Origin of the sequence: Collinsella sp. SGI.178 (assembly GCF_050313495.1) — a bacterium.
Lineage (GTDB): Bacteria > Actinomycetota > Coriobacteriia > Coriobacteriales > Coriobacteriaceae > Collinsella.
This window is the reverse complement of record NZ_JBNPLM010000003.1, coordinates 56,817-114,487: the sequence shown is the minus strand read 5'-3', so window position 1 is coordinate 114,487 and position 57,671 is coordinate 56,817. Positions and strand designations below refer to the sequence as shown.

The window sequence follows — 57,671 nt, the reverse complement described above, 5'->3', positions numbered from 1 at the left end:
ATAAAGTTCTCGGAGCCAAAGGCCGAGCCCAAAAGGACCGTGGCGACGATAACGCAGGTGCGGTAGGGCAGGACGACCTTGAGCGGCGGCAGCGCATAGACGACGATGATAAGCAGCGCGATGCCGGGGATGTTACGGAAGACCTGAACATACAGGTCGCCAAAAATGCGCAGCGGCTTGAGCGGCGACACGCGCATCACGGTGACAGCGACGGCCAGCACCATGGCGATGGCAAACGACTCAAGCGTCATGCCCCAGGTTGCTAGCAGCGCGTCGATATAGTTCTGGCCATAGAGCGACCAGAGCTCGGAGAGACTCATGCGGACCTCCCGCCGATAAGGAAAGGGGCTCCCGTGTGTACGGAAGCCCCGACAACTCAGTGTGGAAACAGTTTAGCGCAATAAAGCGCATCGTGCGTTTCCGTATGGTTTCGTAGCGGCCGTTACTGGGCTCGCTGTCTAGGCGCCGATCTCGGGCAGCTCGGGAACGTTGGTGTCGCCCGTGCGATCGCCGATGCAGATCTGCCACAGCTCGGTCCAGGTGCCATCGTCCTCGATCTTCTTAAGGAAGTCGTTGACAAAGGCGACGCCGTCGGAATCGAGCGGCAGGCCGATGCCGTAGGGCTCTTTGCTGCCGAAGGGCTTGCCGGCGATCTTGTACTTACCGGGCTCGCGGACCAGGGCGCTCTGCTGCATATTGTTGTCGATGACGTAGGCGTCAACGCGGCCCTGCTGAAGTGCCTGACGGGCCTCCTCGTCGGTCTTGAACTCCTGCTGGCTGGCCTTGGGGGCGAACTCCTCCAGGATGGCGGGGCCGTTGGAGCCGGACTGGACGGCGACGTTCTTGTCGGCCAGGTCGTCGACGCTCTTGATGTCGTCGTTGTCGGCGAGCACCAGGATGGCCTGCTGGGTGTAGTAGTAGGGGCCGGCAAAGGAGACAAGCTTCTTGCGCTCATCGGTAATGGTGTAGGTGGCAAAGACGGCATCGACCTGGCCGTTCTGCAGGACGGACTCACGCGTGTCCGAGGTCACCTGGGTGATCTCGACCTTGTTCTCGCCCAGAATGTAGTTGGACAGGAGCTGCGCGATGCCGGCGTCGAAGCCACGGGTCTTGCCGTCCTTCTCGTTGAGGAGGGAGAAGAGCGTGGAGGTCTGAACGCCACCAATCTTAAAGACGCCGGCGTCCTTGACGGCCGTGGCCCAGGTGCTGGCGGCGATGGCGTCATCATCGGCCTTGGGGCCGTTGTCGACGAGCTTGTCGAATGCCTTGGCATCGAGCGTGGTGGAAGCCTCGGTGTCCTCGGGGCTCTTGGAGGAGCCGGCGGCAGAACCCTTGTCGGCCTCGGCGCTGGTGTCGGAGCAGCCGGCAAGACCAAGGCCGGCGACGGTTGCAAAGGTGGCGGCGATGAAGCCGCGACGGTCGAGAACGACCTGCTGGGAGAGGTTCTTGCTCATGGTAGAACACCTTTCTCAATAAAATCCCTAGCGGTTGAATAGAGTTATACCCTATCGCGCTCAAATGGGTCAACACGAAATAACTCAGAAACATACTTACCTTATGGGTAATTCTACCTACCAAAAAGGGACAGGTTTATTTTGGCAGGTTTTATCTGGGCAAACGTCAGTTATTGCAGCTGAGATAGCGTTTTGCAGACGGCATGGTCGCTCGCGGCGGTCGCTATAATGGCGGCAACGCGACATATATAAGTAAGGAGATCGCGTATGAACGGCTATTCGTTTTTCGCGCCGACCATGACTTAAAACTACCACAAAGGGGACGGGTACCTTTGTGGTGATTCTTGCAGATGTGGCGGCCTGCCTCGCTGTTTTGTCTCAATCTGTAACATCTGCAGCCATTTTTGCCGAGTAACTGTTACAGATTGAGATTTTCTCTTTAGGGGGACTTGAGTGTCTCGATCTGTAACATCTGGACGGACAAAAGGTCTCTATCTGTTACAGATTGAGACAAACAACAGGGGCAAAGACGGTTTGTCTAGATCTGTAACAATTGGGCGAGGATTTGTCCTCTAGGTGTTACAGATCGAGACAATTGAGTTGGGAAAATAAAAACCTCCGCAGGGGTGCTTCCCTTGCGGAGGTTTTTCTACTCGTTCAGCAGGCGTACCGCTTCGGCGGCCATATTCTCAACCGTCATGCCGTTCTGAGCAAGCAACTCGTTGGGGTCGTAGCGGTCGGGAAAGCCCTTGGCGATGCCAAAGGTGCGCGTGCGCACGGGCGTGCAGGACAAGTAGCACGCGACGCGCTCGCCCCAGCCACCGTCCAAGATGCCGTCCTCGAGGGTGACGACAACGCGATGCTCGGCGGCAAGGCCATCGAGAGACTCGCGGTCAAGCTCGGTTGCAAAGCGCGGGTTGACGAGCGTGGCCTCTATGCCGTATTCGGCAGCCAAGCGGTTTGTCACGCGCTCGCCCAGCTCAAAGAAATCGCCAAGCGCGAGCACGGCAACGTCGCGGCCCTGACGCACCACGTCGTAGCGAACGGCGCTGTAGTCGGTGTCTTCGGCGGGCGCCAAATCGGGGCGGCTAACCAGGCCAATGCCCGGAACGCGGATCGCCACGGGATGCTCGCGGTGGTCGAGCGACCAGCTCAGCATGGACAGGTATTCCTCCATGCAGGCCGGTGCCAGATAGCGCATGTTGGGAAGTCCGCCCAGCATGGATATATCAAAGAACGAGAGGTGCGTCTCGGAAGTGGTGCCAAAGATCGACGCGCCAAACACCAGGATGGTTGCGGGGGTGTCGTTGAGGCACAGGTCGTGCCACAGCTCGTCGTAGGCGCGCTGCAAAAACGTGCCGTACACACCAAAGACTGGCTTGGCGCCCGAGCGCGCAAGCGCGGTGGCAAAGGTCACGGCGTGCTCCTCGGCAATGCCCACATCGACGAACTGTTTGCCGGCCGCGGCGCGAAGCTCGGGTGTAAAGCCCATGATGTAGGGCGTGGCGGCCGTGATGCCCACGACCCGCGGATCGCGCTCGATGGCGGCGCTGAGTGCCTCGCCCGTAATGTCGGCATAGGTGCGCGGCGCAGGCTCGCTCGGATGGCCCGGGCAGAGCTTGCGCCCGGTTGCCATGTCAAACGGACCCACATGGTGCCAGCGCTCGGGGTCGCTCTGGGCCGGCTCAAAGCCCTTGCCCTTGGCGGTGGAGACGTGCAGCACGATGGGATGATCGATATTGCGTAGTTCCTGCAGCGCGTCGACGAGGGCTAACACATCGTTACCGGTGTCCAGATAGCGGTAGTCGAGCCCCATCGCGCGGAAAACGTTGCGCTCACAGGCGCCGTTGCTGGCGCGCAGATCGGCCAGATTGCGATACAGGCCGCCATGGTTTTCGGCGATGGACTGGTCGTTATCGTTGACGATGATGATCAAGTTGCTGTCGAGCTCGGTGGCGTTGTTAAAGCCCTCAAACGCCAGGCCGCCCGAAAGCGAGCCGTCGCCAATAACGGTAATGACGTTATACGTGTCGCCCGCCAGGTCACGAGCGTGCGCAAGGCCGCAGCCCAGGCTCACCGACGTGGAGGTATGGCCCATGGCAAACAGGTCGTGCTCGGACTCGTCGGGATTGGCAAAGCCAGAAGCCTCACCATAACGCTCCGGATCGATATAGGTGTACGCGCGCCCCGTCAGCGCCTTGTGGGCGTAGGTCTGGTGCGAAACGTCAAAGACAATCTTGTCGATGGGGGAGTTAAACACGCGATGAAGCGCAACCGTAAGCTCAACGACGCCCAGGTTGGGGGCAACGTGCCCACCGACGGCGGCGGAGCTTTCGAGGATTGCCTGGCGGATCTCGCCGCAGAGCAGCGGAAGCTCGGCGCGGTCGAGAGCCTTGACGTCCTCGGGCGTTGTCGTTTGCGTAAGCAGCATCGTTGTGGGTTACTCCATGCGAATCGAGCGCCGGCGCTCCCTCGGCCGGCACAATTGCACAAAACAGTCTCGCACATTTTGGCGTTTGATATGTGACGGCGGCGCGGTAATTCGCCAACTGGTGGGACAAAACGTTTTGTCCGATGCCATACTGGTAGATTCGATGATGATTAATTCAATGCGTGCAGGCTGTGGCTTGTCGCCGTGTGTCGCTGGAAGGAGGCAGCATGTCCGATGTCGTTCGTGCCGAGAAAATCGCGTGCGAAGTAGACCATGCTGCCCGTCAGCTCGCCCAGGCGGGCCGCTTGGACCTGACGCGCGAGTTTATCCAGCATGGCGATGTGACGGTCTATGCACATGTGACTTCGGTAGCGCGGGCGAGCCTGTCCTTTGCCGAGCGCTTGGGCCGTGTCGGTATCTCGGTCGACCGCGCCTCGTTGCTGCGCGGAGCCCTGCTGCACGATTACTTTCTTTATGACTGGCACGATCCCGACCCAAGCCATCGCCTGCACGGATTTCGGCATCCGTTTTTTGCCCTGGCGCGTGCGGAAGAAGATTTTGAGCTGACGTCGCGCGAGCGGAATATTATCGTGCGGCATATGTTTCCGCTGGTGCCGGTGCCGCCGACGTGTCGTGAGGCATGGATTGTGTGCCTGGCGGATAAATGGTGTGCTCTGCGCGAGACGATTGTCGGCCGTCTGCCGCGCAAGGACGAGGCAGACGATGGCGTGAGTGAAGATTCGAGCGAAAAGAGGAGAGGGTAGACGGTGGGGACCGCGATCGACATGGCATTTGACGGCGCGACGCTTGCCGCCTGCCCGCTCTCGGCGCTGGTGCTCTCGTTTGCCTTTTACGGGTTTTTCGGTTGGGCATGGGAGTCGACAGTCTGCGCCATGCTCAACCAAGGACGCTTCGCCAACAGCGGATTCTTGCTGGGGCCGTGTTGCCCTATCTATGGTGTGGGCGGCATAGCCTGCTGGCTTTTGCTGCGCGGGATTCCGGATGCCTCGAGCCAATTTGTCGCCGCGGCGCTTGTGTGCAGCGTAATCGAGTACAGTGTGGGCCTTCTATTGGAAAAGACAACAGGCGCACGCTTTTGGGACTACTCGCACCTGCCGTTTAACTTGCACGGACGTATCTGCCTGTACTGGGCCTGCGCGTTTGGCCTGGGCGCGTTGTGCATTTGTCGTTTAGTGGAGCCGGCATTGCTGGGACTGCTTGGCCATCTGCCGGTGCTGATTGTGCGGTTGTCCGCCTTTATCGTCGCGGTTGCGATGATGGTCGACGCGGTGTTCTCTTTGGCCAGTTGGCGTCGCCTGTCCGATCAGCTGGAGCGTGTGCGCGCCGACCTTGCCGACCGCATCAATGAGTCGCTTGCCGATGCGTCCGACTCCATGCTCGAACGTATTCCCGATTCGACGATCGACTCGGTAGCGCAGACGCATATCCGTAGCCGCGCCGTTAACGCGTGGCTGGCCGAGCTGGGCGACGCGGCGCTTGATGCCCTTCGTGAGAAGGCTTCGATGCCGACGTTTATCTCGGATGGTGCTCGCGGCCTGGCGCTTGCCGCCCGCCGCGTCGCCGATGCCGCGCCGAGTATGCCGCGTCCATCGCTCAGTCGTCGCCTTGCCGGCAAGCGCATGAGCCGTCCGGTGCCGAGTGTGTCGCTCGGCCGTCGCGACCTGCGCTTCTTCAATGCTTTCCCGCGCTTGCGCATCAATCGCTACGAGGGCGTCATTCGAGCAACTAATCTCCGCGACCGCGCCCACGAGCTGTTTCGGCGCTAGCCGGGACGGGCACGCTCACGGCTCCCTTGCTCGCGTATTTCCCGTTCGTTTCGCGCCCGTTGCCGTGCCGTTTCCAAGATTGCGGCACCGTTTCCATTCGACAACGCAGCGTTTAACAACGCCGTATCTGGTCTACACCAGTTGCCCCTCGGCCGCATTATGGGCGCCGACAACGTTCATGTGACCAAGGGGGAGCGAATGTACGATACGGGATCGACAACGTTTATGCTCATCTGCACCATGCTCGTGTTTTTAATGACACCGGGTCTGGCGTTTTTCTATGGCGGCCTGTCCAGGCGCAAAAATGTCATCAACACCATGCTTATGTGCTTTGGCGCCATTGGTCTGGTTGGTGTGCTGTGGATTGTTGCCGGCTGGTCGCTGGCCTACGGCGGCGACGGCTCGAGCCCGTTTATTGGAGGCCTTGACCAGCTGCTGTGCTTGCCGGTGCTCAACCAGGTGCTGCAGGCGGCCGAGGGCAATGCTGCGGACGGTGCCGTCTACCCTCAGATCATCAACATCGCCTTCCAGATGGCGTTTGCCATGATCACGGCTGCTATCGTCACGGGCAGCCTGGCCGGCCGCGTTAAGTTTGGTGCCATGACGGCCTTCCTGGGCATTTGGCTGCTCGTGGTCTATGCGCCGCTCGCCCACATGGTCTGGGGCGGCGAGGGTTCCTTTATCGGCGACATCATCGGCGCGCTCGACTTTGCGGGCGGCGACGTGGTGCACATCTCGTCCGGTCTCACGGGCCTGATTCTCTGCTTAATGCTCGGCCGTCGTCGCGGCTTTGGCATGGTGAGCTACCGCCCGCATAACGTGCCGTTTGTGGCGCTGGGCGCCGGCCTGCTTTGGTTTGGCTGGTTTGGCTTTAACGGCGGCAGCGAGTTTAAGGCCGACGCCGTGGCCGCGCTCGCCATCCTCAACACCGTGACGGCCAGCGCGGCGGGCATGGTCTCGTGGCTTGTCGTCGAGCGCGTGCATACCGGTCGCCCCACGCTGGTGGGTGCCAGCACCGGTCTGGTTGCGGGCCTTGTGGTGGTCACGCCGGGTGCGGGCTTTGTCGAGCCGTGGGCAGCGCTGGTCATGGGCCTGATCGTATCACCTGTCTGCTACCTGGCTATCAGCCATCTTAAGACCAAGTTTGGCTACGACGATGCGCTCGACGCGTTTGGCTGCCACGGCATCGGCGGCATCTTGGGCGGCGTGCTCACGGGCCTGTTCTGCGTGCCTGAGCTCTCGTGGACCGGTAAGGGCGGCCTGTTCTACACGGGCGACGTGTCGCTGCTCATCTCGCAGATCTTGGGCATTGTGGTGACGGTCGCTCTTGTACTGGTGCTCGATTTGCTGATCGCCGCGGTGGTCAAGGCGCTGTTCCGCGGCAGCCTGCGCGTGGACGAGGCAGACGAGGCGCTGGGCCTGGATGCGAGTCAGCACGGCGAGAGCGCGTATCCCTCGTTCTCCGGGCTCGATTAGCAGCTTCCCCAAGCACCGCACCTTGCCGTTCAATCGTCGCGCGGCTTTCCCAGGCACCCGACCTTGCCCCTCAAACCGTCGCTTGCGTACCGAAGTACGCGGCGCTCCTCTTTCGGGGCAATCTCGGGCACCTGGAAAAACCGCGTCGTTGAATGGCAATTCATTTCTTTTATTGAGAGGAATTCACTATGAAGAAAATTACGGCGATCGTTCGTGCCGAGAAGCTTGAGGTTCTTAAAGATGCGCTGTTTGCTGCCGATGTTCGTGGCATGACCATCAACCAGGTGCAGGGCTGCGGTGCGCAGCATGGCTGGAAGGAATATGTGCGCGGCAACGAGTTGCTTGTCAACACGATCCCTAAGGTGCAGTTCACCCTCATCTGCGCCGATGAACATGTCGACGGAATTGTCGAGATTATCTGCAACGCCGCTCGCACCGGTGCCGTTGGAGACGGCAAGATTTGGGTTGAGCCGGTCGAGGAAGTTATCCGCATCCGCACCGGCGAACACGGCCCCGCCGCGGTGTAGGACAATCTTTCGCCTGACGGGCGCGCCTCTCTTGGGGCGCGCCCGTTCTCGTCTACAATATCGTGCAGACGAAGGAGAGGCATGCCCATGATCAAGATGTTTGCGAGTGACTTAGACGGAACGCTGCTGAACGCCCTGCACGAGGCGGATGGGACCATCCGCCGTGCCATTCGCGAGCTGACCGAGGCTGGCCTGCATGTGGTTCCCGCGACCGGGCGCTCGACGTTGCTAATCGGCGAGCATGGCTTTACGGGGCTGGCGCTCGATGCCTGCTGCTCTAACGGCTCCATCGTGCGCGACAGTCATGGCGAGGTGCTCAAAACCTGGACCATCGATCCGCAGGTTACCGAGGAGCTGCTCAAGGCATTCCCGGACATTTGCTTCGACTGCTCCACACCCGATGGCATGTTCTCGAGCGGTTCGTTCGAGATGCATCAGGCGGGCTTTAAAAAGGACAGCCCCATCAAGCGTATTGTGATGCGCGGCATGCGTGCACGTGGCGGGTATCACGAGGAGCAGTATTTCGATCAGTCGATCGGCGATATATTGCGTCACGATGTATGCAAGATCAATTGTCGCGTGACCTCACCCGAGCTGGAGCGCGACCTTAAGGCGTATTTGGCCGAGCGCTCGGACCGCGTGGTCAACGCGCCGTTCGATCCGGTGATGTTCGAGATCACGGACGTGGCGTGCAACAAGGGCGAGAGTGTGGCCTGGCTGGCGGGTTACTACGGTATTGCCGAGGACGAGGTCGCGGTTTACGGCGACGGCGGCAACGACATTGCCATGCTCAAGCGTTTCCGCCACAGCTACGCGACCAAAAACGCTAGCGATGCAGCCAAGGCCGCCGCGAGCGCGACCATCGGCAGCTGCATGGTCCACGCCGTTCCCAAACACATGCTCGCCACTATGCATAAGCAGAACTCCCGCACCATCATCGAATAATGTGGCAAAGGGACAGTCCCCCTTTGTCACGGGGCCTGTGTTCTCGGAATACGAACATATATTCGTATATATAACTAGGCTCTGGTAGAATCGGTATCGTTGACGGCAGTTCCATGTGCCGGGCAACGCCCTCCATCTGATGGGAGGTGATGCCCATGACCGATTTGATTGATTTCGTGAGACTTTTGACCGCTTTGGTCTCGTTCTTCACGGCGCTTGTCGGCCTTTCCGAGGCACTCAAGCAGCGCTCGAAGCGCAACAGAAGGGGTCGCCGCCACTAAGGCGTTGACCCCCTAATGCAAACAACGGCGTTGCCCAGCCAACTACAACTTGGGCTGCCGTCAACACTATTCTACCCACGAATGACATTTTGGACAATCGGTAATGCCGCTCCAAAAGCCAGGCGGAATGTGACAAAGGGACTGTCCCTTTGTCACATTCCGGGGTTCTCGACTAGCCAATGCTCGTAAGCGCGTTGCATGAGCTCGGCCTTGTCGGCTTTTTTGCGGCAGCCCTTCTGCTCCTCAACGGCCAGTTCATAAGCGCCGCTCTGCTCAAAAGCGCTGGTATCCCAAGCACCGTGTTCAATGCGAGACCATACGGCATCGATGAGGTGTTCGAGCTCGGCAATGTCATCGGTGCTGGCGGTCGTCGAGAACGGCGGACGCAACTCATTCGTTGCCTTGTCGGGCTCGACATAGTAGTCGCCCATGGAAGTGACGGTGTAGCCATAAAACTCGGGCGACGCTTCGACCAGCAGTTTGTAGAACTTGAGCTGACGATGGTAGCCTGCAGGGACTTCTTTGCCAAAGCCAGTCTTGTAGTCAACGATCTGCACCGTTTTAGCTGCATCGTCAACGAGGAGCAGGTCGAGAAAACCAAAGAGCGGAGTTCCTTCGGTGGTCAGGCACTGCATATTCGCCTCTGTGATGCAGCGATAGCCATGCACATGCTCGACAAGCCAGGGGACGAATGCACGACAAATGCGTTCGAAGCGCTCCGAATAGCGATGGACGTCCTCGGGGGCAAAATCGAGCCACGAAATCTGCTGGCGATACTCGGCCTCAATTGTCTCAATCGCCGCCTCGCCATCGGTTGCCATTCTATTAACGATCTCCTCGAACATCGCGTGAACGATGGTGCCGAATTCGGTTTGGATCGTGGGCGCCGTGGGTAGGCGCACAATCTGCTTCTCAGGGAAGTGCAGACTATTTGCGCATCCAGGCTCGTACGTCACAAAGTTGTTGAGCGCTGTGGCAGAAAGAAACTTCACGTCGGTATGAGGTTCCAGAAGCGCGCGGAGCTCGGGCGTATCGAGCACGTAGTTGTCGCGCCACTCGGTTTCGATTGCAACGCTGAGCTGGTCTGCTTCAGCAGAAACCTCGCAAGAGTCGATAAGCCCCGTGAGCTCCTGCAGTGCCGACCCGCCGGCACGGTACAGCTCGAGGTGTCGTTTAGCGCGCGTGATGGCGACAAACAACAGGCGGCGCGCGTCGTCATCATCCTTTTCATCGCGAATAAGCAGGTTGGACGGGTACAAGCTCATGCCGCCGGCGCCTTTGTGCCAAGTGGAGTCGTCGGCATCGAGCAGGTAGACGCAGTCGAATTCCAGGCCCTTAGAGCTATGGGCGCTGGTGAGGCGAACAGCTCCCGGCGTGCCGAGGTCGATCGATGCGTCGATACTCACGCCAAACTTTTGAGCGGCATCGAGCTTGTCGACAATATCGGGCAGGCGAAGCGCACGTCCCATACGGCGTGCGTCTCCCATTTCACCTTCGGCAAAGGTGAGCAGGGCGCGGATGCCGGCATTGAATTCGGCTGCGCCCAGCGGATCTTGTTCCTTGCAATCCTGATAATAGCCAAGGCTGCGTTCGACAATTCTAAAGAGCAGTGGCCTGACAGGGGAGGCGCTGGCTTCGGCCGCCCACTGCATAAGGCCGTCGTACAGTTCTTTGACGCGGACGTTATCGCTCTCGTGCATGGCGGCCATCCAGTCGCCGCGATGCTCACGCTTGGCGTTGAGCGCAAACGCCACGGATGACGGATGATCTCCGCCCAGCTCGGTGGCGCAAATGATCTGGGGGAGATAGCTGCTTGCCAGTCCTTTTTGCCCGCGGGCAAGCGCAGTAACGCAACGCAACAGTGCCAACGTCGTCTGCATACGCTCGGAGGCAAAGAGATTCTGCCGCTCGCGATACGAAAACGGCACGTTCTCCTTAACGAGGAAGGGAATCAGCGAGCGCAATGCGGCGTGTTTGGCAGAGATGACTGCAATTCCTTCATTGGGATCTTCGCAGTCATCGAGGTAGCCAGCATCAATCCTCTGCCTAATGCTCGCGGTAACGGCGGCGTATTCCTCGGCTTTGCCGGTGTAGACGCTCTCGCTAAAGCTGACTTGATCGCCTTGAGGCTTAAAGGCTTCGATTGACTTATTCGAGCTGGCATCGAGTCGGTATTCGATTTGCTGGGCGATAGCTTGACCAAGCTCAACGATGGCGGGCGTGGAGCGGTAATTGGTCTTGAGCACGATGTTCCGGGGCGAAAACTCGGCCGCAAATTGGTTGGCACATTCGATCGTGGCGCCCTGAAAACGCATGATGGCCTGATCGTCATCGCCGACGGCCATGATATTGGGCGCATCAACGCCGTCGCAGAGCAGCTCGATGATGCGCATCTGGGCACCATTGGTATCCTGGAACTCATCAACTTGGATATAGGTATAGGTGTCTTGGAGTACTTGGCGTAGCGCGTCGTTGTGCTCGACGGCGTCGACAAAATCGCCAATCATGTCGTCGTAATCGTAGAGATGATGTTGGTCGAGCTCATTTTGGTAGCGACGTGCAACGTCGCAAGCAGCCTTAAGTCGCTCGCTTTGCTCTGCAATCTTAAACGTGCGCCCCTGAGAGTTGCTGCCTCCAAAGAAGGCATCGCGCACCTTGGTGTATCCCGAGGATTTGCCCTTCTCATCGATGAGCTCGGTGCGGCGAACGGTGTCGCGCAACTCAAGGATGTACGGCACGTATGTGCCGGCGGGACAGTCAATCGGGCGGGTGAGCGATGTGGGTGCCATGGCGCAGGCACGCTCGACCTCTTCCTCAAAGCGTTCGGCTAACACGGCGCTTGCCCTTCCACAGACGAGCGTAAGCAGCTCGGAATGTTCGGTGAGCCAGGCAGCGGCGTCGATATTCTGCTGCGCGATGGCGCTCAGCGTGTCGTAGTCCAGGCCACTGCGTTTGATTTTGGAGACAAAGCCGATCATCTTACCGATGTTTTGTGCAGGCATATCAGGTGACCCTCCGCCTAACGGAGAACCAAAGGGCAGCGATTTGAGCAGCCGATCAAAAATCTCTTGCTGGTGCAGGCTGGTAACAAGCGTGTCGGTCGAAGGGCGCATGAAGTACTCGGGATAGCGCGACCTGATGCTGCTTGCAAATCCGTGAAACGTGCTGACTTCGATGCCGTAGGCGTCGCGGCCGATGAGCTCAATCAGGCGCTTGCGCATGGCCTCCGCGCCCGCCTCGGTATAGGTGAGGCAGAGGATGTTGCTAGGGGCGGCGTCGCGTTTGGCCAAGATGTTCGCCGCGCGCAGGCTCAGCAGCTGCGTCTTGCCGGTGCCGGGGCCGGCAATGACGAGCAACGGACCATCTAGGCATTCGACGGCCTCGCGCTGTTCGGGATTCAGGCGCTCGAACGATACGTTAAAGTTGGGGGTCATGTTCATGGCAGTATTACCTGTCTTCCTGGTAGAGCGCACGCGTGCTATCGAGATAGTTGAGATACATATCGATGGCACTTTGAGGTTGAACGATCTTAATGAAGGTGCTGAGTTGCAGCAGCCAGCCAAAGAACTGCGGAGACAGCGGGGCTTTGACGGTAGCCAGCAGGCGCCCATCCTGGTTCTCAAAAACAACGGCGTCGAGCCCGAACTTGTCGATGAGCGGGTTCATCGCGCGGTCGTCGAGCTCTAGCACGACGGTGGTCTTGTCGGCCGCGTAAACGCCAAACGACGGCGAAACGTGATCTTCGAGCACATAGCCTGCGATACGCGGATCTTTGGTCGCGGACTCTTCGGATACCGCCACATCGAGCATGCGATCGACGCGATAAGGCGTGAACGGCTGATGACCCGAGCCGGCATTGGCCCATTTATCTCTAAAGCCAATCATGTAATAGAGCTCGTCGGAGTAGATAAGGCGCACAGGTGTGAGCTCGTAGGTCTTTCCGTCATGATTAAGGGCCTTTTGCTTGGCGGCGTCGTAGTGGAAGTAATGGAAGCGGATCTTGCGTTTTTCGCGCATAGCCTGCTGAATCAAGTCGATGTTGAGCAGGGCATCAGAGTTTTGCATCTTCACGCGCGAAGGCACGTCGACACGCTTGTGCATAAGCTCGCGTTCGCCCAGGCTGGCGAGGCTCTGCAGCTTGCCGATGAGGTGGTCGGTCAACTCATCGGTCAAAAACGGCGAACTCTGAACGGCGTCAACAAGCATGATGAGCTCTTGCAGGTCGAGCGGGCGTGAGACCAGCGCCCATTCCTTGCCACCGCGCTGGTTGATGTTGAGCCCAAAGTCGCGAAGCGTTTGCAGGTCGCGATAGATGGCCTTTCGCTCTGCCTCAAGGTCGTGATAGGCGAGCTCCTCGATAATCTGCTGCGTTGTGAGCCCGTGCGTGCTGTCGGTCTTTTCCATCAAGGTTTTAAGCAGGAACAGAAGCCTGAGCTTTTGATTTGGTCTGTTCGCCACGTTGTCTCCTTTCGCCGGCAGGGTACCAACCGGAGATACAAAACAAGACCCGTTATTGGGACTCATTGTAGTCCGCGCGACCGTAGTATTCGCAGCAATAAGAGCTCGAATAGGGCGAAAGGTGGTTAAACGGAAATCGGCGGTTTGGCTGGATGGTGTGACATGCGCTCTATTGGCTTGGGGCCGGTTCCGGTTTACAAGGATCAGAACAGGAGAAATGCGATGGCAGACATCAAAGTCTTTGCCGAGAATCTTGAGGATTCAACCAAGGAGCAGATCGAGGAGATTTCCAGCTGCCCGGCGTTTGAAGGTGCCAAGATCCGCATCATGCCCGATGCCCATAAGGGCAAGGGCTGCGTGATTGGCTTTACGGCAAACTTGGGCGACAAGGTGATTCCCAACCTGGTGGGGGTCGACATCGGATGCGGGATGTACTGCGTGCCGCTTGCGGAAACCATCGCGCGCGACGACCTCATTCAATTCAATCGCGATGTGAAGCGCGCGGTGCCCACGGGCTTTAGCCTTCATCGCGATCCTGCCTGCGTACTCGCGGACTTTGACATGGAGTCGCGCGATTGGCTTCAGGACAAGCGCAAGGTTGAGCGCTCCATGGGCACGCTGGGCGGCGGCAATCACTTCATTGAACTCGACGAGGACGAGGATGGGTGCCAATATCTGGTCGTGCACACCGGCTCGCGCAACATGGGCAAGCAGACGGCGGAGCATCATCAGGCGCTGGCGCAGAAGACGTGCACGGCAGATATCCCCGACGAGCTTAAGTATCTCGTGGGAGATCTTTCTGCCGAGTATCTCGTCGATATGCATAACTGCCAACGCTTCTCGAATCAGAACCGCAAGGCGATTGTCACACAGATTGTTGAGCGTACGGGAATTCGGCTCGACGGAGACGGCTTTACCACCATGCACAACTACATCTCGGAAGGCGGCATGATTCGCAAGGGTGCCATTAGCGCTCATGCGGGCGAGATGGTGCTGATTCCGTTCAACATGCGCGACGGTGCCGTTATCGCACGCGGCAAGGGAAACGAGGACTGGAACTGTTCGGCGCCGCACGGGACGGGTCGCGCGATGAGCCGCACCAAAGCGTTCCAAACGCTCGACACCAGGTCGTTCGTTAACGAGATGCACGATGCCGGCATCTACTGTCCGAGTGCATGCGAGACGACGCTCGATGAGTCGCCCGAAGCGTATAAGCCTGCGGATGATGTACTGAGACTCATGGCCCCGACGGTTGATGTTATTCACCGACTCATGCCGATTTGGAATTTTAGGGCTACTGGTAAGCGTGGTAGGCGTTAGGAGGGTTGCGATGACGTTAAAGATGGACTCCAGGGACGACCGAATTGGCTGTTCTGTGAGTTTGGGCGAGATGCTGGGCCTATCAGGCGTGATACCGCCGACGCCCGCGAATCAGCGTAGTGGGAATCGCAAAGAGCGTGATGACGAGGTTTTTGACCTCAGCGGGTTTCGCAATCGACTGGTTTCTGGGCTCGATCGCCGTATGGAGACGTCGCTTTTTGAAACTCCTTGTGTGTTGAAAACCGGTATGTCGGTCGATGATGCCCTAGGTGGCGGCGTTGGGTTGGGCAAGCTCAGCGTGATTGGCGGCGCGCATGAAGATGTCTCGAACGTGCTGGTGTATGCGGCTTTGCGTCTGAGTGAGCAATGCGCCGTGCTCTACATGCCGATGCGGGAGTGTGAAGAGGACGCGATCGCCCGGCTTATTCGCGCCGAGATGGATGACAAGGTGTCAGAGGATCCTGAGGAACGACAGGTCGAGGCGATTCGCGCAACGATGCGCCTCAAGCAGCGCAACCTAGGCATTTTTGTTGAGGACAACATGACCATGGACCTTTTAACGAGCTGGTTGCTCGGCGACCAGACGTGGAATAGAGCAGTGCTAAAGGACGTCGTGGTCGTAATTGACGGACTCGAGATGCTCGACGACAACCGCCCGGTAAATGCAATCCTGCGCGACCTACGCAACATGCTCAGCCCGACGGCGGCGATCTTAGCAGGCTGCTTTGCGGTGGAGGGCAGAGAGGACGACGCAACGTTCGCCGAGACTCATTGCAACGCAGATGTTCTGGTCCGCATAAGTACCGATTGCACGGAACCTTCCTGCACAAAAGTCATCGGTTGAGGCCATAGCCAATAACAACTGCTCGGCCAGCAGCGCGTCTACCAGCAGAAAATGACCGCTCAACAGCCAAAGAGAAACTACTGGGCGGGTCAAGAATTATCATCAATATTAGGCGTTATGTTCTGTCGGCGGTATGTCTGAACAGCTCTGGGAAGGAGTTCACATGAGTCGTCAAGAAATGTTTTTTAATCCGGTGATGGAAGAGGTCAATGGCGTAAATAAAATGGTAATGCCTTACGTGAAAGATGCGGAGCGAACGGCTAACCCATATCAGTTTGACCTGGACCAGAACGGCGTGCCTCTTTTTACGGATAAAAACATCGCCTTTGTCAACGGCATGGTTGAGAACGATTCGAATTACAACCAGACGGACAAAGATGAACTTTGCAAAATATTCGAAGGCATGTTTGTTGGCAACGCGGATCATCGAATGGCGTGTATAGGAAGAGCGGTTTACGAAATCGACAATGAAAACTCGACCCGTTTAACTGCTGTTGGCCTGTATAAAATCGACGACCTTATGAAAAAGCTAAATTTGAAACCGGTTGAGATGACAGAGCCCGATGATGATGAAGAGAAAAAGACGATTGATGACGGTGAAAAGAAAAAGACAATAACTGGTGGTGTACTTTTTACGTCTCAGATTATTGCCGGCATTGAGAATCTCAAGGAGCGATTAAGCGTAGGCGACGATCGGCTTGTCTTCGAAATTTCACATGCCTCGACAACCTACCTGAATGAGGCTCATGTGGCAGATGCTAACAAGATTAATTTCTCGTTTGCCACAAAGTTTTGCCATTGGACTTGTCAGTATTTGGAGTTGGGCGATAAGTATTGCATTTACGATAATGTCGTCGCCAGTGTTCTCCCATATTTTGTGGATAACTATGCGAGCGGGGAGCTGGCTAGCTGGGACTGTTGCAGGATGAAAAAGATTAAGCGGGGCAAGGGCGGGCAAGAACTCGTAAGCACAATCGAGAATTACAAAAAAGATGATGATGGATATACCAAATATAGGAACTTGTACGATGCCGTTCTCGAGGGTATCAATAAATGGCGCTCTGAAAACAATCAGAATGGCGAAATTGGCTACCGTGAAGTTGACCGGTTAATTTGGTATTACTTCAAGGGTGCAAGCGGCAAGCGTGTAAAGCAGGCTTTGGCTTCAATCGATTATTAGGGGTGCTAGCAAATATTGCATGAAATAGTCCTCGTCCCACCTTTTGGGCGAGGACTATTTGTTCGTTTGGATATCGAGGCTATTTTCTGGCAGAATGCCTCGAAGGTTCTGGCCTGAGATGCGGATGACCTTGGTATGCCTCCCCCGAGCCGCGCGTGGCTCGGGCCTCCATCGATGGGGTACTGCGAATGCTGCGTTGCCGGAAGAGCTGGTGTCGTCACTGTTTGCCGCCTTTGAAGCTCCGCCCAAATGATTCATCATCGAGCGCGATGCCGATATATGTCTAGCCAAATCGGCTCTTCCTCTTTGCTGCTGGCGCACTCTTCTAGCAGGTTATCTATCTGATTCAGTTCAATCGCTTGCAAGGTCGCGCATGCTTCCGGCAAGGGCCGCGCTACCCTCCTCGCCCTGAATACGGGTGACAGCATCAGGTTCGTACGCGCCCATCCGGCAAAGCAACTGCCGTAGGGGATAGAGCCACATCTGATCTGTTCATCGCCATCGGGATACAGACAGTCCAATTTCGAGTTTGCTACCAGGCAATAGCAAGGTCCCGGCGCCCATGGCCTGCAGTCAATCTCGAGAATGTCGCCCTTTTTGTACGGCGTGGGCAGGTCGACATATGCCCCCTTAAACCATGGCCCAAAAATTTCGCCCACAATGCAGTCGCGCACCTCGCCACATTCCCCCACTTCCTCTCTGCAGAGGTATTGAATTTCGCCCGAGATGTTTGCGTAGTAAGTGTAGTCCGGCTGTAGAAAGCCGTCGTATGGATATGAACAGCTCGGGTCGTTGGCAAGGTTGAACAGCTCGATCATCCAGTATGAGGACGATAAGTCTGTCATTTCGCTCCATTTGCCTGCGTATGCCTCCATTGCCGCAAGGGCGGCCTGCCACGATGCCACGGGGAAGGGGCCATGCGTGATGGCGGATCCTACTTCGTTGTCGACAAAGCTAATTTCGCTAATAAGCAGCGTCTTTCCGTTTCCGTCGACGGCCTTGAGCGCACCCAGGCAGTCATCGATGTAGTCGATACATCTCTCCGGACCGTACCAATCAAAAGTCTTGTCTGACGAGCCGCGCTCGGCAGCAACCAGCCTGCTGAGCATCTCCCGTTTGCGGTTGATTTCTATCGACGCGCCACCGATGATTTGCGTGTAATGATCACCACTCAGGAGCTGCGGATTATGCAGCAAATGCTCTCGCAGCTCCGGAGAGTCGATCAAGTTGATTATTTCTTCGTGCACGATAGTCTCCGAGTTGTTGGTGCGACTTCTTGTGGATTCGGGCATGACGACCTTTATTCAAATAGCTGCGGGTACTTCTCCTTGAGCGGCGCCTGATCCAGACGCAGCTCTTCCAGGTTGCGCTTTGCCTTGGACTCCATCCTTATGGTGTCGATAAACGCGATGAGTGAGTCGACATACAGGTCGCCGCGCAGGTAGGCCTGGGCGGCGATTAAAATTCGCTGCTCGTCTTCGAGTGGTTTGCGATAGTACTCAAGATTCAGGTAAAGCGGGTCTGGCTCTCCGATGTAGAGGGGAAACGTCTCGTTGTAGGTAATCGAGCAACCAGTGGCACGCATGTTGCTGATATCCCCTGCATGGCGATAGTGCTCGAGGCGCTGCTGTGCATGATCAAGCCATTCGTCAGAACGGTCTGCCTGCCGAAGCTCCGCCTCAAGCTTTGTCCGGTCCCACGTGGGCAGATCGAACAACGTGAACGGCTCACGGGCACTGCCTTGCGGCGTCCAGACGATATCGCCGGTGTGAAACGGCGTGGGGATATCGACCCAGATGAACTCGAATGCGATCTCCCAATCGTTCTCAACGGGGCCGGCCGAAGGGCAATAAACGGAAAGGATCTTGCCTTTACCGTTCACCATGAGCCAGTCTTCCCGGCGATGTTCTTCGTCGGCATCGAGCGGGCACCGGGAGATGCGTACGCGTGCCTCTGGACGGCTCGCCAGTTCATCATCACCGCGCAACGCCTCGGCACATTTCTCATAACAGCTGAATGGCGCGCCGAAGGCCCCACAAAGTTGCCCGTCGGGCACAATCTCCTCTTCATACTGATAAACGTAGTCCGTCCCACTCGCAAACGCATCGACGCACCGCTTGTTGTAATCGATTGTCCAGCGCAAAAAAGCATGGAAATCGGGGATGGCCGGCCTTCCAAGACCGGCATGGGTTGCCTCCAGCGAACAATTGGGCATGGTTCGGGCAATCTCCTGCCAGGCTTCGCATTTCTGATCGAGCGTGGCGGTCTTCGAAAACCAAACCAGATAGGCGGCCTCTATGGTACTGGGCTGGAAGTCGATACTGCGCAGGTGCTCCCGAATGTCCCGGGAGTCCACAAAATCCAAGATGTCCATGGTTAGCTCCTCTTTGTTTTGAATCGCGCCGGCGGGGTTATCGCATCATCGAACAGCTCCGGATAGCAGCTCTTGAGCCTGCCGTCTTCCCTTTCAAACCACTCGACTTTTTTCTTGACCAGCGCCTGCAGCTCGTAAAGGCTCGATAGCGCAATAAGTGAGTCAAGACCCAGATAGCCGTCGAGATATGCCCGCACGCCGTACAGAATTCTCGCCTCCGGCTTGAGCGGGGTACGGCAGTATTCCATATCGAGAAGAAAACAACTCGGCTCTCCGATATAGACGGGGTACTCCAGGGGATATTCAATCTGACAGCCGTAGGCGTACATGTCGCTCGTATCACCATTTTGCCGATGGTGCCTGAGCAGGTCGTCGGCATTTTTTGCGGCGCATTCCCTGTAAGTTGAAGGCGGAAGCTCATCTATGACCCGCTGCGTGGTCCATGTCTGCATATTGAGAAGCAGCATGGGGTCGCCAGGGTCGCCGTGACGACAAATGATGTCGCCGGCGTGGAATGGCGTCGGGATGTCAAACCACATCAACTCAAAAGCGAAAGTGGGGTCTTCGCCCTCGCGTTCCATGTCGATGCAGCTCAGCTGGCAGTCCATAATTTCGCCTTTTGCGTTGAGCATGAGCCTGTCGGCGGCATAGTAGTCTTCGTCCGGATCGATCGGGCGGCGCGTTATTTCTATCGAGGTAGGATTTTCCTCCTCAAGCACATTCCAGATTGCCTCGAAACATTTTTCGTAGCTGGTGTAGGGGCCATAATTGCACCCGCTCTCATGGGGACTTCCCGTCTTGTCCTCAAAGAAATACATGTGCTTGCCAGGCTGTTTGAACCGGGCGATTTTCTTGCGCTCCCATCTGATGACGTCGCGAAGAAAGACATGGAAGTTGGGGATATTGAACGTGCCGTATCGCCTGTTCATCGCACAATTGGGCATGTTGTTGATAATCTTTTGCCAGCCCTTGATCTTCTGCCGTAGCGCCTTTTCGTTCGAACGGGCAACAATAAATGCCGCCTCGGACGTGGTGAACTCGTAGTCGATGTCTCTCAAATGCTCCTTGATGTCAGGCGAGTCGAGAAACTCGAGAATGTCCGAACGTGTAGCGTTGGCACTGGGACCGGCCGATGTGCGATATGGCTGCAAGCAGTCGTGTACGACCGATCCATCCGACCAATGTTTGCCACAGCCGGGGTCATCGTGCAGTTTTTTCGAGAGTTCGAGCATAAAGGAGCAACCATCGGGCAAGTCGCCGATATAGCGTTCGGCGGTGTAGAGCGCAGAGGGTGTGAAGTCGTCGAGGAAGCCGTCCGTGAAATCCCTCAAGCGGAGATTGCCTTCCTCAACGCCGTAGATTTTGCTCGGATAGGCGCACCAAACCTGGCCTTTGAACGAACTATCGTAGTCGTCTTCGAGCACGATGGCGAAACGAGGGCCGTGGTCGAAGGGCCGACCGTCGATCTTGATGATGTCGCCGGGGACCCAGGGAGTGTAAAAGACCTCACCATTGGCGCAGAAGTGCTTGCTATTGTTCCACGGCAAGTGATTGATGCTTTGATGCGGAGTCCGCTGATTCCGGCGGTCGCTCAAAAAGACCAAATCGCCAGCTATGGTTGCGGCGAATATCAGCGAGGCTTGAGCACGTGGACGGTCGTGTAAGTCTTCGGCGGTATAGAGCTTAATCTGCCAGAATGATTCGGACCAATCTTCATCGGGGTCATCATCGACGTATTGCTTCATGAGGGTTTGCGCAGCTCCCCATGAGGCAACGGGGAAGGGGCCGTCAAAGGCGTCGTGCCCGCGCTCGTCTTCACTGTAAAACATGCCGGAGACCAGCAAGATGCCGCGGTCGCGGTCAACGTTGCAAAGCATATCGAGTGCAGTGTCGAGTTGTTCGAGGCCGGAGTCGATTGTCTCGGCGTAATCCGATGAGACCTCTTTGCGAAGCTGCTCGAGCATGGTCCGTTTTTCGTCAAGCGTCCTGAGCGAGCTACCGATGATGTTGCAGAGGGAGCCATCTGCCATTCCCATGTGTTTGAACATATGAGCACGCAGCTCATCGTCCTTGATGCAACTGCAAACGAGCTCCCTGCCGGCATCGGTGATCACGGTATCTGCTTGGCTGTCCATTGCAACCTCCAATTCGGTCGTTGCCGTTAGCATCCATCAGAGGCTGTGCTTTGTGATCCCATTAACGGGTCTGATATGAATCTCGCGTCAAACATACTTTTGGAAACGCACTGGTACATGAGTGTGCGCGTACTGAATGGACAATCGGTAGTGGCGTTTCAAAAACTAAGCGTAACTGGTGCAACCTCCCTCTAAGAAGGGATCGGCCGTCGCATCGAACAGCTCTGGGTAGCGGTCCTTGAGCCAGCTGTCTGCGTCCTCGAAGCCACGCGCCTTTTTCTCCGCCAGCGCCTGTAGCTCGCATGCGCTGGCCATTGCGGCGAGCGAATCAACCGCCAGGTCGCCTTTGACATATGCCCTGACGCCGTAAAGGATTCGCTCCTCTGACTTGAGTGGCTTGCGGTAATAGTCGATGTCCAAAAGAAAGCCCTCAGGCTCCCCAATGTAGAAGGGGAAATGCAAGGCGGGTGAGACTTGGCAGCCGTAGGCGTACATGTCGCTGGTGTCGCCGTCATATCGGTGCCAGCGCAATAGCTTGTCGGCCTTTTGAACGAGGCGCTCTTTGTAGACGGAGGAGGCCAGCTCTTTGTCGACTCGTTTGGATCCCCAAGTTTGCAGGTCAAACAGCACCATCGGCTTGTCGGGGCGTTGGAGGTTGCAGACGATGTCTCCGGCATGGAAAGGCGTCGGGATATCAAACCACATGTCCTCGAAATCGCTGGCGGTGCCTGCCTCGTCCCACTCGCTTTTGTTGCGGTAATCGCAAGACATTACTTCGCCGTTCGCATTGAGTAAGACCATGTCGTCGGCATAGTGGTCTTCTTCTGGGTCGATGGGACGACGAGTGATCCTGATGGCTTTGGGATCGTCACCGTCGAGCTCTTTCCAGATGGCATCGAAGCACTTTTGATAACTGCTGTACGGGCCGTAAAGATAGCCGCCCTGCCCGCGCCGGTCCCACGAGTAGTCCTCAAAGAAGTACAGGCTTTGACCGTCCGTCCTTTTAAGGTACGCGAGCTTTCGTTTCTCCTGCTTGATGACATTGCGCAGAAAGGCATGGAAGTCCGGGATGACGACCGTGTCATTTCTGCGGCTCATGGTGCAATTGGGCATATTGTCGATGATCTTTTGCCAGCCTTCGAGCTTTTGCTGCAGCGTTGCTTTATGCGAGCAATTGACAATGAAAGCCGCTACGGGCGTGGTGAGCTCGTAGTTGATTCGTTGAAGATGCTCCTTAATACTTTGCGAGTCTAAAAACTCGAAGATGTCCGGACGAATATCCAGCTCGCTTTGGTTGGCGGGCTTGCGATACGGCTGAAGGCAGTCATGTCCGACCGAGCCTTCGGACCATTGCTTGCCGTAGTCGGGGTTGTCGTGCAGCATCTGCGAAAGCTCGAGCATAAAAGCGCAGTCGTCCGGCAGCTCACCGGTGTAGCACTCGGCGGTGTAGAGGGCGGAGGGGATGAAGGGGTCCAGGAGACTGTCGCTGTAGGTGCCGGATGAAAGTGAACCCTCCTTAACGCCGTGATCTTTACTAGGCCCTGCGCACCAGATCTGTCCCCGGAGCGTGTGCTCGTAGTCGTTTTCGAGCACAATGGCAAAGCGAGGCCCGTGATCAAAGGGGCGACCGTCGATTTTGAGGATGTCGCCTGGGACCCACGGCGTATAGATGGGTTCGTTGCTGTTGCAGAACCGTCTGCTATCGTTTCGCCAGGCGCTTTCGACATACGATTTGCGAGTGCGGTTATTGCGCTGATCGCGGAGAAATATAAGCTCGCCATCCTTGGTTGCTGCAAACGCCAGGGAGGACTGCGCCGTTTGATGTTCGTGAAGGTCTTCTGGGGTGTATAGGTCGATCTTCCAGTACGATTCGGACCAGTCGTCTTCAGGATGCTCTTCGATGTAGCGCTTCATGAGTGCCTGCGCGGCCTCCCACGATGCGGTGGGGAAGGGACCGTCGAGGGCGTCGGCGTCGCGCTCCTCCTCGTTGTAGACCATGACGTGCAGTAGGAGGATTCCGCGGTCGCGCTCGATGTTGTGGAGCATATCGAGTGCGCTGTTGAGCTGGGCGAGATGCGAATCGATATCTTCGACCAGCTCCGGCGAAACCTCCTTGCGGAGTTGCTCGAGCATGGTGCGTTTTTCATCAAGCGTCTTAAGAGAGCCGGCGATGATTGGCGCTGGCCAGTATAGGTATTTACGCATGTGGTCGCGCAGCTCTTGGCTCTTGATGCAGCTGAGGACGAGGTCCTTGCCGGCATCGGTGATGCCATCGCATGCCTGATTGTTCATGTCGGCCTCCTTATCGATCATTACCGGCATGATGAAACGGGCGTGGCGATTGTTGGTCCCATTAACGGGACCAAGCAGCGGCTCGATGTGGCAAAGGGACTGCCCCTTCGTCGCATCCAAATATTGCCTTTACGTGTTGATACACACGGTGTGCAATAATACTCGCACTGTGCAATAGCGCACAGGCAGAGTAACAAGGAGGACGCTTGTCCCAGCTCGAGAAATGCGATCGCCGGTCCCTTCGCTCGCAGCGTGCCCTTCGCCAGGCACTTGCCAGCGAGCTTGCCGAAAGCGGCGATCTTTCGCGCATTAACGTCGCGTCGCTCACCGAGCGCGCCGGCCTTACGCGCCGTACGTTCTATTCGCATTACCGCGATATCCCCGACTTTATCAATCAAATCGAGGACGGCTTGCTGGCCGAGATCCGTGAGCGTATTGAGCTCATCACCGCAGCTCGGCTGCCCGATCTCTATCACAACATCGATGAGCTCGAGCCGGCGCCCGGTTCGGTTGAGCTACTGCGTTATCTTGCGGCCAACCGCGACTTGATCGGTGCGCTGCTGGGTCCGGGCGGCGACCAGGCCTTCATTAAAAGGATTATCGACACCGCGCGTGAGGCTGTGGTGCCGCGTGCACAGACGGGCATTTTGGGCCTGGCGCTGGGCACGTTCTTTGACTACTACGTCACCTACGTCGTGAGTGCCGAGGTCGGCATGATTCAGCGCTGGTTTGAGCGTGGGCTCACCGAATCGCCCGAGGCCATGGCGCGCATGATGACGGTGCTCGCTTTTGTGCGTCCTGGTGACCTGTATGGCCAACCCATCGATATCAACGTGCCGGAGTACGGCATGAAGCTATTGAACTTGCAGCTCGAGGACGCGGCCGACACCGCCGTAACCGTCGAGTCCAACAACTAAGAGGAGAGACAATGAGCAAACTCGTCGAGGGCATCAAGGACCGCATGGTCGCCGCCGCACGCGAGGCTGCGCCCACCGTGGTGGACGCCGCGCAGAAGGCCGCGACCACGGCTGCCGAGAAAGTTGCCGAGGCAGTTGCCGATGCCAAGAACTCGGTAGGGGAGACGTCCGTCGCTAGCGAGCCCGCTACCGTCGCCGACCCCGCAGCCGCCGCCCACGCCCCCGAAGGCGCGATCTTCAACCCCGACAACGCCCACGGCAACCTGCACCTGGGCATCGACGTTGGCTCCACCACCGTTAAGCTCGCCGTGCTCAACGATGACAACCAGATCGTCTACGCCAAGTACCAGCGCCATCACACCGACGTCCGCGCCTGCGCCCGCGACCTGTTCGAGGGCGCTGCGGCCGTGCTGCCGACGGCCCAAATGACCTGCGCCATTACCGGCTCGGGCGGCCTGCTGCTGTCCCAGTGGCTCGACCTGGAGTTTGTCCAGGAGGTCATCGCCAGCAAGCGTGCCGTCGAGACCCTCATCCCGGCCACCGATGTCGCCATCGAGCTGGGCGGCGAGGACGCCAAGATCATCTACTTCGATAACGGCATTGAGCAGCGCATGAACGGCACCTGTGCCGGCGGTACGGGTGCGTTCATCGACCAGATGGCAACCCTGCTGCACACCGACGCCAGCGGCCTTAACGAACTCGCGGCCAACGCCACCACCATCTATCCCATCGCCAGCCGCTGCGGCGTTTTTGCCAAGACCGACGTGCAGCCGCTGCTCAACGAGGGCGCCCGCCCCGAGGACGTGGCCGCCTCCATCTTCCAGGCCGTCGTGACCCAGACCATCTCGGGCCTGGCGTGCGGCCGTCCCATCCGCGGTAACGTCGCCTTCCTGGGCGGCCCGCTGCAGTATCTCTCCGAGCTGCGCCATCGCTTCTACCTCACGCTCAACCTGGACGAGGAGCACCGCATCGTGCCCCAAAATGCCCACCTGTTTGTGGCGAGCGGTGCCGCCATGGCGCACGAGTCCAATAAGCTCAGCACGTTCCCGCAGCTCATCGAGGCCATCGATGCCCTGGGTGACACACAGGGCGCCGAGGTCGAGCGTCTGGATCCGCTCTTTGCCACCGACGAGGACTTTGCCGAGTTCAAGACCCGCCACGACACCGAGGTCGTCCCCAAGGGCAAGCTCGAAGGCTACACCGGTCGCGTGTTCATCGGTATCGACGCCGGTTCCACCACCATGAAGGCCGCGCTCGTGGGCGAGGACGGTCAGTTGCTGCATACCTGGTACGGCAACAACAACGGTGACATCCTGGGTACGGCCAAGGTCATCATGGCCGATTTCTACAACCACATCCCCGCCGGCTGCACCATCGGCCACGTGACCACCACGGGTTACGGCGAGGCGCTGCTCATCGAGGCCCTCAAGGCCGACTCCGGCGAGATCGAGACCGTCGCGCACCTGCGCGGAGCCAAGGCATTCCTGCCCGGCGTCGAGTTTATCCTGGACATTGGCGGTCAGGACATGAAGTGCCTGCGCGTAAAGGACGGCGTCATCGAGCACATCATGCTCAACGAGGCCTGCTCGTCGGGCTGCGGTAGCTTTATCGAGAGCTTCGCCGTCTCTATGAACATGGACGTGCGCGCGTTCGCCGACGCCGCCATCCATGCCAAGGCTCCGGTGGACCTGGGCAGTCGCTGCACGGTCTTTATGAATTCGCGTGTTAAGCAGGCGCAAAAGGAAGGCGCCACGGTGGGCGACATCGCGGCCGGTCTGTCCTATTCCGTCATTAAGAATGCCCTGTTCAAGGTCATTAAGCTGCGCGATCCCAAGGAGATCGGAAGCCAGGTGATCGTCCAGGGCGGCACCTTTATGTCCGATGCCACGCTGCGCGCGTTTGAGCAGCTCACCGGCGTTCACGCCGTGCGTCCCGACATCGCCGGCTGCATGGGCGCCTATGGTGCAGCCTTGCTCGCCCGCGATCGCGCTGGCGCCGACGGCACCTCGACCATCCTTTCGGCCGAGGACATCGCGCACCTCACTGTGACGCAAAAGCACGTCCGCTGCGGCCGTTGCTCCAACAACTGCCAGCTCACTGTCAACGACTTTGGCGGCGGCAGGCGCTTCATTACCGGCAACCGCTGCGAGAAGGGCGCCGGCCACAAAAAGCAAAAGACCGAGGCCCCCAACCTCTTCAAAAAGAAAAACGAGTTGCTCTTTAATCGCGAGGTACTGAGCCCCGACGAGGCCCCGCGCGGCACCGTGGGTATCCCGCGCGCACTCAACATGTACGAGAACTACCCCTTCTGGCACGCGTTCTTTACGCGCTTGGGCTTTAGCGTGCAGCTGTCCGACCAGTCGAGCAAGAAGACCTACCAGGCGGGCATCGAGTCCATGCCGTCCGAGAGCGTGTGCTATCCGGCCAAGATGAGCCACGGCCACGTGATGAACCTTATCGACCGCGATGTCGACTTTATCTGGATGCCGTGCGTGCGCTGGGAGCGCAAGGAGGATCCGACGGCTGGCAATTGCTATAACTGCCCCATCGTCATGAGCTACCCCACGGCGCTGGCACTCAATATCGACGAGATTCGTGAGCAGAATATCGAGTTCCTGTACCCGTTTGTGCCCTATCACGACAAGACCGAGCTCAAGCGCCGCTTGTACCAGGTGCTTGCCGTCGACCGCGTGGCCGATGCTGAGGCCGGTCGCGGTCGCGTGCGCGGTCCCAAGATCACGCGCTCCGAGGTCGATGCCGCCGTCAACGCTGCCTTTGAGGCCGATGCACGCTTCCACGAGGATATCCAGACCATAGGCGAGGAGACCCTTAAGTGGGTCGAGGACCACGGCGGTCACGGCATCGTGCTCGCCGGCCGCCCCTACCACAACGACCCCGAGATCAACCACGCCCTGCCCGAGCTTATCTCGAGCTTTGGCTTTGCGGTCTTTACCGAGGATTCGCTTGCGCACCTGGTGAAGCCCGAGCGCCCCATCCGCGTCGTCGACCAGTGGATGTACCACAGCCGCCTGTACGCTGTCGCCCGTTTTGTTACGATGCGCAACGACCTGGACCTGATCCAGCTCAACTCTTTCGGCTGCGGCCTGGACGCTCTGACTACCGATCAGGTGCAGGAGATTCTGGAGGCCAGCGGCAAGATCTACACCGTGCTCAAGATCGACGAGGTGTCCAACCTGGGCGCCGCGCGCATCCGCATCCGCTCGCTCATGGCCGCGCTTAAGGACCAGGAGGCTGAGCGCTTGGCCGAGGCCGCGGCCGCGGGCGAGACCTACGAGCAGGGCGATGCCGCGCCGGTGGCTCCCTCCACGGATGCCCCCGCATTCGCGAGCCGCAAGTACACGTTCGAGGCTCAGCGCGAGAGCGCATCGACCGCGTGGCCCAAGGTGCCCTTTACCGAGCAGATGCGCGAGGAGGGCTACACCATCCTGTGCCCGCAGATGGCGCCGATCCACTTTGACCTGGTCAAAGAGGTGTTCCGCGGTGCCGGCTACAACTTGGAGCTGCTGCCCTCGACCGATCACGACGCCGTCGAGGCCGGCCTGCGCTATGTGAACAATGACATTTGCTATCCGTCCATTTTGGTGACCGGCCAGATTATGGAGGCCATCGAGAGCGGCCGGTACGACCTGTCCAAGACGGCCGTGGTTATCAGCCAGACTGGCGGCGGCTGCCGTGCCACCAACTACATCGCACTCATCCGCAAGGCCCTGCGCGAGAGCGGCCACCCCGAGATTCCGGTGATCTCGCTTTCGGCGGTAGCGCTCGGTGAGGACAACCCCGGCTTTAAGATTACGCCGGCGCTGCTTAAGCAGGCAGTCTACGCGGTGCTCTTTGGCGACGTGATGATGCAGATGCTTTATCGCTGTCGTCCATACGAGGCTACGCCCGGTGCCGCCAACGCACTCTACGAGGAGTACATGGCGCGCGCCCGCAAGCTGGCGCCCAAGTTCAACCGCCACAACTACACCAAGCTGTGCCGCGAGGCCATCCGCGCGTTCGACACCATGCCGCTCGTGGGCGAGGGCACCAAGCCGCGCGTGGGCGTGGTCGGCGAGATCTTGGTCAAGTTCCACCCCACAGCCAACAACCACGTGGTCGACGTTATCGAGCGCGAGGGCTGCGAGGCCGTGGTGCCGGGCCTGCTCGACTTCTTCCTGTACTCCATGAGCAACGCCGAGCTGCAGAAGGATGAGCTCGGAAGCTCTGCAACCACGCGCGCTGGTATGCAGGCGCTCATCAAGCTCGTGGACTGGATGCGTACGCCGGTGGAGGAGCTGCTCCAAAAGTCCCGCCGCTTTGAGGCGCCCGAGCGCATCGGCACCATGGCGGACAAGGCCCGTACGGTGCTTTCGGTTTGCAACAACATGGGCGAAGGCTGGCTGCTCACGGCCGAGATGCTCGACCTGATTGACCATGGCGCGCCCAACATCATCTGCACGCAGCCCTTTGCGTGCCTGCCTAACCACGTGGTGGGCAAGGCCGTGATCAAGGAGCTGCGCCGTCGGCACCCCGAGAGCAACATTGTCGCAGTGGACTACGACCCCGGCGCGTCCGAGGTCAACCAGCTCAACCGCATTAAGCTCATGATCAGCGTGGCCAAGGAAAACATGCGCGCCGGTAAGGGCTTTAAGCTCGAGAAGGTGGCGCCGCTCGCGATGGACGAGGTCACCGGCCAGATGCGTGCCCATGATGGCTGCGTGAGCTGTGGCTCGGTCAGCGAGGAGGCCGTTGCATCGGTCGCCAAGCGTCTGGGGCGCGGCATTAAGAAGTAGTTGGCCTGCTATGTGCTAGATATGAGACAAACGGGTGGTAGCCGTATCGGCTACCACCCGTTTTTGCTGGACATATGCTGCGTAAACGCCCCAACTATCACCTCTTCCGAAGGCGACGTCTCAGTGGCACCAAAAATCGCTCTTGGAACCCTGAGATAATGAACATATGTAGCCGTTCGCCGCAAATTACCGTCCGTTTATGGAACCCACCCCCAGCGCGCGTCATCCTTACGGTTGAATAAATACACATCCATGGAATTACGTAAGAGAGGACTGTTCCTATGAGCTACAAGACCGTTTGTGTTGCCGGTGGCGGCGTGTTGGGAAGCCAGATTGCCTTTCAGGCTGCCTACTGCGGCTTCGATGTGACGATCTGGCTGCGCAGCGAGGGCAGCATCGGCCGCACTCAGCCCAAGATCGATCATGTGCGCGAGGAGTACATCGCGGCTATCGAGGGCATGGCGGACGGCACGGGCGAGTGGTGTGCCGGTATCGCCGATAGCGACCAGCCCTTCGACAAGGAGGCGGCGCTCGCCGCCGTCGATCGTGCCTACTCCACACTCAAGCTAGAGCTCGATCTTGCCAAGGCAGTGGCCGACGCCGATCTGGTTATCGAGTCGATGGCCGAGGACACCCAGGCAAAGATCGACTTCTACAAGAAGCTCGCCCCGGTTCTCCCGCAAAAGACCGTTGTCGTGACGAACTCCTCCACGCTGCTGCCGAGCACCTTTGCCAAGTACACCGGCCGCCCCGAGAAGTACCTGTCGCTGCACTTTGCCAACTCCATCTGGAAGAACAACATGACCGAGGTCATGGCTCAGGACCAGACCGACAAGCGCTATTTCGATGAGCTCGTCGACTTTGCCAGCGACATCCGTATGCTTGCCCTGCCCGTCAACAAGGAAAAGAACGGCTATCTGCTCAATTCCATGCTGGTGCCGTGGCTGCTTTCGGGCCTTGATCTGTACGTCTCGGGCGTCAGCGACCCCAAGAGCATCGACCTCGCATGGACGCGCGGCACTGGCGCGCCCAAGGGCCCGTTCCGCGTGTTCGACACCGTGGGCATCCAGACGGCCTATAACATCGTCATGCAGTATCAGAAGGTGCCGGGCTTGGTGAGCCCGCTGCTCAAAAAGATGATGATGCCCTACAACTTTAAGGCCATGGCATCCGTCCTCAAGCAGATGCTCGACGAAGGCAAGCTGGGCGAAAGCTCGGGCGAGGGCTTCTTCAAGTACTAAAAAGATTCCTCGGCAACATTGAGAAACGTATCTTTTGCATTGTCGATGCGCCGCATGGCCCGTGTGCCATTTTGGCGCATGACGCAAATGCAACTGATGCGTGGGGATAGAGGGGAACGGCAATGGATCGGCAAATCGTGCTTAAGCAGGATATCCTCGACGCGCTCTCCGCCGTCGGTATGTGCGCGGGGCAGACGGTTATGGTCCATTGCTCGCTCAGCGCGCTTGGATATGTGTGCGGCGGCGCTCAACCAGTGATCGAGGCGCTGCTCCAGACGGTGGGCGAAACCGGCACCGTCATGATGCCGACGCAATCATGGAAAAACTTGGACCCCGAGAGCGGCGTTCATTGGCAAGAGCCCCAAGAATGGTGGCAGTTGATTCGCGATAACTGGCCTGCCTATGACAAGCGCATCACGCCCACCAACACGATGGGAGCCGTAGCCGAAATGTTTCGCACGTGGCCGGGTACGCTCAGGAGCGATCACCCGGCGCGTTCGGTGGCGGCAAATGGCCGGCATGCGCAGTTCCTGACGGAGAACCACGACCTAAGCAATATCTTTGGCAACGGATCGCCCATCGCTCGCCTGTACGATTTGGACGGCTACGTGCTGCTTGTGGGCGTGGGCTACGACAAGAATACGTCACTGCATTTAGCAGACGCCCGTGCACAGTACCCCCGCAAACACGACTGCGTTGAGCACAGTGCGGTCATGGAAAACGGCCGACGCGCATGGAAGGAATACCGCACGCTCTATGTCGACGGCGAGGACTTCGACGAGATCGGCGCTGCTTTTGAGCGGGAATGTACGGTCAGCACCGCGCCGCTCGGCAACGGGACAATCCGCTTTATGCGCCAACGCGAACTTGTCGACTTTGCCGTGGACTGGATCGAGCACCATCGCGGCCGCTCCGATTGATCACTTGGGAGCGGAAGGGTTGCGGATTCCCTTCGCGCCCCGCGTTTCCGTATCGCTACAAGCTTAAACTTGCATTAAGGGGCGTTTGTTAAACTGCGAGTCATAATTAGACAGGGCTGGTCAAACGCCGTGGTATATGAGGGAACAACAATGGTATTCAAAGACGGTAACGATATGGAATTGAGTGACAAGGACAGCAGACTGTTTTCGCGTCGAGCGGCTCTTGCGGGTGCGGCGGGCACGCTGGCGCTTGCCGGGACAGGGCTCATGGGCTGCTCGGTCGGCGGGGCCGGCACGGGCGCCGCATCTACTGCGAGCAACGAGCTCACTGACGAGCAAAAGAAACTCCACAAGCAGATTGTCGCGACCTACGACGTCGAGAAGCAGGCGGCCATCAAGGAGCGGCTCGATGCCGAGTACGCTGACGGCGGCTACAACGAGACCACTCCGTTTATCGCGCAGGATCCCTTTGGCACCGATACCCTGAGCTGCTACGTTCGCTTTGCGACAACGGATTCCGTAACCGTCTCCTACAAGGTCGCCGGTCGCAAAAAGACTGGTGACACGCCCAAGGTCGCCGCGTTTTCCCATACGCCCCACGGCGGCGACGCGCCGGCCACGGAACACGAGTTCAAGGTCATCGGCCTCATTCCCAACCACAAAAACACGGTAACCATCACTTGCACGGCACAAGATGGTATCAGCCGCACCTCGACGTTCACGGTCAAGACGCCGGCTCTCAAAGGCGAGGAAGAAGAGCAGCTCGCCGTCACGTCGGGGGAGTCCAATACGCCGCTTGCCGATGGTCTCTTTACTATTCTGGGCAACGACTCGTCCAAGCTCGACTTTATGTACCTCTACGACAACGACGGCCAGATTCGCGGCGAGGTGCCGATTGTCGGCTACCGCAGCCACCGCCTGCTGTTCCCGGGCGACGGCAGCATGATCATGAGCGTCTCGACTACCAAGATGGCCCAGATCAACGCCATCGGACAGGTGGTAAACGTCTGGAGCACGGGCGACTACGAGCTACACCACGACTACGCTTTCGATGACGATGGCAACCTGCTGGTGCTGGCGAGTCACGCCGGCTCCGAAGCCGATTTGGACGTCGATCGCGCGGCTGCCAAAAAAGATAAGGATGATCGCGTTAATGTAGAGGACCTCATCATTAAGGTCGACATAACAACAGGTGACGTTTCTCTCGTCGTGGACCTGGGCGATATATTCCCCGACCTCAAGGCAAGTGCCAAGGTTGCCTCGGACGGCGACCTGGATTGGATTCACATCAACACGATCCAGTGGCTCGGCGGCGGCACCGTTTTGCTCAGCTCGCGCGAGACCTCAACGGTCATCAAGCTCACGGATATCTACGGTACGCCTACGGTCGATTGGCTTATGGGCTCGCCAGAGTTTTGGGCCGGCTCGGGCTTTGAGGACAAGTTGCTGCAGGCTCAAGGCGATTTTTCGCTCAACGCAGGCCAGCATAGTGTGACCTATCTGCCAAACGACGAGACGACCGCGACTGGCCGCTACCAGGTGCTGCTATACGACAACAACTTTGGTGTTGCCGAGAGCTATCCCAAGTTCGACTGGGGCCAGCTGGGCGCTGCGGTAGTGACCGACTACAGCAAAGGAACGCATTCGTTTGGGCGCATTTTTACGGTGGACGAGACCGCGCGCACCTACGAGCTTGTGGACCAGATCGCAGTGCCGTTCTCAGGTTACGTAAGTAGTGCGCAGCGCGTCGGCGATTCGAATAGCATGCTCGTGGCATCGGGCATAGCCAAGACCTTTGCCGAGTACGATCGCTATGGACTGCCCATTGCCACGTACGAGATGCAAGCCGAGAAGTACATCTACCGCGTGTACAAGTACGAGCTGTAGCGCTGCGCTTGGCTGTGCCTGTGCCCCGCGGCTGCGCGCGCTCGTACCGGGCCTACCTCGCGTTCCGCATCACTTCACGTCAAACTCCACGCGATCGAGTTCGGGTACGTTGAGGTCGATGAGCTTGCGGGCAACACGGCGGTCGTGCGCTCCGAGCGTCTCGCTTGTCGTTACGCGAGCGACAGTCTGGCGCTCGACAACGCCCTCCTTGTCGCCTTCGGCGGCCGAGGTCTCGACGGCGACGGTGTAATCCTTAAAGCCTGGCAGCACCGCCGCAAGTTCGCGCGTGGTTTCAGTGACGCCGTAGCCGTCTTGCACGCCGGCCTGCGCCGAGCCAATAGATCCCGCCGTCATAATAATGCAGGGGATGGCAAAGATCACCGTGCCCACGATGATGCGGCGGCGCACCTTGCGCGATAGCTCGTTGACCTCGGCGTTTTCTTCAGCAGTCACAATACCGTCGCCGTTCAGGTCGCGCTTGAGCGGCACGCGCAAAAGAAGCAGCACGGCTTCGGCAGCCAGTGCGATAAAGATCACGTTGACGCCAAACTCATAAAGCGCCGAGAGAAACAGTGACCCGCTTGCAATGGCGATGCCATAGCCCGCCGCGCACAGGGGCGGCATGAGCGCGGTCGCCACGGCCACGCCGGCGATAAGCGTGGCAGGTTCCTGGTCACGCGAGTTGCCCAGCCCGCCCGCAAAGCCGCCCGCGAGCGCGACGGCAAGGTCCCACACAGTGGGCGTCGAGTTGTCGATGATGGCGGCCGTGGTGGTGCCAAGGGGCGAGAGCTTAAAATACAGCGTGGACGTGATCAGACAAAAGGCCATCTGTAGCGCGAGGCCGGCGACGGCCTCGACGGCAATCTCGCGGTCGAGCGTGGCGATGCCATATGCCATGGCAAGGACCGAGCCCATGAGTGGGCAGATGAGCATGGCGCCCACGATGGCAATGTCCGAGTCGATATCGAGGCCGATGCTCGCGATGAGCATGGCGATGATGAGGATGCATAAGTGCGAGCCGGTCAGCCGCGCCCCGTTTACAAAGCGCTTGCGAATCACGTGATAGGGCGCGCGACCCTCGCGAATGTTGAATGCGCGCTTTAGGAAGCGGCCGGTGTTCTCCAGGGCCTCACTATGGGCAGGTCGAATGCCGTGGCGCCGGTGATGGCGTTTGCGTAGTCGCTTGATCTGTTGTTTGTCGAGTTCCATGTCCACCTCGTATTGCCGCAGGAACGCGGGTGCGCTCGCAGCATGTACTCTACACCGTGGCGGGCGGGGCGGTCATCTTGACGTGAAACTTAGACGAGCAGGTAAGGGGGACGTCAAATGCGGTTGCGGCCGAGTGTTTCGACAGATACAGAGCGCGGGGCCGGATGGTCTCCGGCCCCGCGCTCTGTACGGGTACGTTGTTGTTGGGTTTAGCCCAGCAGACTCAGGCCGACGGAGACAAACGCCAGGATAACGCCAACGACAGACTCGCCTCCCAACAGGCCGCTGGCGACGACCAGGCCCTGCTCCTGGAAGGCAGCATCCTTGGAAGCCTTCTCTTTGCCCGAAAGACCGGCACCGGCGTCGCGGTGGGCTGCCCACTTGTCGTAGGCGAGCTTGACGCAGGAGCCCAAGAAGGCCGTGAGCGACATGTAGAACGGCAGGTACACGCCCAGACCGATCATCATGGCCGGAATGCCGAGCCAATACATGACGATGCCGGCGATAAAACCGCCTGCGAACCACGGCACGCTCGGGATGCCCGAGACCATGGTGGCGACTACGCTTGACTGCGCGGCCACAAAGCTCTTGTCGGGACCAAAGGCGTCCGGACCATAGGCGGTGACGAGCGCGACCATGACGGCGGCAGCGACCAGTGCGCCCACGATGCCGCCGATGGCCTGGCCGATCCACTGTGCGCGCGGGTTGGTGCCCAGCACGGCGCCGGCCTTAAAGTCGTTCATGACGTCGCCCGCAAGGCCGCACGCCACGGCCACGATGCCGGCGATAAAGAACAGCTTGACCTGCGCAAGCTGCGCGAAGGCCGCTACGATGAGCATGACGATGAGGCCAAAGATTTCCATGGGGTCGATACCCGTCTGGCCGCAGCTCTGCGCACTCATGATGGTGGTGACAAAGGTGAACAGCGTGACGATGACGGCTGGGACGGGGCCAAGGTCGAGCGCGATGGCGATGATCACGGCGATGGCGGCGGTGCCCAGGCCGATGATGCCGGCGTCGAGCTTAAGCGAGCCCGAGATGAGCGACTGCTCGTCGGTGTCGGTGGAGCTGTCGGCGACAAGACCGCGGACGATACCGGCGACCTGCGGCAGGATGTCTTTAAGGACGACGGCGACGCCAAAGCCCATCATAAGGCCCATACCTAAGGACTTGACGATACCCTGCGCGGTCACAATATCGAACAGGCCGGCAGCGGTGCCGCCGACGATAATGCCAAAGTTGCCCAGCAGCGCGCCGGCAAACCAGAAGGCGACGGGGACAAAGCCCACCAAAAAGCCGATGGACAGCAACATGGGCGAGTTGTAGATGGCAAAGGTCACGCCGGGGATATTGAGCGTGCACAGCATGCTGGGCACCACGCCCAGGGCGTCGCGCAGCACGCTATAGATGCCTGCGATGGCCATGGAGCCAAAGAGCTGCTTGCCGGTCTTGCCGCCAGCCTCGGTAGCACGCAGGGTCTGGGCTGCGGCGTTGCCGGTGGGAAACTCCAGCGCGGCGTCCACGATAAAGTGACGGTGGATGAGCGCCGTTGCCAGAAGGCCCAAAATGGTGCCGGCGAGCGCCACGATAAACATGTCGAGCCAGCTGATCTGGTCGGCATAGCCCAGCATCCAGGCGCCCGGGATGGTAAACGCCAGGCCGCCGGCGACCATGGCACCCGCGGACATGATGGTGTGGGTAACGTTGGCCTCGTTGAGGCTGGCATTGCCCATGAGCTTAAGGAAGAACAACGAGATGACGGCAGCGAAAATGATCGGCCAGGGGAGGGCGCCCATCTTGAGGGCCGTGTAGGCCGAGCTTGCCGTGATAATCACGCAGCCAAGGACGCCGATGACGACGCCGCGCAGCGTGAGTTGACCGCGCATAGAGGTGCGGTTCGAGGGATTGCCCATATAGAACTCCTTTGCGTATATCCGCTTCCCCCGCAAGCGCCGCTACGGATACGGCGCGGGAAGTCGGGTTACCAAGGGCCGCCGCGTGAGCTCGCGCACGACCGCGCATCAGTATAGCGGCAAGGTAGTCATTTTGGGACGGGGCTATTTTAGCTACCCTTTGACAGTCGACGAATTATCTGGGATTGGGGCAAATATCAACCGACATATTGGGGTAGCTAAAATAGCCCCGTCCCAAAATGACTACCTGGGATGGCTGGTTCGGGTAGGCGATATACTGCTGGGCAGACGAAAGGAGCGCCGACGATGCTTAATGGGTGCGCATATATATTGACGGTCGACGTGGGCAACACGTTCATTCGCTTTGGCCTGTTTGCCGAGGATTCGGCCGCGGCGCAGGAATGTCCGCTTGCGACGTGCGAGATCACCACGCCATCGAGCATCACAGCAGACGAGGCGCGCATGCGTCTCGCGCGGGTCATGGCCGCACTGGCGGCCGATGCGGGCATGCCGGGTGCGCTTGTGCCCGCGGCTGCTGTGTTGAGCTGCGTGGTCCCGGCGCTCGAGCGCCCGTGGAAGGTAGCGCTTTCCCGTACCTGCACGGGGCGCGTGCTCACCGTGGGGCCGGGACTTAAGACCGGCATGCCCGTGCATTACGACGACCCGGCCGAGATCGGTCCCGATCGCATCGCCGACGCCGTGGCGGCCCGTGCCGTCTACGGCTCTCCGTGCATCGTGATCGACCTGGGCACTACGACCAATATCGAGGTCATCGATGCACGCGGAACCTTTGTCGGCGGTGTTATCGCGCCGGGGCTGGCGCTCGGCGCTCGCTCGCTCTCGGCCGCTGCGGCGCGCCTGCCGCAAGTCGAGCCCTCGGCACCCACGCATGTGATCGGTCGCAACACGCGCGAGGCCATGCGCTCGGGCGTGGTCTTGGGCGAGGTGGCCCGTATCGACGGCATGCTCGACATGGTGCTTGCCGAGATGCGCTCGACCAAGGCGGCAGGCGAGGGCAGCGTGCCCATTGTCATCACCGGCGACGATGCCGAGGCGCTCGCGGCGTTGGTCGGCCACAGCCTGACGGTAGACGACGCGCTGACGCTGCGGGGTCTCGCCGAGCTGTACCGCATCAACCAAAAGCCTCGCCGCGCATAAAGCCAAGGACGTCGGCGCCGGGAGAAACAGCCCCACCTTTCACCTGCTACAATGGGCCAAACTATTTCGATTTCGGAGGTGTCTGCCATGTCGGACGATCTTCATCAAACCGCGTCGGGCAAGCGCCGCGACGTTATTAGCTGGGACGAGTTCTTTATGAGCGTGGCCATCGCCGCGCAGCGCCGCAGCAAGGATCCCAATACGCAGGTGGGTGCGTGCATCGCCAGCACCAACCACCGCATTCTTTCGGTGGGCTACAACGGTACGCCCTCGGCGCTCAACGACGACTTTTTCCCGTGGGGCACGAGCGATGACCCGCTGCAGGACAAGCATAACTACGTAGTTCATGCCGAGGCCAACGCCGTGCTCAACTACCGCGGCTCGCTCAAGGACCTTGAGGGTTCCACGGTCTACGTCACACTGTTCCCGTGCCACGACTGTGCCAAAATCCTGGCGCAGGTAGGTGTGGGCGAGGTTGTCTATCTGGACAATAAGTACGCCGACACCGACGACGGCCGCATCAGTCGCCGCATTCTCGACTCCTGTGGCATTAGCTTCCGCCAGGTTATCGTCGATGTCCACATTGGTACCGGGGAACAAACTCAGCAGTAGCGGCAGCGTGTACGAGCGCCGGGCGTTGGCAAAAGCGGCTAATTAAGCCCCGTCCCAAATTGACTGTCAAATTAACTGCTCGTGAAAGTCGTGTCCGCGCGCATGGACGGCTCGCGAGCGGGTACATGGCTGTAGTAACATAGCTCTGTCCGCGGGCGCGCCCGCGTTATTGTGAGAAAGGAGCCCCTGTGGCTGTTAACGAAGAGCTGCTTAAGAAGGTTCTTGAAGAGATTCGCCCCAACCTGCAGGCCGACGGCGGCGACATGGAGTATATGGGCGTTGATGACGAGGGCGTCGTCAAGCTGGAGCTCCAGGGTGCCTGCGCCGGTTGCCCCATGAGCGCTCTGACGCTTTCCATGGGCGTCGAGCGTATCCTCAAGGAGCACGTGCCCGGCGTTACGCGTGTCGAGCAGGTCAATGCCTCCGGCGAGGCCGAGGATCTGTACGACGAGTATGCGCCGTTCTGAGAAGCGAAAGCTGCGGGCGATGTGCTCCGCATAGACGTCATGCCCAAATGTGCGGCTGCGAGCGAAAGGCCCGCGGCCGCATTTGTATGTAGGGAGCAGGGGGACCGATATGCTCAACGACCTCTACCATATGCTTGATCCTGTCGCCATTTCGGCGGGGCCCATCACCATCTACTGGTACGGCTTGGCCTATGTGGTCGGAGCTCTGCTCACGGCGGTCGTCATGTACCGCACGCAGCGTCGTTGGGGTTTTGACATTACGGTCGACGACCTGATGAGTGTCGTGGTTGGTGTGGTCTTTGGCCTCATCATTGGCGCCCGTCTGTTCTACGTCATCTTTTACGGTGACGGCTACTACTGGGCGCATCCGCTCGAGATCTTTGCCACCAACGAAGGCGGCATGAGTTTCCATGGCGGCCTGGTGGGCGGCATCATCGGCGGCGTGCTCGTGTGCCGCATGTACAAGCTCGACGCCTGGACCATCGCCGACCTTGCCGTTATCGGTGCTCCGCTGGCCTTGTTCCTGGGGCGCTGCGCCAACTTTGTCAACGGCGAGCTGTGGGGCAAGCCGACCGATCTGCCCTGGGGCGTGATCTTTGGCGGGACAGCGGGCGATATGCCGCGCCATCCATCCCAGCTCTACGAGGCATTTCTCGAGGGCATTGTGCTCTTCTGCATTCTGCAGGTGCTCAGCCGCAAAAAACCGCTGCTGCCCCAGGGTACGTTTATGGGTGTGTTCGTGATGGGGTACGGCATCGTCCGCTTTTTCGTTGAGTTCGTGCGCGTGCCCGATGCCCAGCTGGGCTATCTGTTGGGCGGCGTCATCACCATGGGTCAGCTGCTGAGTTTGCCACTCGTGATTGCGGGCCTGGCGCTCATCATTTTTGCCCTCCGTCGCAACCGTCCCCAGCGCATCTATCTCGACGCCTAACCACCACATACACCACAAAGGGGACAGGCACCTTTGTGGCGGTTTTGCAAGGCAACGATGACAGAACCGTAACGTTTCCCCAGATAAAACCTGCCAAAATAAACCTGTCCCTATTTGGCAGGTTTCTAGAAAGGCTTTTCGGACTGTGAAGGATTCCGATCTCTCCACAACGGCTGCGCGCGACGCCGCCCGCATCGTTTGGTTTAAGCGCTATCCCGCCAAGCAGACGCTCGTCGCATTTTTGCTCGCCCTGCTGGCGACCACGGCGTTTTCCATCGATCCCGCCCCGGTGTCGAGCAACGCGGTCCTGGCGATCGATCCAAAGGCCTCGGGCATGCTTTACGTGTGCTACGAGGTACTCCTCTCATTTGCCGGCCATACCGATGCTGTGATGCTGCTCGCGCTGGCCTGCCTACTCACGCTGCCGTTTCGCTATGTGTTCTTTGGCCGCGGTGACGCTTGGCGCCCCTCGGTCGTGCTGCCATCGCTGTTCTTTGCCGTCTGCATGGTGTTCGGCCGCAGTTACGACCTCACCGATTCGGCCGAGATTGTGCTGGGCGACAAGGCGCGCGTTATCTGCGCTTGGATTGGCGGCGCGGGCTGGATGCTTCTGGCGATTGTGGCCTTCTATCTGGCTTTTGAGTTTTTGGATTGGTTGAGTTCTCGCCGCATTCCGTTTTCGGAGGCGCATTTTGGCCGCGTGTGGCGTGTTACCCACGCCGTGCTCTCGGTCCATCCTTTTGTTGGGCCGTTTCTTGTACTCATGATTGTCTGGGCGCCCACGCTTATCGCCTCGCTGCCCGGCCTCTTTATGGGAGATACGGGCGCGCAGATCCGCCAATGGTTCAACTACCCCAACGGCACGAGCGACTACCTGCGCCTGCTTAACCCCAACGTGCTGCTCAACGGCCATCATCCGGTGGCGCACACGGCCATCATCGGCTCGTGTGTGCAACTGGGGCTTTCGCTATTCAACAGTGCCAATGCGGGTCTTGCCATCTACACCTGCGCCCAATTTGTCATCACGGCCGCCTGCGTGGCCTATTCCATATCGTCGCTGCGCAAGCTGGGCGTGATCCTGCCGGTCCGCGGCGTCATCTTGCTGTTCTTTGCGTTTATGCCGATGTTCTCCAACTACGCGGCACTGCTGACCAAAGACGTACTGTTTGCCGATGCGTTTCTGGTACTGCTCGTTCAGACCGTCAAGCTCGTGGCATGTGGCCTGCCCCGTCGCGATGTCAATGCCGAGCGCGCGGGCGAGCGCACGCCTGTGCTCTTTGCGCGCCACGACTGGCTGTTGCTCGTGCTGGGCGCCATGGGCTCCACGTTTTTGCGCAATGGCGGCCTGGTCTTTCCGTTGGCGGCCTGCGTGATTGCGGCGGCGTTTTGCGCCTGGGACGCGCATGTGGCCCGTCGCGTGGTCAAACAATCTGGCGTCGCACCCTCATGCGCCACGCCGCGCTTCCGCTGGGCCGGCGTTCTCGCGGTGCTCGTGCTCTGCCTTGTCTCCAACATGTACTTTACCAAGGTCTTTATGCCCGAGCACGATATCACGCCGGGTTCCAAGCGCGAGATCCTCTCGATTCCGTTTCAACAGACGGCGCGCTTCGTCCAAAAGCACGACGGCCTTAATTCGGGCGTTAACCCCAAGGTCAAAGACGACGGCACGATTGAGGAAGCTCCCTGCGACGGTCTGGTGACCGATAAGGAACGCGCTGCGATCGATCGGGTGCTTAAGTACGAGAATCTGGGCCGCCGTTACAACCCCGACAAGTCGGATGCCGTAAAAAACTGTTTTAACGAGTACGCCTCGCAGGAGGACATCAAGGCCTATTTTGAGGTGTGGGCCCAGATGTTCAAAAAGGATCCCGAGTGCTATATCTCGGCGCTCATCAATAACTACTACGGCTACTTTTATCCGAGTGCCCGCGATGCGTGGGTCTACAGCACGGCGCGCAGTGCCGAGATCATGGCGAAGCCCGATAACCTCAAGTACTTCGACTTCCATCCGGTCGATAGCAAGGTTGTGCGCTGGTGCGACCACCTGATCAACCTGTATCGCGTGGCAGTACAACGCATCCCGTTTATCTCGCTCACCATGAGCTCGGCCACCTATGTGTGGATCATGATCGCTGTGGTGGTCTATCTGCTACGTCGTCATTCGTGGCGCGGGCTGGCCATTTGGGTGCCGCTGCTGGGCGTGCTCGCCGTGTGCCTGATCGGTCCCTGCAACGGCTCGACCTACATGCGCTACCTGTATCCAGTCATCGCCTGCATGCCCTTCGCCATCGGCGCCACCATCACCCGCAGCGACCTTCTCTGGTTCTAACTTGGTGCAAAGGGGACAGGTTACTTTGCACCAAGGGGCTGCATCATCACGACGCCTTCATTTTGGGGTTTATCTCGCAGGCCACTAGGTATATCATAACGACGTTTGTTTATATTGCCCGAGCATCTGCGCTGGGCTTTAGGTCGAAACCGATAGGAGACACGTATGTCCGGACACTCTAAGTGGGCCACAACCAAGCATCGTAAGGGCGCGCAGGACGCCAAGCGTTCCGCCCTCTTCTCCAAGCTGAGCCGCAACATCACCGTTGCTGCCCGTCTCGGCGGCGACCCGCTGCCCGAGAACAACGCCAGCCTCGCCGCTGCCGTTGCCAAGGCTAAGGCTCAGTCCATGCCCAAGGACAAGATCAAGTCCGCTATCGACAAGGCCTTCGGTTCGGGTGCCGATGCCGCCGTCTACGAGAACATCGTGTACGAGGGCTATGGTCCCGCCGGCGTTGCCGTCTACGTCGACTGCCTGACCGATAACCGCAACCGTACCGCCGCCGATGTCCGTTCCGCCTTCTCCCACGCTGGCGGCAACCTGGGCACCTCCGGCTCCGTCGCCTTCCAGTTTGAGCGCAAGGGCCAGATCGTCGTCGCCAAGGAGATCCTGGACGAGAACGCCAAGAAGGAGACCATGATCGCCAACGGTGCTGCCGGTGACGAGGAAGAGTTCATGATGGCTATCGCCGAGGCCGGTGGCGACGACTACGAGGACGCCGGCGAGGAGTGGATCGTTTGGACCGCCGCCAACGACGTCATGGCTGTTTCCAAGGCGCTCGAGGAGCAGGGCATCCAGGTCAAGGGCTCCGAGACCACCATGGTTCCGACCACCCCGACCGAGGTCTCCGGCGCCGATGCCAAGAAGGTCCAGCGCCTCATCGACCGTCTCGAGGAGCTCGACGACGTTCAGGATGTTTACAGCACCATGGACATGACCGACGAGGTCATCGCTGCCCTCGAGGAGGAGTAGCGCCTGCACGGGTTAAGCTGTGCATATCTGGGCATAATGAAGCGAGCATACAAGCCTCGTGGAATAGATGAGCCGGATCCGCGTGCGTATGGCACCGGACCCGGCTCTTTTATAATGATGCGAATCGTTTTGCATTCTGTGGACCGAAACCTGAAGGGAGCGCGCGTGCGCGTACTCAAACGAGCCCTAGCAATCGTGTACCTTGCCGCCGCCATCGTGGCGCTGGGCACGCTTGTCTGCCAGTTCTGGGGACCGTATACGTATCGCTTTATGCTGCTGTTGCGTGACACCATGCCTCGCGTCGTCGTTACGGTGTGCGCCGCCATCGTGGCACTTGGCGTGCTCATCGGGTTTTTCCGCCTGATGTTCGCGCGTCGCGAGCCGTCCTGCGTGCATCCGGCGGGGGAGCGCAACATCGAGGTCACCCTCGCAGCGCTTTCCTCGTGCGCCCGTGCCGCGGCGGAGTGCGATGATCGCGTGATGGTTGAGCGTATCGAGGCACGCGTTCAAGGCTCCGACGAGTCGCGCGTTCGTTTTAAGGTCGAAGCCATCGCGCTCGACGATAAGGACGTTGCCGCTCTTGCCACCTCAATGCAGCAGCGCATCGAGAAGGCCTGCGACACCATGCTCGGCACGCCGGGCACGACCGCGCGCGTCCGTTTTTTGCCGTCCAAGACTACCGTCCAGACCGTGGAGGTTTCCGGTGAGTGATACTAATCAAGACAAGACCGTCCGCACCCCGCGCCTGACGATCGACCAGAACGCTACGCCGGCAGGCGAGTCCGCCGACACCAAGCCCGAGGCCGGCGAGCAGCACGACAGCGCCGCCAACGACTTTGACGAGGCCATGGGTCTCATCAAGGGTACGGGGGCGGCCATCTGGAGCTATGCCGTCCGTCATCCCAACACCACGCTCGGAGCCGTCGCTGGTTTTGTGCTCGCCGTGCTGGTGCTCACGCTCGGCCTGTGGGACACACTCGTCATCGCATTCTTTGTGCTGATCGGCGCCGTGATTGGCCAGATCCGTGACGGCGAGAACGGGATCGTCAACTTCTTCGGCCGTCTGTTTAGCGGCCGCTAGTATGTATTCGACCGCCGCGTGTGCGGTGGGCATAAGGAGGAACCATGGCTTTTAACACGAAGGTCGATGTGGCCGATACCGAGCTCGAGGCAGACGAGACCGTTGCCGCCGAGGCTGAGGACGTAACGCTCGAGGACGGGGCGCTCGTCGAGGCCGAGCCCGCCGACGATGCGGACGAGGATGATGAGGAAGCGGACGAGTCCGAGGATTCGCTGACCTATTCCAACGGTGTGATCGAGAAGATCGTCGCCATGGCCACCCGCGAGGTGCCGCACGTCCTGGGCATGAAGGGCAACCTTATGCACTTTGTGCAGGAGCAGTTTGGTGCCGAGAACCTGACCAAGGGCGTGACGGTCGAGGTCACCGATGACAACCGCGTGGTCGTCAACATTTCCGTCATTATCGAGTACGGCGCCTACGCACCCGCGATTTTCGACGACGTTAAGGCGCGCGTGACCGAGCGTCTGGCCGCGATGACCGGCCTTGAGGTGGCAGGCGTCAACCTGCGCATCGAGGATGTCATCACCCCCGAGGAGTACGAGCACCGCACCAGCCAGCACGAGTAACCTACCAAATAGGGACAGGTTTGTTTCGATAGGTTTTACCTGCGAAAACGCTAAACGGTCGACCGCGCAAGAAAAAGTGCGGTCGACCGTTTTCTATATGCCCTCGATGTAGTCATACCGCTCGTCTAACTAGGGGTTGCAATCTTCGCGCTCCGCGTTACCCTAATGGGCGAATTGTTTCCAAATTGTTAACGAGGGGTTGCCGTAATGGCCGACGAGCACGAAACAGAAAGCAAGGCATGGGCGATTGAGGCCGCCGCGGCAGAGGCGGCATCGCGTGCCGCCGAGGAGGTGCATCGTCCTCCCGTGGTGCCGATGGAGCGCGTGGTCGATCGTGCCGATATTGAGCGCGGCGAGCGCGCCGGCCGCAAGCGCAGCCAGGAGCCGGGCTTCCCGCGCTTTTTCGCCGAGCTCAATCTGGGCCTGATTCTCACGGCGTTCGCCATCGTTGCGTTTAAAACCCCCAATCACTTTGCCTTCGGCGGAACCTCGGGCGTGTCGGTCATTCTTTCCACGCTGTTCCCGACTCTGCCCGTCGGCGTCTTTATGTGGATCATCAATGCGGTTCTCGTCGTCTTGGGCTTTATCTTTTTGGAGCGCAAGGCAATCCTTTGGAGCGTTTTTGCCTCGTTTGCGCTTTCGGCCTACGTCTCGCTGTTTGAGCTCTTCATTCCGACGGATGTTTCGATGACGGGAGATATGTGGCTCGACCTGTGTTTTGCCGTGATTTTGCCGGCGCTGGGCAGTGCCATTGTCTTTGACATTGGCGCCTCAACGGGTGGCACCGATATCCTTGCCATGATCCTCAAGCGTCGCACGACGCTCGAGATCGGACGCGCCTTGCTACTGGTCGATATCGGCATCGTGACCATCGCGGCCTTTTTGTACGGTCCGCGCGTTGGCCTGTACTGCGTGCTCGGCCTGTTTGCCAAGACGCTTGTGGTCGACAAGGCCATCGAGAGCATTCACTTGCGCAAGGTCTGTACGATTATTTGCGCAGAGCCACGCAAAGTCGAGGAGTTTATCGTCAAGCATCTCAACCGCACGGCAACGATCAGCCGCGGCTACGGTGCCTTCTCGGGCAATTGCGTCACAGTGATTATGAGCGTGCTGAGCCGTCGCGAAGCAGTGCAACTGCGCCGCTATACCCGCGATATCGATCCAGATGCGTTTATCACGATCGTTGACAGCTCCGAGATCGTGGGCAAGGGCTTCCGCGGCACGAACTAGCGCGGATATACCCTTCGAACCATTGAATAAAGCCGCCTACGTTTCAAACCGGTCATCTTGGGGTATTTGTCCCCACATTGCGCGATAATGTTGCCAAAGACGTCGTTTGCGATCCAGGTGATTCACTCTAGATACGAAGGGATGATTTCGATGTTCTGTTCGCAGTGTGGCGCCCCCATGGGCGATAACGACAAGTTCTGCGGCGTGTGCGGTGCCCCTAATACCGTGGTCAAGGCCGCCGGCCCCGCTCCCCAGGAACAGTCTCAGCCCCAGCAGTTTGTTCCGCAACCGCCCGTGGCGAATGCGCCAAAGGGCTGTGTGGCTCAGGCGTTCCAAGACATGACCAAGACTCCGGGCGTGCTGCAGCGCGTGTGCCAGATTGCTTTTTTGCCGGCGCTTATCTGTGTCGTGTCGGTGCTCGTGCTGTTCATTCCCGTTATCGGCGGTATTGCAGCTGCCATCGGCTTTTTGGCCGCCTGCGTGGCGAGTGTGTGCGGTTCGGGCTTTGGCATCGAGTGGGGTCGCGACCTGTCGCTTAAGATCGATGACGGCATGGATCGTCCGTTGATGCGTTCCACATCGTTTGGCCTCGGGGTCTTTTCGAGCGTTATTTCGGTCGTGCTCGAGATTATCGCTGCCATTCCCGTTATTGGTGTAGTGCTTTCGCTGGTGGAGAGCGTGGTAATTGGCGCGGCGGGCTCGTATTCGTATTACGGCTCTTCTGCGCTCGAGACTGCGCTGTTTGGCTCGCTTGGCCTGCTTGTCCTGGCTATGATTGCCACGGCGGTCCTGGGAGTCTTCTTTAAGATGTTCGCCGATATCGCCGTGATGCACTTTGCGGTGACCGGTCGCGTCGAGAGCGCGTTTTCGCTCGACAAGGTCTGGGCGGCCTTTAAGAACAATAAGACCAAGCTGTTCTGCGCTTCATTCCTTCCCGAGTTTTTGACGGGCCTGGTCGCCAACGTTGTCACATGGATCTTGACGGCGGTCTTTGGCGCCATTGCCTCTGTCGGTATGTATAGCTACTACTATCGTCCTACGGGTATTGAGGCAATTGTTAGCGGCGGTGGCATCTCGCTCGTGCTGTTCCTGGTGCTGATCGCTTTCGTCACCGTATTTCTAACGGTCTTTGGCAAGATGCTCAAGCACCGTGCCGTTGGCTATTGGGTCGCACGTTATGCAAGCGAGTGGGCCGACGAGGATAAGGACGACGTCCTGACGTTTGTATTGCCCTTCGAGAAGAAGTCCGCTCCTTCGGGTTACAGCGCTCCGGATGTCGCGCCTGAGCCCGAGCCTGAGTCTGTCCCGGGATCTGCGCCGGAGTCCGAGCCCACGACGGAGCCCGAGCCCACGACGGAGCCCGCGCCAAGCTCCGACGAGGACCCGCAAGACGAGTAGCCCTGTCACCTGCCATTTGGGGACGGGATAGAAATGGTAGAAATAGTGCTTGACGAATGAGCGGGGGCGGACGTGTCGAAACGTCCGCCCCCGCTTTGACATCGCGATGTGGCTACGGCTGCGAGATGGTCGCGATTCGACTACTCGTTGTGCTTCTCCTCGTGGCGAGCGGCGGCACGGGCATCGTGAATGCCCTTGATGGCGGCATGGCGGGCGGTACGGGCGTCGTGCATGGCGTCGCGGGCCTCGGCGGCTGTTGCCTTGGCAGAGCGCAGTTTGGCGGCCAAGTCGGGATTGGTCTCGGCAACCGCGGCGATAGCGGGGCCGTCGAGCTCCTCTTGCGTGGGCTCGGCCAAAAAGTCGATAGCATACTGAGCGGCTACCATGGAGCCCTTGGCGAGCACGCTCTCGTCGATCTTATAGAAGCAGGAGTGCTGGGCATAGGTGGCGCCGATCTGGGGGTTGCGCGTGCCCACAAAGGCAAGCACACCCGGTACACGGCGCAGGTACTCCGAGAAATCCTCGCCCGAAAGCGTGCCGCGATAATGGCCTTCGCCGGCTGCACCCAGACACTTGACCACGGCCTGACGACAACGCTCACTCGAGGCGACGTCGTTTTCGACCTTGTAGTTGGCGATGGTGTAGTCGGTAAGTTCAGCCTCGGCGCCCAGGGCCGCCGCAGTGTGCTCTACGATGCGGCGCATGAGCTCGGGCATTTCCTCGTGCGTCGAATCGCCATAGGTGCGCACCGTGCCGGCGAGGTAGGCGGTACCGGCGATAACGTTGCGCGCGGTGCCGCCGTGCAGCTCGCCGACGGTAATGACGGCCGGCTCGTAGGGGCTGATCTCGCGCGAAACGATGGTCTGCAGGGCGTTGACGATCTCGGCCGCCACCATGACGGCGTCGTGGCCGCGCTGGGGCATGGCGCCGTGGCACGAGGTCCCGCGGACATCAATGCGGAACCAGTCGGTATTGGCCATGCGCGGACCGGGCTCGCAGCTTACGGTGCCGGCGTCGACCTCACTCCAGATGTGTGCGGCGTAGGCGCCATCGACGCCGTCGAGCACACCCGTGCCGATCATGAGTTTGGCGCCTTGGCCGTTTTCCTCACTGGGTTGGAAGACGATGCGGACCTCGCCGTGGATGTCGTCGGTCATATGGCGCAGGATCTGCAGCGTGCCGAGCATCATGGCAATGTGGCAGTCGTGGCCGCAGGCGTGCATGCAGCCCTCGTTGACGCTGGCGAACTCCTCGCCGGTCTGCTCGGTGACGGGTAGGGCGTCGATATCCGCGCGCAGCAGGATGCGGCGGCGCGGCGTGCCGTCCTCGCGGTAGGCGTCGGGTGCGGTGCCGCGAAGGGTCGCCACCAGGCCCGTCTTAAGCGGGCGCTCGTAGGGGATATTCATGGCGTCGAGCTGGTTGGCGATGTCAGAAGTCGTGCGCTCTTCGGCGAGGCTCAACTCTGGGTGCTTATGGAAGTGCCGGCGCTGCTTGATGATGTAGGGCTCAAACTCGGCGGCGATATCTTGGATGGCTGCGGTGACGTCATCAGCCGCGCGGGCCTCGGTCGCTGCCATAATCTGCTGTGCCTTGGTCTTCGTCATGGTCGATTTGCTCCTTGCTGGTTTATCGCAAAATCGTACAGGCTCTTTCCAGTATGCCACCTGCCACTTGGGGACGGGGCAGAAATGGTAGAAATGGATACCTCCGTAACCTTGACAGGTCCAAATTGCTTGTGCACGCAGCCTTGGATGCGGCTTTCAAGCTTGAAATCTACCATTTCTACCCCGTCCCCAAGTGGCAGGCGGGGCCGTTGGGGTTGGGAAAGGTGCCGTTTACCGCTTGACGTTTTGCAGCTGTGGCGGTGGAGTACACTCGGGGGTGTTGAATTTCCTGCCAGAGATGGGGATGCCCATGCAACATATCGATCGGATTATCCGCTCTAAGAACGTCTTTACCTCGCAAGACGGCATCGATACCGCCCGTGAGCTGGCGATTGCCATCGCAGGCGACCGTATCGTCGCAGTCGGCAAGCCCGATGACGTGATCGCCGCCGCGCCTGCCGCCACGCCGGTTATCGACTACGGCGAGCAGTTTGTCTGCCCCGGTTTCCATGACGCTCATCTGCACTTCTTTCATACCTCGGTCGGTTCCTCGCCGTATATGCTCATGGATGGGGGCACGTCCGAGGTGGCGCTGGTGCAGCACGTGCTCGAGTTTTCCCAGGATCTGCCCGACGACGCTTGGGTTGTGACGCAGGGCTGGCGCGACTACCGTTGGGACCCGCCCGAGCATCCTACCAAGGCGTCGCTCGATGCGGTATTTCCCGATCGTCCCTGCGTTATGTACTCGGGCGACGGCCACACGCTGTGGCTCAACAGTCGCGCTCTCGAGGCGCTCGGCGTCACGCGCGATAGCGAGCCGCCAGCGGGCGGCAGCTACGACAAGGACGCAAACGGTGAGCTCACGGGCATTGCTCACGAGGCGGCCGCCATGCAGCTGTTGCCGCGCTGCCTTGAGTGGCTGGGCGAAGATCGCATCGCAAGCGCTTACGCCGATCAAATGAGGCGCATGGCCGAGCAGGGCATCACCTCTATCTGCGACATGTCGCTCATGCCCATGCCGGGCTGCGATTTTATCCGCGACGACGTCTACGACAAACTGCAGACAGCCGGCAAGCTGGGCATTCGTGCCCATCTGTTCCCCACGCTGCTGGATGACCAGTCGCGTCTAGAAGAGCTGCAGGCACGTTACGCGAACAACGCACTGCTTTCGGCGCCGGGCTTTAAGCAGTTCTTTGACGGCGTGTCGAGCGAACATACGGCATATCTCACCGAGCCCTATACCAATCCGCGCTTCCCGGGCGACCAAGGCCGTCTGACGGTTTCCGCCGAGCGCATGCGCAAGCTGGTTCTGGCGGCTGCGGAGCGCGGCCGCGCCGTGCGCATCCACGTTATCGGCGACGGTGCGATTCATGCCGCGCTGGATATCTTCGAGGAAGCCGCCGGTCTGTACGGCCTGCCCCAGCACGGCCACAACACGCTCGAGCACCTGGAGAACCTCCTGCCCGAGGACATAGACCGCCTGCGCAAGCTCAACGTGGTCGCCTCGAGCCAGCCCTGCCATATTACGCTCGACCCGGGTGGACCGGAGCGCGATTTGGGCTTGGAGCGCAGCCGCATCATGTGGCCGTTCGCAACCTATAAGCAGCGCGGCATTCGCCAAGCCTTCGGTACCGACAGCCCCATCACGCCCGTTACCAGCATGGATGTGCTCTACACGGCTATCACACGCCAGGACCCCAAAAGCCACTGGCCCGAGGGCGGCTGGTTGCCGAGCGAGCGCATCGACGCGGCAACGGCTTTGCGCAACTACACCTTGGGCAGCGCCTATGCGGCAGGCGACGAGCAAAACCTCGGCAGCTTGGAGCCCGGCAAGTATGCTGACCTGGTGGTCTTGGACCAAAACCCGCTCACCGTTGACCCCCAAGAGCTGCAAGCCACCAAGGTTCAGGCCACCTACCTAGCCGGTAACCTCATCTACGAGCGCTGATGCTCATGCCGTGTCGTTAAACGCGGCCCGGGCGACTTATTTTGGGATGGCGCTCGAGCCACGTCTGCATATCGGTGGGGACTCGTTATGAGCGTCCCTGCTCTGCCGGATTTGTGCGTGGGGTGGAGGCGCTGCTGCCCCGCGCGTTCAAATCGGACATTTGCAATGCTACCTCATGGTGTTTTGCATACTTCCCATTACAGATTGCATAAAAAGGTTGGGATGTTCTTTCTGGCCCTGATGTACCCCCGCCTGGGCCGTGCAAAAAACGGAGTATTCAGCACTGCGAGCTCTGCCGGCGCCGTTGCGGTCGGGTAATGTCATGGGGATTGATGTCATTTTGGCGTCCGGGCAGGCACGAGGCATGCCTTTATGCCCTGATGGGGTCTGCCTGCCGACCCAAATCGCCGGTCGAAGGCGTCCTTGGGACCAATAAGATGTGTCTGGCGCGTATACAGCCATCCTGGTCTGCTGAATACTCCCAAAAATGCACGGTGCTCCCCAGGGGACCCGTGCGTGCAGCGAAAGCCATGCCCATGTTCCTATCCACATCGCCATTTTGCTGCACTGACGTTTCTGAATGCCGCGCCCGAACTAGTTAACTTGGCTCCCGTGTGGCTCCGGAGGGGCGGGGCATAAGGTTTGTCGTGAGTTCCGCACGAGCCGAAGGCCACGTAATGTGGCCTTCGTGCGAGCAGGACTGCCCGAGCAGGAAACCTTATGCCCCGCCCCTCCGGCGCCACACGGGAGCTGCGCACAAGTTATCCCCCCGGCATTCAGAAAATCTAAGTGCCAAAAAATAAGATTTTTTGACTCTGTGTTGTATAACCCGCCATTCGTGGGTACCATTCAACGCGTACGCAAACAAATAGGGTTAATTCGCGTGGCATAACCACGCGGCCCAAAAAGGAGGAGACAAGCATGTCGTCTTTGAAGCCGCTTGCAGATCGTGTTCTGGTCAAGCCCGACGAGGCCGAGCAGAAGACCGCTTCTGGTCTGTATATCGCCAGCAACGCTCAGGAGAAGCCGCAGCGCGGCACCGTCATTGCCGTTGGCGCTGGCAAGGTCAACGACAAGGGTGAGCGCATCCCCATGGACGTCAAGGAAGGCGACGTTGTCATCTACGGCAAGTTCGGTGGCAACGAGGTCAAGGTCGACGGCGAGAAGTATCTGCTGATGCGCGCCGACGACATTTACGCCGTCGTCGAGGCCTAGTCTCATCAGGCTCTCTGATTCGTCTTTGAACGCGGTCGCCGCATAGGACTCGGAAGCGGCGACGTGAGTCACATTTCTTTTGGAGGATTACCTACCATGGCAAAGAACATTACGTTCAATACCGATGCCCGCGCTAAGCTCGCCAAGGGCGTCAACACTCTGGCCGATGCCGTTACCGTCACCATGGGCCCCAAGGGTCGCTATGTCGCCCTGCAGCGCACGTTCGGTGCCCCGACCATCACCAACGACGGCGTTTCCGTCGCCAAGGAGATCGAGCTCGAGGACAACATCGAGAACATGGGTGCCCAGCTGGTGAAGGAGGTCGCCACCAAGACCAACGACACCGTGGGTGACGGTACCACCACCGCAACCCTGCTCGCTCAGGCCATCGTTAACGACGGTCTTCGCAACGTCGCCGCTGGCGCCAACCCGCTGGCCATCCGTCGCGGCATCGACAAGGCCGTCAACGCCGCCGTCGCCGAGATGAAGAAGCAGGCCAAGCCGGTCGAGACCAAGGAGCAGATTGCTTCCGTCGGTACCATCTCCGCCGGTGACCCCGAGGTCGGCGAGAAGATCGCCGAGGCCATGGAAGTCGTGGGCAAGGACGGCGTCATCACCGTCGAGGATTCCCAGACGTTCGACATCACCATCGACACCGTCGAGGGCATGCAGTTCGATAAGGGCTACGTCTCCGCTTACTTCGTCACGGACAACGACCGCATGGAGGCCGTGATGAAGGATCCGTACATCCTCATCACCGACCAGAAGATCTCCAGCGTCCAGGACATCATGCCTGTTCTCGAGGCTGTCCAGCGCGCTGGCCGTGGCCTGCTCATCATCGCTGAGGACATCGACGGCGAGGCTCTGCCCACCCTCGTCCTCAACAAGATCCGCGGCGCCCTCAACGTCTGCGCCGTCAAGGCTCCGGGCTACGGCGATCGCCGCAAGCGCATTCTCGAGGACATCGCCGTCCTCACCGGTGGTCAGGCTGCTCTGGACGAGCTGGGCGTGAAGGTCGCTGACATCACCGCCGATATGCTCGGTACCGCTAAGTCCGTCACCATCTCCAAGGACAACACCGTCATCGTCGGCGGCGCTGGCTCCAAGGAGGCCATCGACGCCCGTATTGCTCAGATCAAGGGCGAGATGGAGAACACCACCTCTGACTTCGACCGCGAGAAGCTCCAGGAGCGCCTGGCCAAGCTCTCCGGTGGCGTTGCCGTCATCAAGGTCGGCGCTGCCACCGAGTCCGAGCTCAAGGAGATCAAGCACCGCGTCGAGGACGCCCTGCAGGCAACCCGCGCTGCTGTCGAGGAGGGCATTGTCGCTGGCGGCGGCGTCGCCTTCATGGACGCTGTGCCTGCGCTCGATGCAGTCGAGATCGACGACCCCGAGGAGAAGATCGGCGTCGACATCGTCAAGAAGGCTCTGACCGCTCCGGTCGCAACCATTGCCAAGAACGCTGGCTTTGAGGGCGCTGTCGTGGTCGACAAGGTCGCCGAGCTGCCCGCTGGCCAGGGCCTCAACTCTGCCAGCGGCGAGTGGGGCGACATGATCGAGATGGGCGTCCTCGACCCCGTCAAGGTCAGCCGCGTCACCCTGCAGAACGCTGCTTCTGTCGCCAGCCTGATCCTTATCACCGAGGCCACGGTTTCCGATGTGCCCAAGAACACTCAGCTTGAGGATGCTATCGCTGCTGCTACCGCTGGTCAGCAGGGCGGCGGTATGTACTAAGGCCGACAAGGTCTAGAACTCCCACCGGGAATCCGGGGGCGTGACGGGGCTTCTCTCCGGAACGTCCTCGGACATGCAAAGAGGCTCCGCATCGCGCTTCGCGCTGCGGAGCCTCTTTGCGTCCTGCGGAATGTTCCGGAGAGAAGCCCCGTCACGCCCCCGGATTCCCTACGTTTACGGCCTTGAGGTCGGCGGGCGGAGAACGTGGTTGTTGGGGATACGTATCCCGGACGCTGTTTCGCGCTTTGCGCGAAAGGCGCGTTACTGTGGGATGGGTGGGGAACGTGGTTGTTGCGGCAACTGATCCCCACTATAAATTACCCTTGGCATGCTTGCGCGAAAGCCTGCCCGTGCTAGACTTGGAATTGCTGTTTCAGGGCGGGGTGAAATTCCCCACTGGCGGTAAATCGGACGGTGCCAGAGGGGCACCGTGGCGCAGGCGAGGTGCCTGCGTCCGAGCCGATGAGTCCGCGACCCGTGCGTGCGTTGGTTCGCATGTCGGCTGAACTGGTGAGATCCCAGTACCAACGGTTAGAGTCCGGATGAAAGAGGCAGGTGATCTTATGTCTGAACAGTCGCAGCATATCCATTTCGAGAACACGAATAGGTGGAGCACCAAACAGCTCGTTACCATGGCGCTGATGTGCGCCTTGGGCGCCCTGTTTATGTACGTGCAGCTGCCCATCCTTCCTTCGGCGCCGTTTTTGACCTACGACCCGTCGCTGGTGCCGGCGATGGTGTGCGGTTTTGCGTATGGTCCCGGCGCCGGTACTGCTGTTGCCGCTATGGCTATCGTTATTCACGCGCTCACCACGGGTGACTGGGTCGGTGCGCTTATGAACCTGGTTGCCACGCTGGGCTACATTCTGCCCGCGGCTATCGTCTACCAGAAGATGCATACCTATAAGGGTGCCGTGATTGGCCTGGTGTTCGGCGTCATTGCCGCTACGGCACTGTCTATGGTTGCAAACCTTACCATTGGCGTATGGTTCTGGTATGGCTCGGTCGATGCGATCGCTCCGCTCATGGTTCCTGCCGTGCTGCCGTTCAACCTTATCAAGACCGTGCTCAACTCGGTGCTCACGCTTGCAGTGTACAAGGCGGCCTCCAACCTCATCACGCCTAAAAAGAACCAGGTCAAAGGCCGCGCATGATTGATTGTCGAGGAGTTTCCTTTAGCTATGACGGTGTCACGCCGGCGCTCGACGGTATCGATCTGAACATCGAGGATGGCGAGTTTTTCTGCATCCTCGGCGGCAATGGGTCGGGCAAGTCGACGTTTGCCAAGCATCTGAATGCGCTGCTGCGGCCCGATGCAGGCACGGTGCGTATCAACGGCATGGATGCATCAGATCCCGAGTTGGTCTACGACATTCGTTCGACCGCGGGCATGGTGTTCCAGAATCCCGATGATCAGCTGGTGGCAACGCTTGTCGAAGATGATGTTGCGTTTGGTCCCGAAAACCTTGGCGTGCCATCGGCGCAAATTGCGCAGCGCGTACGCGAGGCGCTGAAGGGTGTGGGCCTGGTGGGCTTTGAGCGCCACGAGACCCATGCACTTTCGGGCGGCCAAAAGCAGCGCGTGGCGCTTGCCGGCGTGCTCGCCATGGAACCGCGCGTGCTCATTTTGGACGAGGCTTCCTCGATGCTCGATCCGCGTGGACGTAAGGGCCTTATGAAGGTTTGCCGCGCGTTGCACGATCGCGGCATGACCATCGTGATGATTACGCACGTTATGGAAGAGGCCGCCGAGGCCGATCGTGTCGCGGTGTTTCGGGCGGGGCGCGTTGCCATGCTCGGTACGCCCGAGGAAATCTTGACGCGGGCGGACGAACTTGCCCAGCTCAACCTGGATATGCCGGCGTCGTGCTGTCTAGGTAGGGCACTCCGCGCGAAGGGCGTACCCGTTTGCGCGCAGGTGCGTGAGGCGGATATGGTCGCCGAGATTGCACAGGTTTATGCTGAGCGGAGCGGGGCGGACGTCGCTGGGCGGCCTTCCGCATCCGATTCTCGTGTGCTTGACCATGCATCCTCTGCAGCCGGTGGGATGGTCGCGTCGGAGCCCGTCATCGAGTTTTCGCACCTCTCGCATAGTTGGTCGCTGAGCGCCCGCGAGCGCCGCCGATGGCGCAAGCGCTCGACCACTGTGGGCGCATCGGGCAAACAGGCTCTTTGGGGCAACGATCCAAACAGCCCCTGGGCGCTACGTGATGTTTCGCTGACGGTGCGTCGCGGCGAGTTTCTGGGCCTGGCGGGTCATACCGGCTCGGGTAAATCAACGCTGGTTCAGCATCTCAACGGGCTGATTCGTCCACAGGAGGGGAGCGTTTGCGCACTGGGGCTCGACCTATCAAGCAAGAAAGGCGCCGCCGCGGTTAAGGCCAAGGTCGGCGTGGTGTTTCAGTATCCCGAGCGCCAGCTATTTGCCGAGACCGTGGCGCAGGACGTGGCGTTTGGCCCGCGCAACCTTGGCCTGCCGCAAGACGAGGTTGTTCGCCGTGTCGCAACATCGCTTGCGCGCGTGGGCCTCGACCTTGCCGCGATAGGCGACAAGAGCCCCTTTGAGCTTTCGGGCGGTCAGCAGCGCCGCGTGGCGTTTGCCGGCGTGCTTGCCATGGAGCCCGAGGTCCTGGTGCTCGACGAGCCCATGGCGGGGCTCGATCCGGCTGCGCGCAGGGATTTCCTGGAGCTTATCGATCGGCTCCATCTTGAGGGCCTGACTGTTGTCATGGTTTCGCACAGCATGGATGACCTGGCAAATTGTTGTGACCGTATCGTTGTGATGAACGAGGGCGCGGTGTTTGCCGATGGAACGCCCGCACAGGTTTTTGCGCACGCGAACGAGCTCAAATCGATCGGTTTGGGCGTTCCCGCTGCACAGCGCATGGCATTGTCGCTCGTGCAAGCCGGTGTGCCGCTCCGCTGCGACAAGCTTTTTACGGTTGAGGCGCTGGCCGACGAGTTGGCCGGCATGCTGCTAGGCTGCGCGGACGGACCTTTGAGGGCGTCGCGTCAGGCTGGTTCCAAGATGGCCACGCAAGAGGAGGGCTGCTAATGGAGGCATTCTCATTTGGCAGCTACTATCCGGGGGAAAGCGCGCTGCATCGCCTGGATCCGCGCACTAAGTTGCTCCTAGGTTTCGCATTTCTGATCACTGCGCTCACCGTCGGCAGCTTCCGCGGGCTGGTTCCGATCGCAATTTTTGTCGTGCTGGTCTATGTCGCGGCCCGGGTTCCGTTGCGTCGGGTCCTATCGTCGATGGCACCACTGCTGGCGATTGTCGTGGTGGTCGCGGTGCTCAACCTGTTTTCCGATCAGAGTGGCCGCATCCTGTGGCAGTTTGGCTTTTTGCAGGTGAGCGAGGGCTCGCTGCGTTCTGCGACGTTTATGGCGTGTCGCCTGACGATGATGATGGCCGGCATGAGCGCCATTACGCTCACCACGCCGACGCTCGACCTCACCGCGGGTTTTGAGCGCCTGCTCGCACCATTCGCGCGTGTGGGGCTTCCGGCGCACGAGCTCGGCATGATTATGGGTATCGCACTGCGGTTTATGCCACAATTTGCCACCGAGATGAAACAGACGGCCGATGCACAGGCAAGCCGTGGCGCGCGCGTGACGGGCGGTCCGCTCGGTGGCGTGCGCATGCTCGGCAGTGTGGCGATTCCGCTGTTTGCTGGCGTGTTCCGTCATGCCGAGACGCTTTCGGCCGCCATGGATGCGCGCTGCTATCACGGCGAGCGGGGACGCACGCGTCTGCATGCGCTTACGTTTGGCCGCGGGGATGCACTGGCCGCGGTGGCGATGGCGCTGCTGGTGGCATGCGTTGTCGTTATCAATCTCCAACTCGTCTAAGCTCGATTCGAGCGCAAGAAAGGGGTCTCTATGACCGACATCGATCGCATGGCTCAGCTCGAGCGCGTCTGCTCGTATCTCAGGCGCATTCCGGCGTGGTATCTTGCCACGACCGATGCAAACGACGGGCATCAGCCCCGCGTGAGGCCGTTTTCGTTTGCCATGGTCGATAACGACAAGCTGTGGT

44 protein-coding genes and 1 riboswitch (2 of these 45 cut by a window edge) are annotated in these 57,671 nt (G+C 59.5%); of the genes, 32 read left to right on the top strand and 12 right to left on the bottom strand.

Annotation, left to right across the window (positions count from 1 at the left end):
• From ACQRAQ_RS01960 to ACQRAQ_RS01950, 3 genes are all read right to left on the bottom strand, one after another.
• Nucleotides 1–320 carry the 5' portion of an amino acid ABC transporter permease gene (locus ACQRAQ_RS01960; protein ID WP_154514877.1) on the bottom strand. 340 nt of this gene lie to the left of the window's left edge, so 320 of the gene's 660 nt are visible here — the first part of the coding sequence; it begins with the start codon at nucleotides 318–320; its stop codon lies off the left edge, out of view.
• Nucleotides 321–458: 138 nt separating this feature from the next.
• Nucleotides 459–1,454 carry a glutamate ABC transporter substrate-binding protein gene (locus ACQRAQ_RS01955; protein WP_427718227.1) on the bottom strand — a complete coding sequence of 332 codons (996 nt, stop codon included), beginning with the start codon at nucleotides 1,452–1,454 and terminating at the stop codon, nucleotides 459–461.
• Nucleotides 1,455–2,103: 649 nt separating this feature from the next.
• A complete protein-coding gene (locus ACQRAQ_RS01950; RefSeq protein ID WP_427793643.1) occupies nucleotides 2,104–3,885 on the bottom strand; it encodes a 1-deoxy-D-xylulose-5-phosphate synthase in 1,782 nt (593 codons plus the stop codon).
• Between the two features lie 227 nt (nucleotides 3,886–4,112).
• Between ACQRAQ_RS01950 and ACQRAQ_RS01945 the strand changes: the two genes are divergently transcribed.
• The 6 genes from ACQRAQ_RS01945 to ACQRAQ_RS01920 all read left to right on the top strand — a co-directional run bounded on the left by ACQRAQ_RS01945 (nucleotide 4,113) and on the right by ACQRAQ_RS01920 (nucleotide 8,901).
• The gene (locus ACQRAQ_RS01945) at nucleotides 4,113–4,649 is read left to right on the top strand and encodes an HD domain-containing protein (protein WP_427793642.1); all 537 of its coding nucleotides are present in this window, start codon (nucleotides 4,113–4,115) and stop codon (nucleotides 4,647–4,649) included.
• 3 nt (nucleotides 4,650–4,652) lie between these two features.
• On the top strand, nucleotides 4,653–5,672 hold the full coding sequence (locus ACQRAQ_RS01940) for a putative ABC transporter permease (protein WP_427793640.1): 1,020 nt from the start codon (nucleotides 4,653–4,655) through the stop codon (nucleotides 5,670–5,672).
• A gap of 198 nt (nucleotides 5,673–5,870) precedes the next feature.
• Nucleotides 5,871–7,148, top strand: coding sequence for an ammonium transporter (locus ACQRAQ_RS01935; protein WP_427793638.1), 1,278 nt, complete (start codon nucleotides 5,871–5,873; stop codon nucleotides 7,146–7,148).
• A 188-nt stretch (nucleotides 7,149–7,336) separates the two neighbouring features.
• Nucleotides 7,337–7,675, top strand: a complete 339-nt coding sequence (locus tag ACQRAQ_RS01930) for a P-II family nitrogen regulator (protein ID WP_117734256.1) — start codon at nucleotides 7,337–7,339, stop codon at nucleotides 7,673–7,675.
• 87 nt (nucleotides 7,676–7,762) lie between these two features.
• On the top strand, nucleotides 7,763–8,620 hold the full coding sequence (locus ACQRAQ_RS01925) for an HAD-IIB family hydrolase (protein WP_427793637.1): 858 nt from the start codon (nucleotides 7,763–7,765) through the stop codon (nucleotides 8,618–8,620).
• 155 nt (nucleotides 8,621–8,775) lie between these two features.
• A complete protein-coding gene (locus ACQRAQ_RS01920; protein ID WP_373573398.1) occupies nucleotides 8,776–8,901 on the top strand; it encodes a hypothetical protein in 126 nt (41 codons plus the stop codon).
• Nucleotides 8,902–9,053: 152 nt separating this feature from the next.
• Here ACQRAQ_RS01920 and ACQRAQ_RS01915 read toward each other — a convergent pair whose 3' ends face one another.
• Nucleotides 9,054–12,341 (bottom strand): ATP-dependent helicase, encoded by a 3,288-nt coding sequence (locus tag ACQRAQ_RS01915; protein WP_427793635.1) that lies wholly within the window; start codon nucleotides 12,339–12,341, stop codon nucleotides 9,054–9,056.
• A 7-nt stretch (nucleotides 12,342–12,348) separates the two neighbouring features.
• The gene (locus ACQRAQ_RS01910) at nucleotides 12,349–13,359 is read right to left on the bottom strand and encodes a helix-turn-helix transcriptional regulator (protein WP_427793633.1); all 1,011 of its coding nucleotides are present in this window, start codon (nucleotides 13,357–13,359) and stop codon (nucleotides 12,349–12,351) included.
• A gap of 222 nt (nucleotides 13,360–13,581) precedes the next feature.
• Between ACQRAQ_RS01910 and ACQRAQ_RS01905 the strand changes: the two genes are divergently transcribed.
• From ACQRAQ_RS01905 to ACQRAQ_RS01895, 3 genes are all read left to right on the top strand, one after another.
• Nucleotides 13,582–14,679 carry an RtcB family protein gene (locus ACQRAQ_RS01905; RefSeq protein WP_427793632.1) on the top strand — a complete coding sequence of 366 codons (1,098 nt, stop codon included), beginning with the start codon at nucleotides 13,582–13,584 and terminating at the stop codon, nucleotides 14,677–14,679.
• A 10-nt stretch (nucleotides 14,680–14,689) separates the two neighbouring features.
• Nucleotides 14,690–15,523 carry a hypothetical protein gene (locus ACQRAQ_RS01900; protein WP_427793631.1) on the top strand — a complete coding sequence of 278 codons (834 nt, stop codon included), beginning with the start codon at nucleotides 14,690–14,692 and terminating at the stop codon, nucleotides 15,521–15,523.
• A 163-nt stretch (nucleotides 15,524–15,686) separates the two neighbouring features.
• Nucleotides 15,687–16,703: a hypothetical protein gene (locus ACQRAQ_RS01895; protein ID WP_427793629.1), complete on the top strand. Its 1,017-nt coding sequence runs from the start codon at nucleotides 15,687–15,689 to the stop codon at nucleotides 16,701–16,703.
• Between the two features lie 257 nt (nucleotides 16,704–16,960).
• On the opposite strand, the gene ACQRAQ_RS01890 is transcribed toward ACQRAQ_RS01895, so the two are convergent.
• The 4 genes from ACQRAQ_RS01890 to ACQRAQ_RS01875 form a co-directional block, all read right to left on the bottom strand.
• Nucleotides 16,961–17,950: a hypothetical protein gene (locus tag ACQRAQ_RS01890; protein ID WP_427793628.1), complete on the bottom strand. Its 990-nt coding sequence runs from the start codon at nucleotides 17,948–17,950 to the stop codon at nucleotides 16,961–16,963.
• 53 nt (nucleotides 17,951–18,003) lie between these two features.
• On the bottom strand, nucleotides 18,004–19,077 hold the full coding sequence (locus tag ACQRAQ_RS01885; protein WP_427793627.1) for a hypothetical protein: 1,074 nt from the start codon (nucleotides 19,075–19,077) through the stop codon (nucleotides 18,004–18,006).
• 2 nt (nucleotides 19,078–19,079) lie between these two features.
• Nucleotides 19,080–21,212 (bottom strand): hypothetical protein, encoded by a 2,133-nt coding sequence (locus ACQRAQ_RS01880; RefSeq protein ID WP_427793625.1) that lies wholly within the window; start codon nucleotides 21,210–21,212, stop codon nucleotides 19,080–19,082.
• A gap of 165 nt (nucleotides 21,213–21,377) precedes the next feature.
• Nucleotides 21,378–23,624 carry a hypothetical protein gene (locus ACQRAQ_RS01875; RefSeq protein ID WP_427793624.1) on the bottom strand — a complete coding sequence of 749 codons (2,247 nt, stop codon included), beginning with the start codon at nucleotides 23,622–23,624 and terminating at the stop codon, nucleotides 21,378–21,380.
• An 86-nt stretch (nucleotides 23,625–23,710) separates the two neighbouring features.
• Here ACQRAQ_RS01875 and ACQRAQ_RS01870 point away from each other — a divergent pair, with 86 nt between their 5' ends.
• The 5 genes from ACQRAQ_RS01870 to ACQRAQ_RS01850 all read left to right on the top strand — a co-directional run bounded on the left by ACQRAQ_RS01870 (nucleotide 23,711) and on the right by ACQRAQ_RS01850 (nucleotide 33,262).
• Nucleotides 23,711–24,421, top strand: a complete 711-nt coding sequence (locus ACQRAQ_RS01870) for a TetR/AcrR family transcriptional regulator (RefSeq protein ID WP_154514843.1) — start codon at nucleotides 23,711–23,713, stop codon at nucleotides 24,419–24,421.
• 11 nt (nucleotides 24,422–24,432) lie between these two features.
• Nucleotides 24,433–29,214 carry an acyl-CoA dehydratase activase-related protein gene (locus tag ACQRAQ_RS01865; RefSeq protein ID WP_427793623.1) on the top strand — a complete coding sequence of 1,594 codons (4,782 nt, stop codon included), beginning with the start codon at nucleotides 24,433–24,435 and terminating at the stop codon, nucleotides 29,212–29,214.
• A 281-nt stretch (nucleotides 29,215–29,495) separates the two neighbouring features.
• Nucleotides 29,496–30,455 carry a 3-hydroxyacyl-CoA dehydrogenase gene (locus tag ACQRAQ_RS01860; protein WP_427793622.1) on the top strand — a complete coding sequence of 320 codons (960 nt, stop codon included), beginning with the start codon at nucleotides 29,496–29,498 and terminating at the stop codon, nucleotides 30,453–30,455.
• Nucleotides 30,456–30,577: 122 nt separating this feature from the next.
• Nucleotides 30,578–31,375 (top strand): aminoglycoside N(3)-acetyltransferase, encoded by a 798-nt coding sequence (locus ACQRAQ_RS01855; RefSeq protein WP_427718255.1) that lies wholly within the window; start codon nucleotides 30,578–30,580, stop codon nucleotides 31,373–31,375.
• A 150-nt stretch (nucleotides 31,376–31,525) separates the two neighbouring features.
• Nucleotides 31,526–33,262, top strand: a complete 1,737-nt coding sequence (locus ACQRAQ_RS01850) for an aryl-sulfate sulfotransferase (RefSeq protein ID WP_427793620.1) — start codon at nucleotides 31,526–31,528, stop codon at nucleotides 33,260–33,262.
• A 69-nt stretch (nucleotides 33,263–33,331) separates the two neighbouring features.
• On the opposite strand, the gene ACQRAQ_RS01845 is transcribed toward ACQRAQ_RS01850, so the two are convergent.
• Together ACQRAQ_RS01845 and ACQRAQ_RS01840 are read right to left on the bottom strand one after the other, a co-directional pair.
• Complete coding sequence (locus ACQRAQ_RS01845; protein WP_427793618.1) at nucleotides 33,332–34,471, bottom strand: DUF389 domain-containing protein; 1,140 nt, start codon at nucleotides 34,469–34,471, stop codon at nucleotides 33,332–33,334.
• A 209-nt stretch (nucleotides 34,472–34,680) separates the two neighbouring features.
• Nucleotides 34,681–36,384 carry an OPT/YSL family transporter gene (locus ACQRAQ_RS01840; RefSeq protein WP_427793616.1) on the bottom strand — a complete coding sequence of 568 codons (1,704 nt, stop codon included), beginning with the start codon at nucleotides 36,382–36,384 and terminating at the stop codon, nucleotides 34,681–34,683.
• A 306-nt stretch (nucleotides 36,385–36,690) separates the two neighbouring features.
• Between ACQRAQ_RS01840 and ACQRAQ_RS01835 the strand changes: the two genes are divergently transcribed.
• The 11 genes from ACQRAQ_RS01835 to ACQRAQ_RS01785 all read left to right on the top strand — a co-directional run bounded on the left by ACQRAQ_RS01835 (nucleotide 36,691) and on the right by ACQRAQ_RS01785 (nucleotide 47,128).
• Nucleotides 36,691–37,542, top strand: a complete 852-nt coding sequence (locus ACQRAQ_RS01835; protein WP_427747669.1) for a type III pantothenate kinase — start codon at nucleotides 36,691–36,693, stop codon at nucleotides 37,540–37,542.
• An 87-nt stretch (nucleotides 37,543–37,629) separates the two neighbouring features.
• Nucleotides 37,630–38,154: a deoxycytidylate deaminase gene (locus tag ACQRAQ_RS01830; protein ID WP_154514829.1), complete on the top strand. Its 525-nt coding sequence runs from the start codon at nucleotides 37,630–37,632 to the stop codon at nucleotides 38,152–38,154.
• A gap of 188 nt (nucleotides 38,155–38,342) precedes the next feature.
• Nucleotides 38,343–38,621, top strand: a complete 279-nt coding sequence (locus ACQRAQ_RS01825; protein ID WP_370450539.1) for a NifU family protein — start codon at nucleotides 38,343–38,345, stop codon at nucleotides 38,619–38,621.
• A 109-nt stretch (nucleotides 38,622–38,730) separates the two neighbouring features.
• Complete coding sequence (gene lgt / locus ACQRAQ_RS01820; protein WP_427728036.1) at nucleotides 38,731–39,552, top strand: prolipoprotein diacylglyceryl transferase; 822 nt, start codon at nucleotides 38,731–38,733, stop codon at nucleotides 39,550–39,552.
• 145 nt (nucleotides 39,553–39,697) lie between these two features.
• Nucleotides 39,698–41,881, top strand: coding sequence for a DUF6020 family protein (locus ACQRAQ_RS01815; protein ID WP_427793615.1), 2,184 nt, complete (start codon nucleotides 39,698–39,700; stop codon nucleotides 41,879–41,881).
• Between the two features lie 165 nt (nucleotides 41,882–42,046).
• Entirely contained in the window at nucleotides 42,047–42,853 is an 807-nt protein-coding gene (locus ACQRAQ_RS01810; RefSeq protein ID WP_154514825.1) for a YebC/PmpR family DNA-binding transcriptional regulator, read from the top strand.
• Between the two features lie 165 nt (nucleotides 42,854–43,018).
• Nucleotides 43,019–43,564, top strand: a complete 546-nt coding sequence (locus tag ACQRAQ_RS01805; RefSeq protein WP_175406071.1) for a hypothetical protein — start codon at nucleotides 43,019–43,021, stop codon at nucleotides 43,562–43,564.
• A complete protein-coding gene (locus tag ACQRAQ_RS01800) occupies nucleotides 43,557–43,934 on the top strand; it encodes a DUF2273 domain-containing protein (protein WP_427747672.1) in 378 nt (125 codons plus the stop codon). Before ACQRAQ_RS01805 ends, ACQRAQ_RS01800 begins: the two co-directional genes overlap by 8 nt.
• A gap of 44 nt (nucleotides 43,935–43,978) precedes the next feature.
• On the top strand, nucleotides 43,979–44,500 hold the full coding sequence (locus ACQRAQ_RS01795) for an Asp23/Gls24 family envelope stress response protein (protein WP_154514821.1): 522 nt from the start codon (nucleotides 43,979–43,981) through the stop codon (nucleotides 44,498–44,500).
• A gap of 207 nt (nucleotides 44,501–44,707) precedes the next feature.
• Nucleotides 44,708–45,730 (top strand): YitT family protein, encoded by a 1,023-nt coding sequence (locus ACQRAQ_RS01790; RefSeq protein ID WP_427728028.1) that lies wholly within the window; start codon nucleotides 44,708–44,710, stop codon nucleotides 45,728–45,730.
• Between the two features lie 150 nt (nucleotides 45,731–45,880).
• Entirely contained in the window at nucleotides 45,881–47,128 is a 1,248-nt protein-coding gene (locus ACQRAQ_RS01785) for a DUF4013 domain-containing protein (protein ID WP_427793613.1), read from the top strand.
• Nucleotides 47,129–47,268: 140 nt separating this feature from the next.
• Here the strand turns inward: ACQRAQ_RS01785 and ACQRAQ_RS01780 are convergent, their stop codons facing one another.
• Nucleotides 47,269–48,732 (bottom strand): M20 family metallopeptidase, encoded by a 1,464-nt coding sequence (locus tag ACQRAQ_RS01780; protein ID WP_427747675.1) that lies wholly within the window; start codon nucleotides 48,730–48,732, stop codon nucleotides 47,269–47,271.
• Nucleotides 48,733–49,036: 304 nt separating this feature from the next.
• Here ACQRAQ_RS01780 and ACQRAQ_RS01775 point away from each other — a divergent pair, with 304 nt between their 5' ends.
• From ACQRAQ_RS01775 to ACQRAQ_RS01745, 7 genes are all read left to right on the top strand, one after another.
• Nucleotides 49,037–50,680: an amidohydrolase gene (locus tag ACQRAQ_RS01775; protein WP_427747676.1), complete on the top strand. Its 1,644-nt coding sequence runs from the start codon at nucleotides 49,037–49,039 to the stop codon at nucleotides 50,678–50,680.
• A 921-nt stretch (nucleotides 50,681–51,601) separates the two neighbouring features.
• Nucleotides 51,602–51,895, top strand: coding sequence for a co-chaperone GroES (gene groES / locus ACQRAQ_RS01770; protein ID WP_154514813.1), 294 nt, complete (start codon nucleotides 51,602–51,604; stop codon nucleotides 51,893–51,895).
• 96 nt (nucleotides 51,896–51,991) lie between these two features.
• The gene (groL, locus tag ACQRAQ_RS01765) at nucleotides 51,992–53,629 is read left to right on the top strand and encodes a chaperonin GroEL (protein ID WP_154514811.1); all 1,638 of its coding nucleotides are present in this window, start codon (nucleotides 51,992–51,994) and stop codon (nucleotides 53,627–53,629) included.
• A 365-nt stretch (nucleotides 53,630–53,994) separates the two neighbouring features.
• A riboswitch (FMN riboswitch) is annotated at nucleotides 53,995–54,187 on the top strand.
• 5 nt (nucleotides 54,188–54,192) lie between these two features.
• Nucleotides 54,193–54,783 (top strand): ECF transporter S component, encoded by a 591-nt coding sequence (locus ACQRAQ_RS01760; protein WP_427793611.1) that lies wholly within the window; start codon nucleotides 54,193–54,195, stop codon nucleotides 54,781–54,783.
• Nucleotides 54,780–56,684, top strand: coding sequence for an energy-coupling factor transporter ATPase (locus tag ACQRAQ_RS01755; RefSeq protein ID WP_427793610.1), 1,905 nt, complete (start codon nucleotides 54,780–54,782; stop codon nucleotides 56,682–56,684). Before ACQRAQ_RS01760 ends, ACQRAQ_RS01755 begins: the two co-directional genes overlap by 4 nt.
• Entirely contained in the window at nucleotides 56,684–57,484 is an 801-nt protein-coding gene (locus ACQRAQ_RS01750; protein ID WP_427793609.1) for an energy-coupling factor transporter transmembrane component T family protein, read from the top strand. The genes ACQRAQ_RS01755 and ACQRAQ_RS01750 overlap by 1 nt, the downstream gene beginning before the upstream one ends.
• Nucleotides 57,485–57,514: 30 nt before the next feature.
• A protein-coding gene (locus ACQRAQ_RS01745; protein ID WP_427726998.1) for a pyridoxamine 5'-phosphate oxidase family protein crosses the window boundary here: on the top strand, nucleotides 57,515–57,671 show its 5' portion. The gene runs 290 nt beyond the window's last position; the window shows 157 of its 447 coding nt (coding positions 1–157); its start codon is at nucleotides 57,515–57,517; the stop codon falls past the right edge of the window.

Bases quoted from the DNA above. Each gene is read 5' to 3' on its own strand.
- ACQRAQ_RS01905 (WP_427793632.1), top strand. From the start codon at position 13,582: ATGGCAGACATCAAAGTCTTTGCCGAGAATCTTGAGGATTCAACCAAG.
- ACQRAQ_RS01900 (WP_427793631.1), top strand. From the start codon at position 14,690: ATGACGTTAAAGATGGACTCCAGGGACGACCGAATTGGCTGTTCTGTG.
- ACQRAQ_RS01845 (WP_427793618.1), bottom strand. From the start codon at position 34,471: ATGGAACTCGACAAACAACAGATCAAGCGACTACGCAAACGCCATCAC.
- ACQRAQ_RS01930 (WP_117734256.1), top strand. From the start codon at position 7,337: ATGAAGAAAATTACGGCGATCGTTCGTGCCGAGAAGCTTGAGGTTCTT.
- ACQRAQ_RS01830 (WP_154514829.1), top strand. From the start codon at position 37,630: ATGTCGGACGATCTTCATCAAACCGCGTCGGGCAAGCGCCGCGACGTT.
- ACQRAQ_RS01835 (WP_427747669.1), top strand. From the start codon at position 36,691: ATGCTTAATGGGTGCGCATATATATTGACGGTCGACGTGGGCAACACG.
- ACQRAQ_RS01855 (WP_427718255.1), top strand. From the start codon at position 30,578: ATGGATCGGCAAATCGTGCTTAAGCAGGATATCCTCGACGCGCTCTCC.
- groL (WP_154514811.1), top strand. From the start codon at position 51,992: ATGGCAAAGAACATTACGTTCAATACCGATGCCCGCGCTAAGCTCGCC.
- ACQRAQ_RS01850 (WP_427793620.1), top strand. From the start codon at position 31,526: ATGGTATTCAAAGACGGTAACGATATGGAATTGAGTGACAAGGACAGC.
- ACQRAQ_RS01935 (WP_427793638.1), top strand. From the start codon at position 5,871: ATGTACGATACGGGATCGACAACGTTTATGCTCATCTGCACCATGCTC.
- ACQRAQ_RS01925 (WP_427793637.1), top strand. From the start codon at position 7,763: ATGATCAAGATGTTTGCGAGTGACTTAGACGGAACGCTGCTGAACGCC.
- lgt (WP_427728036.1), top strand. From the start codon at position 38,731: ATGCTCAACGACCTCTACCATATGCTTGATCCTGTCGCCATTTCGGCG.
- ACQRAQ_RS01840 (WP_427793616.1), bottom strand. From the start codon at position 36,384: ATGGGCAATCCCTCGAACCGCACCTCTATGCGCGGTCAACTCACGCTG.
- ACQRAQ_RS01795 (WP_154514821.1), top strand. From the start codon at position 43,979: ATGGCTTTTAACACGAAGGTCGATGTGGCCGATACCGAGCTCGAGGCA.
- ACQRAQ_RS01760 (WP_427793611.1), top strand. From the start codon at position 54,193: ATGTCTGAACAGTCGCAGCATATCCATTTCGAGAACACGAATAGGTGG.
- ACQRAQ_RS01750 (WP_427793609.1), top strand. From the start codon at position 56,684: ATGGAGGCATTCTCATTTGGCAGCTACTATCCGGGGGAAAGCGCGCTG.
- ACQRAQ_RS01945 (WP_427793642.1), top strand. From the start codon at position 4,113: ATGTCCGATGTCGTTCGTGCCGAGAAAATCGCGTGCGAAGTAGACCAT.
- ACQRAQ_RS01885 (WP_427793627.1), bottom strand. From the start codon at position 19,077: ATGGACATCTTGGATTTTGTGGACTCCCGGGACATTCGGGAGCACCTG.
- ACQRAQ_RS01895 (WP_427793629.1), top strand. From the start codon at position 15,687: ATGAGTCGTCAAGAAATGTTTTTTAATCCGGTGATGGAAGAGGTCAAT.
- ACQRAQ_RS01785 (WP_427793613.1), top strand. From the start codon at position 45,881: ATGTTCTGTTCGCAGTGTGGCGCCCCCATGGGCGATAACGACAAGTTC.
- ACQRAQ_RS01775 (WP_427747676.1), top strand. From the start codon at position 49,037: ATGCCCATGCAACATATCGATCGGATTATCCGCTCTAAGAACGTCTTT.
- groES (WP_154514813.1), top strand. From the start codon at position 51,602: ATGTCGTCTTTGAAGCCGCTTGCAGATCGTGTTCTGGTCAAGCCCGAC.
- ACQRAQ_RS01810 (WP_154514825.1), top strand. From the start codon at position 42,047: ATGTCCGGACACTCTAAGTGGGCCACAACCAAGCATCGTAAGGGCGCG.
- ACQRAQ_RS01755 (WP_427793610.1), top strand. From the start codon at position 54,780: ATGATTGATTGTCGAGGAGTTTCCTTTAGCTATGACGGTGTCACGCCG.
- ACQRAQ_RS01880 (WP_427793625.1), bottom strand. From the start codon at position 21,212: ATGGACAGCCAAGCAGATACCGTGATCACCGATGCCGGCAGGGAGCTC.
- ACQRAQ_RS01955 (WP_427718227.1), bottom strand. From the start codon at position 1,454: ATGAGCAAGAACCTCTCCCAGCAGGTCGTTCTCGACCGTCGCGGCTTC.
- ACQRAQ_RS01860 (WP_427793622.1), top strand. From the start codon at position 29,496: ATGAGCTACAAGACCGTTTGTGTTGCCGGTGGCGGCGTGTTGGGAAGC.
- ACQRAQ_RS01950 (WP_427793643.1), bottom strand. From the start codon at position 3,885: ATGCTGCTTACGCAAACGACAACGCCCGAGGACGTCAAGGCTCTCGAC.
- ACQRAQ_RS01915 (WP_427793635.1), bottom strand. From the start codon at position 12,341: ATGAACATGACCCCCAACTTTAACGTATCGTTCGAGCGCCTGAATCCC.
- ACQRAQ_RS01865 (WP_427793623.1), top strand. From the start codon at position 24,433: ATGAGCAAACTCGTCGAGGGCATCAAGGACCGCATGGTCGCCGCCGCA.
- ACQRAQ_RS01790 (WP_427728028.1), top strand. From the start codon at position 44,708: ATGGCCGACGAGCACGAAACAGAAAGCAAGGCATGGGCGATTGAGGCC.
- ACQRAQ_RS01780 (WP_427747675.1), bottom strand. From the start codon at position 48,732: ATGACGAAGACCAAGGCACAGCAGATTATGGCAGCGACCGAGGCCCGC.
- ACQRAQ_RS01920 (WP_373573398.1), top strand. From the start codon at position 8,776: ATGACCGATTTGATTGATTTCGTGAGACTTTTGACCGCTTTGGTCTCG.